This window comes from Paraglaciecola sp. 2405UD69-4, from assembly GCF_047525415.1.
Classification (GTDB): Bacteria; Pseudomonadota; Gammaproteobacteria; order Enterobacterales; family Alteromonadaceae; genus Paraglaciecola.
The window spans coordinates 346,029-403,699 of sequence record NZ_JBLIXM010000002.1; the positions used below are offsets into that span (position 1 = coordinate 346,029).

The 57,671-nt window shown below is 39.1% G+C and carries 39 protein-coding genes (2 of these 39 cut by a window edge); 20 read left to right on the plus strand and 19 right to left on the minus strand.

Going from position 1 to position 57,671, the window contains the following annotated elements; all coding sequences use genetic code 11:
- The 3 genes in view from recD to recC are tightly spaced (at most 13 nt apart) and all read right to left on the minus strand, a layout consistent with a single transcriptional unit that may run on beyond the window.
- On the minus strand, window positions 1-725 hold the beginning of the coding sequence (gene recD / locus ACMUMK_RS08105; protein WP_414700626.1) for an exodeoxyribonuclease V subunit alpha. The gene continues 1,249 nt to the left of window position 1, outside the view; only the first 725 of its 1,974 coding nucleotides appear in the window; it begins with the start codon at window positions 723-725; its stop codon lies off the left edge, out of view.
- Between the two features lie 13 nt (window positions 726-738).
- Window positions 739-4,506: an exodeoxyribonuclease V subunit beta gene (gene recB / locus ACMUMK_RS08110; protein WP_414700627.1), complete on the minus strand. Its 3,768-nt coding sequence runs from the start codon at window positions 4,504-4,506 to the stop codon at window positions 739-741.
- Window positions 4,503-7,937 carry an exodeoxyribonuclease V subunit gamma gene (gene recC, locus ACMUMK_RS08115; protein WP_414700628.1) on the minus strand — a complete coding sequence of 1,145 codons (3,435 nt, stop codon included), beginning with the start codon at window positions 7,935-7,937 and terminating at the stop codon, window positions 4,503-4,505. Before recC ends, recB begins: the two co-directional genes overlap by 4 nt.
- A 322-nt stretch (window positions 7,938-8,259) precedes the next feature.
- Here recC and ACMUMK_RS08120 point away from each other — a divergent pair, with 322 nt between their 5' ends.
- From ACMUMK_RS08120 to ppk2, 3 genes are all read left to right on the plus strand, one after another.
- Complete coding sequence (locus ACMUMK_RS08120; protein WP_414700629.1) at window positions 8,260-12,522, plus strand: S8 family serine peptidase; 4,263 nt, start codon at window positions 8,260-8,262, stop codon at window positions 12,520-12,522.
- Between the two features lie 16 nt (window positions 12,523-12,538).
- Window positions 12,539-13,066, plus strand: coding sequence for a hypothetical protein (locus ACMUMK_RS08125; RefSeq protein ID WP_414700630.1), 528 nt, complete (start codon window positions 12,539-12,541; stop codon window positions 13,064-13,066).
- A 351-nt stretch (window positions 13,067-13,417) separates the two neighbouring features.
- Window positions 13,418-14,188 (plus strand): polyphosphate kinase 2, encoded by a 771-nt coding sequence (gene ppk2, locus ACMUMK_RS08130; protein ID WP_414700631.1) that lies wholly within the window; start codon window positions 13,418-13,420, stop codon window positions 14,186-14,188.
- A gap of 85 nt (window positions 14,189-14,273) precedes the next feature.
- On the opposite strand, the gene pckA is transcribed toward ppk2, so the two are convergent.
- Entirely contained in the window at window positions 14,274-15,896 is a 1,623-nt protein-coding gene (pckA, locus tag ACMUMK_RS08135; RefSeq protein ID WP_414701388.1) for a phosphoenolpyruvate carboxykinase (ATP), read from the minus strand.
- Window positions 15,897-16,527: 631 nt separating this feature from the next.
- Between pckA and ACMUMK_RS08140 the strand changes: the two genes are divergently transcribed.
- The 6 genes from ACMUMK_RS08140 to ACMUMK_RS08165 all read left to right on the plus strand — a co-directional run bounded on the left by ACMUMK_RS08140 (window position 16,528) and on the right by ACMUMK_RS08165 (window position 22,621).
- Window positions 16,528-17,772 carry a GGDEF domain-containing protein gene (locus ACMUMK_RS08140; protein ID WP_414700632.1) on the plus strand — a complete coding sequence of 415 codons (1,245 nt, stop codon included), beginning with the start codon at window positions 16,528-16,530 and terminating at the stop codon, window positions 17,770-17,772.
- A 106-nt stretch (window positions 17,773-17,878) separates the two neighbouring features.
- Window positions 17,879-20,110 carry an ATPase, T2SS/T4P/T4SS family gene (locus tag ACMUMK_RS08145; protein WP_414700633.1) on the plus strand — a complete coding sequence of 744 codons (2,232 nt, stop codon included), beginning with the start codon at window positions 17,879-17,881 and terminating at the stop codon, window positions 20,108-20,110.
- 196 nt (window positions 20,111-20,306) lie between these two features.
- Window positions 20,307-20,654: a lactoylglutathione lyase gene (locus ACMUMK_RS08150; protein ID WP_414700634.1), complete on the plus strand. Its 348-nt coding sequence runs from the start codon at window positions 20,307-20,309 to the stop codon at window positions 20,652-20,654.
- A 192-nt stretch (window positions 20,655-20,846) separates the two neighbouring features.
- Window positions 20,847-21,008 (plus strand): hypothetical protein, encoded by a 162-nt coding sequence (locus ACMUMK_RS08155; RefSeq protein ID WP_414700635.1) that lies wholly within the window; start codon window positions 20,847-20,849, stop codon window positions 21,006-21,008.
- 141 nt (window positions 21,009-21,149) lie between these two features.
- The gene (gene xthA / locus ACMUMK_RS08160) at window positions 21,150-21,956 is read left to right on the plus strand and encodes an exodeoxyribonuclease III (protein WP_414700636.1); all 807 of its coding nucleotides are present in this window, start codon (window positions 21,150-21,152) and stop codon (window positions 21,954-21,956) included.
- A gap of 5 nt (window positions 21,957-21,961) precedes the next feature.
- Entirely contained in the window at window positions 21,962-22,621 is a 660-nt protein-coding gene (locus tag ACMUMK_RS08165; RefSeq protein WP_414700637.1) for an energy-coupling factor ABC transporter permease, read from the plus strand.
- 6 nt (window positions 22,622-22,627) lie between these two features.
- Here the strand turns inward: ACMUMK_RS08165 and ACMUMK_RS08170 are convergent, their stop codons facing one another.
- From ACMUMK_RS08170 to ACMUMK_RS08180, 3 genes are all read right to left on the minus strand, one after another.
- Entirely contained in the window at window positions 22,628-23,827 is a 1,200-nt protein-coding gene (locus tag ACMUMK_RS08170) for a P1 family peptidase (RefSeq protein WP_414700638.1), read from the minus strand.
- Window positions 23,828-23,957: 130 nt separating this feature from the next.
- A complete protein-coding gene (locus ACMUMK_RS08175; protein ID WP_414700639.1) occupies window positions 23,958-24,767 on the minus strand; it encodes a tetratricopeptide repeat protein in 810 nt (269 codons plus the stop codon).
- Window positions 24,768-24,803: 36 nt separating this feature from the next.
- Window positions 24,804-25,895, minus strand: a complete 1,092-nt coding sequence (locus ACMUMK_RS08180; protein WP_414700640.1) for a winged helix-turn-helix domain-containing protein — start codon at window positions 25,893-25,895, stop codon at window positions 24,804-24,806.
- A gap of 195 nt (window positions 25,896-26,090) precedes the next feature.
- Here ACMUMK_RS08180 and ACMUMK_RS08185 point away from each other — a divergent pair, with 195 nt between their 5' ends.
- Window positions 26,091-26,888 (plus strand): sterol desaturase family protein, encoded by a 798-nt coding sequence (locus ACMUMK_RS08185; protein ID WP_414700641.1) that lies wholly within the window; start codon window positions 26,091-26,093, stop codon window positions 26,886-26,888.
- Window positions 26,889-26,945: 57 nt separating this feature from the next.
- On the opposite strand, the gene modF is transcribed toward ACMUMK_RS08185, so the two are convergent.
- The 3 genes from modF to ACMUMK_RS08200 all read right to left on the minus strand — a co-directional run bounded on the left by modF (window position 26,946) and on the right by ACMUMK_RS08200 (window position 29,551).
- Complete coding sequence (gene modF / locus ACMUMK_RS08190; RefSeq protein WP_414700642.1) at window positions 26,946-28,385, minus strand: molybdate ABC transporter ATP-binding protein ModF; 1,440 nt, start codon at window positions 28,383-28,385, stop codon at window positions 26,946-26,948.
- Between the two features lie 564 nt (window positions 28,386-28,949).
- Window positions 28,950-29,198, minus strand: coding sequence for a hypothetical protein (locus ACMUMK_RS08195; RefSeq protein ID WP_414700643.1), 249 nt, complete (start codon window positions 29,196-29,198; stop codon window positions 28,950-28,952).
- An 83-nt stretch (window positions 29,199-29,281) separates the two neighbouring features.
- Window positions 29,282-29,551: a hypothetical protein gene (locus tag ACMUMK_RS08200; protein ID WP_414700644.1), complete on the minus strand. Its 270-nt coding sequence runs from the start codon at window positions 29,549-29,551 to the stop codon at window positions 29,282-29,284.
- 292 nt (window positions 29,552-29,843) lie between these two features.
- Here ACMUMK_RS08200 and ACMUMK_RS08205 point away from each other — a divergent pair, with 292 nt between their 5' ends.
- Window positions 29,844-30,281: a cytochrome b562 gene (locus ACMUMK_RS08205; RefSeq protein WP_414700645.1), complete on the plus strand. Its 438-nt coding sequence runs from the start codon at window positions 29,844-29,846 to the stop codon at window positions 30,279-30,281.
- Between the two features lie 115 nt (window positions 30,282-30,396).
- On the opposite strand, the gene ACMUMK_RS08210 is transcribed toward ACMUMK_RS08205, so the two are convergent.
- Complete coding sequence (locus ACMUMK_RS08210; protein ID WP_414700646.1) at window positions 30,397-30,897, minus strand: lactoylglutathione lyase family protein; 501 nt, start codon at window positions 30,895-30,897, stop codon at window positions 30,397-30,399.
- Between the two features lie 95 nt (window positions 30,898-30,992).
- On the opposite strand from ACMUMK_RS08210, the gene ACMUMK_RS08215 reads away from it, so the two are divergent.
- Both ACMUMK_RS08215 and ACMUMK_RS08220 read left to right on the plus strand, forming a co-directional pair.
- The gene (locus tag ACMUMK_RS08215) at window positions 30,993-31,868 is read left to right on the plus strand and encodes a LysR family transcriptional regulator (RefSeq protein WP_414700647.1); all 876 of its coding nucleotides are present in this window, start codon (window positions 30,993-30,995) and stop codon (window positions 31,866-31,868) included.
- Between the two features lie 208 nt (window positions 31,869-32,076).
- On the plus strand, window positions 32,077-33,921 hold the full coding sequence (locus ACMUMK_RS08220; protein WP_414700648.1) for a DUF885 domain-containing protein: 1,845 nt from the start codon (window positions 32,077-32,079) through the stop codon (window positions 33,919-33,921).
- A 162-nt stretch (window positions 33,922-34,083) separates the two neighbouring features.
- Here ACMUMK_RS08220 and ACMUMK_RS08225 read toward each other — a convergent pair whose 3' ends face one another.
- The 3 genes from ACMUMK_RS08225 to ACMUMK_RS08235 form a co-directional block, all read right to left on the minus strand.
- Complete coding sequence (locus ACMUMK_RS08225) at window positions 34,084-36,261, minus strand: exonuclease domain-containing protein (protein ID WP_414700649.1); 2,178 nt, start codon at window positions 36,259-36,261, stop codon at window positions 34,084-34,086.
- Between the two features lie 310 nt (window positions 36,262-36,571).
- Window positions 36,572-36,925 carry a tRNA-binding protein gene (locus ACMUMK_RS08230; protein ID WP_414700650.1) on the minus strand — a complete coding sequence of 118 codons (354 nt, stop codon included), beginning with the start codon at window positions 36,923-36,925 and terminating at the stop codon, window positions 36,572-36,574.
- Window positions 36,926-37,103: 178 nt separating this feature from the next.
- Entirely contained in the window at window positions 37,104-37,637 is a 534-nt protein-coding gene (locus tag ACMUMK_RS08235; RefSeq protein WP_414700651.1) for a hypothetical protein, read from the minus strand.
- 367 nt (window positions 37,638-38,004) lie between these two features.
- Here ACMUMK_RS08235 and ACMUMK_RS08240 point away from each other — a divergent pair, with 367 nt between their 5' ends.
- The 4 genes from ACMUMK_RS08240 to ACMUMK_RS08255 all read left to right on the plus strand — a co-directional run bounded on the left by ACMUMK_RS08240 (window position 38,005) and on the right by ACMUMK_RS08255 (window position 45,151).
- Window positions 38,005-40,656, plus strand: a complete 2,652-nt coding sequence (locus tag ACMUMK_RS08240) for a P-loop NTPase fold protein (protein ID WP_414700652.1) — start codon at window positions 38,005-38,007, stop codon at window positions 40,654-40,656.
- Between the two features lie 15 nt (window positions 40,657-40,671).
- The gene (locus ACMUMK_RS08245) at window positions 40,672-41,286 is read left to right on the plus strand and encodes a tetratricopeptide repeat protein (RefSeq protein ID WP_414701389.1); all 615 of its coding nucleotides are present in this window, start codon (window positions 40,672-40,674) and stop codon (window positions 41,284-41,286) included.
- Window positions 41,287-41,467: 181 nt separating this feature from the next.
- Window positions 41,468-42,202, plus strand: a complete 735-nt coding sequence (locus ACMUMK_RS08250; protein WP_414700653.1) for a PEP-CTERM sorting domain-containing protein — start codon at window positions 41,468-41,470, stop codon at window positions 42,200-42,202.
- 975 nt (window positions 42,203-43,177) lie between these two features.
- On the plus strand, window positions 43,178-45,151 hold the full coding sequence (locus ACMUMK_RS08255) for an acyltransferase family protein (RefSeq protein ID WP_414700654.1): 1,974 nt from the start codon (window positions 43,178-43,180) through the stop codon (window positions 45,149-45,151).
- Window positions 45,152-45,263: 112 nt separating this feature from the next.
- Here ACMUMK_RS08255 and ACMUMK_RS08260 read toward each other — a convergent pair whose 3' ends face one another.
- The 3 genes from ACMUMK_RS08260 to ACMUMK_RS08270 form a co-directional block, all read right to left on the minus strand.
- Complete coding sequence (locus tag ACMUMK_RS08260) at window positions 45,264-45,659, minus strand: MmcQ/YjbR family DNA-binding protein (RefSeq protein WP_414700655.1); 396 nt, start codon at window positions 45,657-45,659, stop codon at window positions 45,264-45,266.
- Window positions 45,660-45,856: 197 nt separating this feature from the next.
- Window positions 45,857-46,420 (minus strand): phosphoribosyltransferase, encoded by a 564-nt coding sequence (locus ACMUMK_RS08265; protein WP_414700656.1) that lies wholly within the window; start codon window positions 46,418-46,420, stop codon window positions 45,857-45,859.
- A 111-nt stretch (window positions 46,421-46,531) separates the two neighbouring features.
- Window positions 46,532-47,743 (minus strand): lipoprotein-releasing ABC transporter permease subunit, encoded by a 1,212-nt coding sequence (locus tag ACMUMK_RS08270; protein WP_414700657.1) that lies wholly within the window; start codon window positions 47,741-47,743, stop codon window positions 46,532-46,534.
- Between the two features lie 130 nt (window positions 47,744-47,873).
- On the opposite strand from ACMUMK_RS08270, the gene ACMUMK_RS08275 reads away from it, so the two are divergent.
- Genes ACMUMK_RS08275 through ACMUMK_RS08285 form a run of 3 tightly spaced genes read left to right on the plus strand, consistent with a single transcriptional unit; the run spans window position 47,874 to window position 53,475 of the window.
- The gene (locus tag ACMUMK_RS08275) at window positions 47,874-48,482 is read left to right on the plus strand and encodes a PilZ domain-containing protein (protein WP_414700658.1); all 609 of its coding nucleotides are present in this window, start codon (window positions 47,874-47,876) and stop codon (window positions 48,480-48,482) included.
- A complete protein-coding gene (mfd, locus tag ACMUMK_RS08280) occupies window positions 48,482-51,976 on the plus strand; it encodes a transcription-repair coupling factor (RefSeq protein ID WP_414700659.1) in 3,495 nt (1,164 codons plus the stop codon). Before ACMUMK_RS08275 ends, mfd begins: the two co-directional genes overlap by 1 nt.
- On the plus strand, window positions 51,976-53,475 hold the full coding sequence (locus ACMUMK_RS08285) for a CsiV family protein (protein ID WP_414700660.1): 1,500 nt from the start codon (window positions 51,976-51,978) through the stop codon (window positions 53,473-53,475). Before mfd ends, ACMUMK_RS08285 begins: the two co-directional genes overlap by 1 nt.
- 557 nt (window positions 53,476-54,032) lie before the next feature.
- Here ACMUMK_RS08285 and ACMUMK_RS08290 read toward each other — a convergent pair.
- Both ACMUMK_RS08290 and ACMUMK_RS08295 read right to left on the minus strand, forming a co-directional pair.
- Entirely contained in the window at window positions 54,033-56,657 is a 2,625-nt protein-coding gene (locus ACMUMK_RS08290; protein WP_414700661.1) for a TonB-dependent receptor plug domain-containing protein, read from the minus strand.
- Between the two features lie 755 nt (window positions 56,658-57,412).
- Window positions 57,413-57,671: the end of a pyridoxal phosphate-dependent aminotransferase gene (locus ACMUMK_RS08295; RefSeq protein WP_414700662.1), read on the minus strand. Its footprint extends 899 nt past the window's final position; 259 of the gene's 1,158 nt are visible here — the last part of the coding sequence; its start codon lies off the right edge, out of view — the gene reads right to left on this strand; its stop codon occupies window positions 57,413-57,415.

A 57,671-nucleotide genomic window follows, 5' to 3' on the forward strand; every position in this document is an offset into this window, starting at 1 on the left:
AACCTAGCCGCCGCCTTACCAGTTGGCGCCACCAATTGAATGTTTAAAGGTTTACCTTTGCGTATGCTGTCTGTGGCAGCCAAGCCTTGAAGTAAAGCAAGTAAGCGAGTCACAGTGGTGGTTTTTCCTGTACCTGGGCCACCGGTAATAAAGCTTAATGATTGGCTTACCGCCACACACACTGCCACTTTTTGCCAGTCAACTGTATTGTCTATAGTGCTAATCTGGCTAGGCTCAGTTACAAATAAACGCTTTAACAAAGCCTTGGCTTTAGGAATATCAAAGTTATTGGTTACTGCTGCTTTTTTACGAATGATCGCTGCAAGTTGTGCTTCATATTGCCAATATCGCTGTAAATATACTTGGCCATTGTCAATAACTATGGGTTTGCTTACCTTGCTTTCAGCTTGGTCTTTATCTAAATCTAAGTTCTTTATGGTGTGAGCCTGTGCTAAGTAACCTAGCAGCACTGAGGTTTCTGGAAATACATACACGCCCAAAAATGGTTGGCCTAAGGTTTTTAAATCAATACATGTATGTTGTGCACCAGCTTGTGCACTTAAGTGGGCTGCAAGTAAGCAAATACAGTATCTAATGGGTTGAGGTAAGTGCTGTTCTTCGCTGTAAATAAAGTCAGCAAAGGCTAAGTCTATGGCGCGAATTCTGCCACTCGCTAGCAATTGCTCTAATGCTGACTTTAACCCTTGGTTTGTGTGAATTTGCATTAACATTAGCGGCTCACCATAGATCTAATTGTCCTTGTTGGTTAGGGCTTTCTAGCGTTTCCTCTTTTTGTAACCTTGTGGCTTGCTCGGGTGTTATTGCAGTTAACTTGTCAGAAAATAAATCATCTAACTGCTCAATCAATGATTGTTCAGGTAACACAAAATACACGCCATTGCCTGGCACGCTTTGGCTCATACCCCGCAAAAATAAGTAGTATGCGCCACCAATATGTGTGCTGTACTCATAATTGGGTAACTTATAATCTAACCAGCGATGTAGGGCTAAAGTGTAAAGTATGGCTTGTAAATGATAGTCGTGCTCTGTCATGGCTTTTTCCATAGCACCTAAATGATAATCATCGTAGCTGTCGCCCAAGTGATTTGATTTATAATCGGCTACATAAAATTTGCCGTTAAATTCAAACATTAAATCAATAAAACCTTTAATCATGCCGTTAAGTTCTTCGAACTGGTAATCTCTAACATGTTGCTTTGAATACTGGTTAATTATGCGGTTAAAGTCTTGCACCTTTACTTGATGTAATGGCATGTGAAACTCCATTTCTACTTTAACTTGCCTAGGAGCTAACTGGGCTAGGCTCAAATTAGGCGTTTCAAGGGGGTCAGAGTCTCTACTAAAAGAGCTTTTTAACACATCTTCTAACCAAGTCTCTAAACAGACTTGCCAGGACTCATCAATACCGAACCATGTTGCCTGTTGTTTAATTACATCTGCTAGCTGCTCTGGTTGTTGTAAGTCTATGTTTTCTAATACACCATGGAGAAACGAACCAGCATTGGCCCCTCTTTCAAAGTTAAAAGGGGTTTGTATGACTTCAGCTAAACTTGTGTCGTCAATGCCATCCTCAATTGGGGTGTGCTCTTGTGTGGGGTCAAGCCCTTCATCTTGCCCTGGTGACGGCATATCTAAATGCACTTGTTGGCTACTTATTGCCGAATAGCTGGTTAAACGCCAAGTACGTTGCACAGGCTTAGGCAAGTGCAAAACCTGTAACGTTTGAGACGTCCTAGATTGATTTTTACTGGTTGTTACTATGTTTGAAGGTTCAATTTCAACTTGTGTAAAGCTGCGATAAGACACATCGCATACTTGAGTGAGTGCATTTATTTTTGCGGCTATAGCGTCGTCGGTTATTGGCGGCAGTTCTGCTGCTTCTGCATCACCTTTTGTAAACATAAGTAAACTGCCTAGGGCTGACAGCGCAAAGCCCGACTCTTTTTTAGACTTACCTAGGCTTACATTCCAAACGCCAACACTGCAGTAATATATGGCCCGGGTAACGGCCACATAAAATAAGCGTATATCTTCTGCTAGTCTTTCAAAGTCTGCCTTCTGGAGGTTTTTATCTTGGGTTAAAAAGTCTACTTCTAGATCTTGGTCTTCGTTGTGATACAAGGCTTCTTTTGTATTTTTATAACTGCTGGCAAAGGGTATAAATACCAAAGGATACTCTAGCCCTTTAGATGAATGTAAGGTAATGATTTGCACTAGATTTGCGTCGCTTTCTAAACGCATTTGTTGGCTATCACTTTGGTGATCAGGCTCTAGCAAACAATTCTCGTACCAGTGAATTAGCTGTGCTTCACCGATTAGCTGAATACTCTGTTGCTGTAAAAGTTCACTAAGGTGACGCAGATCTGTCACTCTACGTAAGCCGTCGCTAAAGTATTGTATTAACCCTTGCTCAACATTGAAGTAGTCTAATACTTGGTTAATTGCCTTTATTATGCCGTGTTTTTTCCAGGTTTGATGCCAATAAGCGCTCAGCTCTAATACTTCTTGCCAACGGGCTTCATCATTAAATAGTGCGTCTAAGGCTTTGTCATTTAAGGTAAATAACTCACTTAATAATGCTGTTTTTAATAGTCGTTCGTCTGTTGGCTGACTAAGGGCTTTTAATAACCTAAGTAAATCTAAAGCCACCTGAGTCGAAAACACACTGGTTCGAGACAAAAACACACTGGCAACATTCACCGATGCTAATGCGCTTTTAATGATCTGGGCTTCGTTGCGGTTACGTACAAGGACGCAACAATCAGCTGCTGTCAAAGTTTTACCATTTAGTTGCGCTTGGCCTGTTTCAGCCAACAGCAACCAATGTGAAATCTGCTTAGCCGTGGCCAAAGCAAGTTTATCGTAGGCTTCACTGGCAAGAGTAACAGGGCTTTTCTCACTTCTTAAGTGTAAAAAGTCTAGGCATGGAACAGCGTCACCTTGCACTCGTAATCCCGCTAAGTTGCGCCCTGCCCCAACGGGTTGAAACGGTATGTTTTCCTCAAACAAGAACCCTTTAGCGCTGCGACTAAACACCTGATTAATTGCGTTAATTAAGTCAGGAGCGGAGCGCCAATTGGTGGCTAAAGTAAAATGCTTATCACTAGGTACCCATTGTTTAGCTTTTATATAAGTAAAGATATCGGCCCCCCGAAAGCCATAAATGGCTTGCTTAGGGTCGCCAATCATAATCCAGCAGGTATCTTGCTCTGCTGAAATTTGATTATCATCGCTAGTTGTTCCGTAAATCCTCTGGAAAACTTCAAACTGAATTGGGTCTGTGTCTTGAAATTCATCTATCAAAGCAGCAGGGAAATTATTCACTATAGTACTGGCTAAGCCTTGTGAACTAGGGCTAGTTCCGTCTTGCACTGGAGTTTCGGACTGAAGGCGTAACGCCCGCTGCAGCCCGGCTAATAGGTCTTCAGGTGATAACAGGTGTAACCTTTGTTTGTGAGACGCTAAGTTTGCAGACACCACAGACATAGCATGTTCACTAAAGGCTATTTTTATAGTGTTTTGACATCGGGTCAGCGCACTTTGTAATGCCTCAAAACGGCTAAAATCGAGATGAGATAAATCCGCACTGCCCTTTTTCTTTGCTTTTTCGACTTTTTCTGGGAAAAACAAATTCCAGCCATCTTTGTCAAAATCAATAAGCAAGATATCGCTATTACAAAATGCCTGCATAGCTTGTAAAAAAGGTAGTTTGGCCAGTTTATTACGCCCACTTAGATTGGCTTTCGACAGCTGTTCGGTTATGTTTTCTGTCAGCCACCAATGTTTAACTTTGGCTACCTGTTCGGCATATTCTTGAGCACAGCTAATGGCAGTTTCTATGCTCATAGTTTGATTTGGCTTGGCATGCTGGGCTAATAAGCCAGAAATATTCGCCAACATACTTTGTGGTGTGTTCCATTGCTCTAGCAGTATCTCTAGCGTGTAAGGGTCTAACCTAGTTACATGCTTACGCCAATAGTCTTCTGCCGCCATTTTTAGCCATTCGGTTTCATCCAAAATAAAGCTCTGCTCGTACATTGCTCCACTTTCAAAGGCATGTTCGGTAAGCGCCTTGTGACAAAAACCATGAATAGTATAGACAGCCGCTTCATCCATTTGCTTACTTGCCAAAGATAAACGCTGGCAATCTAGTTCTATATTGTCGCTTTGCTCAATAAGCTGCTGAATAAAAGGGTCGTCACTCTTTTTTGCGAAAAACGCTAGGTGAGCATCTCGAAGGCGCTGACGAATACGCTCTTTTAGCTCTCCGGTAGCAGCATTGGTGAAAGTCACCACCAAGATTTGCTCTACGCCTAAGGCTTGGCAGCCTCGCCCAAGTAATAGTCTTAAATACAAATTAACTATGGTGTAAGTTTTACCTGTACCTGCACTGGCTTCTATCAAAGAAGGACCATACAAAGGAAACGAGATTGAATCTAATGGCTGCATGTGTAACTCTTGAGACTGATTGACCTGTGTGCTCACTTATCACCTCCTTGTTCGAGTAAAGGCATGAGTAATTCCTCAGATAGCTCAGTAAAGGCGTCAAAATGCATGTTTAAATCAGGGCAAACTCTTTGTATGTGAGCATCATCTGCATCTCCTTTTGAAAAGTTATCTCCTTCAAAGGCCTTGATGGTTTTTCCTACGTCTTGGGTGTTAACCCATTGCCATGCAGCTTCAGGATAAAAATGTAATATTTGGGTATGCCCTAACTGCCAATATTTAATCCATACACTTAATTGCTCAGCTGCTTGCTGGGGCTCAATTGCAGGCAAACTGTATGCCTTGCCTACATTTAGAAAATACCCTTTATCTAAGATAACTTTGCCCCCTTGGGCACATAAAGCCAGCCATTGTAAATAAAGAGCAATACGGTCTTTAGATCTTAATTTACCACTGCGCCAAAGTAACAAATTAGGCCCATAGAGGTGATGTATTCTTCCTGTTAGCAGGGTGTCGTTTAGTGTTAGTGCTATATCAATATTTTGCTCTTGATACATACTTGAATCTTCAAGTAAATCAGCATTTGATTGACTCAGTTCAATAATTTGTTTTGCCAAATCTGAGCTTTGAGTCATTAGCGGCCTTAAGGCAAGATCGCCAGTGTAGGCAGTTGGTAATCTACCTTCTGCCCTAAACTGTTCTATTATTGACGCGTTTGAGTTTTGATTGGATTGGTTTACAAACTGGCTTAGCTGGTGCTGCACTAATCTATCAATCAAAATATATTTATCTAAGCCATCAAAACCAAAGGGCTCTTCATCACTACTAACCTGCCCTAGAGAATAAAAGCGAGACTGCCAGCGATGCATAATAAAAGCCTTAGCTGGGTTTTCATAAAACTGAATCAATTCATCTAAGGTTACTTGATTGGCATCCCAATCACTTTGGTTGGCGTCTATGGCTTCATCAGTGCTATTTGCTGTCAGCGTGTTAAAGGCATAGGGAGTCAACGGCTGGTTTGTTTGCTGTGCTATGCGCTGCTGTTTTATATTAAAACTAAACGTCTTAGGATGGCCGTACTCGTTAGCTTGTGCATCAAAGTAGGCCTTATCAAAAGGTTGCAATTTATGATGGTAGCTTAAATGAGCCAGAAGATTTTTTTCGGTTTCTTCTGCCTTTAATGACAACTGCCCAGATAAGCTAAAGCCATGTTGGCAATATTCTAATAACTCACTGAGTAAAATAGAGGGTGCCAGAGGGCTGTTGTCTTTTTGGCTGAAACCTTGATAGCTAAAATACAGTTGTTCTCTAGCAGAAAGTAAGGCTTCTAAAAATAGGTAACGGTCATCTAATCGTCTAGAGCGATCCCCTCGTTTTACGGGGGCTAAACGCATTAAATCAAATCCCATTGGAACACTTTGCCTGGGGTAATCAGTATCATTTATGCCCAACAAGCAAACCATCTTAAAAGGAATACTTCGCATTGGCATTAGGGTACAAAAGTTAACATAGCCTGCTAAAAATCTTTGCCCTACGCCCTTTTCTTGAATGTTTTGCTGTAGTTCACTAACAAAAATATCTTGGTCAATATCCTCAGTAAATTGTGCAGTATGGGCAGTTAAGTTTTCTAAGGTTTCCCTTAAAATTTGTAAATCGGTCTGCTCACTTTCATCGGCCTGATACATCTCCTCTAGCAAAGTTAAACCAAGCTCTACCTTTGATTGAAGGGACTGCTGCTCTTGGCAAAACGCCAAAACTTTAAGTAATAAACCTGTGAATTGATAACACTTACCCAATGCTACAGCCTGCTGGCCTTCTATATCATCGTAAGCAGATACATCCCCTTGCGTCCCTTGATATAACTCGCCACTTGATATGGCATATCCAGCTAATAACCTTTGCAATCCAAACACCCAGGTATTTTGCTGTTCAGCGGGCAAATCCCAACGGGCTTTATCTTGTTGATCCCAGCCCCAGCGAACCCCAGCATCCGTTAACCAATGCTGCAATAATTCAAACTCTTGTAATTCGATAGTGAACTTACGCTGGATGGCCGGCACTTCTAATAAAGACAATACATCAGACAGGGTTATGCGACTTTGATGCAACTTGATAAGCTGTAAAAAACTTGCGATTAATGGCGAAACCTGTCCTACATTTCGATCTGATATCGCAAAAGGAATAGCCAGCTCACTTTCAACCGAACCAAACACTCCTTCTATAAAAGGTGCGTAGCTGGCTACATCTGGCATCATCACTATAACATCACCAGGGTGCCAACTTGGGTTATCTTTGAATCGCTTTAAAAGTTGGTCGTGCAGCACCTCAAGCTCTCGTACCTTAGAGTGACAGCCATGGACTTGTAACGAATTGTCGTTTAGCGCAATTTCTACTTTTGGACACTGGATACCATTAGATAATAACTCTTTTGCATCTAACTCTTGCGTACTTGCCCTAAAAGCCAGATTGTTTATATCTGTTTGAATATGCTCTAGTAAGGTTTTTGGTTGGGTCTCAATAAAACAGTCTTCTTGCTGTAATTCAAACCCGAGTAACATATCTTGGTAATCTCTACCCAGTTTCCCCCATGAAGCCAACAAAGGATTACCAATATCCAGAAACTCAGCTCCTATTTGTTGTACATCTGATTTAGAAGCATGAGCTAACTCTGTTAATTTTGCTTTTTCTTGGGTTTTCTTATCTACAATATCTCCCCAATAATGCTGGCTGGGGTTAAACCAAAATATTAAAACATCTCTGGTGTTAGATAGTGCTTTAAGCACTTCTAATTGCTGTAATGGCATTGCAGAAATACCAAATACCATAAGGGGCTTGGTCGACGTTTGCTCTTGGGAATACAGCTTCTCTAATAAGGTATCGTGAAGATTGGCACGATGAAACTGTGACTCACCTAAATGTTTACTATAAGACACCAAAGCCCGCCATAGAACGGGTTGCCATGGGTGAGCCTCACAGATCCTTGGGTCATCAGTATCCGGTAGTGTATTAAAACCTGCTTCCCAGTGGTTAATCCAGTCAGGCCTATACACTAAATATTGGTCATATACATCAGCAATTTTTGAGGCTAGCTGATACAGTTTTAAAGGCGGCGCATCCGTTAGATATTGCTTTATTGACGCAAATTTTTCATCTTCAAACAAGCTCGGCAAAATTGCCATTAACTTCCATGCCATATTGGGCTTGGTAAATGCAGATTGTTCGGGTAGCTCTTCTACATAGGCTTGATAAAGCTGCCAAATAAAACTCGAAGGTAAAGGAAAATCTATGTTTGCGGCTATTCCTAGTTTTTCAGCTATTTGAATCTTTAACCACTGAGACATACCTGGACTTTGCACTAGGACTTGATCAGCTTCAAAAACCGATTCTCCTTGGCCTGCCGAGTCTTGCAAACAGTTAATTAAACTATCTGCTAAACATTCCATTTTGTTTGACTGAATCAAATACAACATAACTTTTGTACTGGCCACCTACTGTAAAAATAGTTTATAGAGTTTATCAAAGTCTATGATTTTAATATAAATTTAATTCAAGCTATGAATAACGCGGGTGTGCAAATAATTCCGAGAGTATATCGCTGTTAAAACAATCACCACAAAAGAAATATTAGGAATTCACCATGTAGACATGATGTATTTTTATGTTTACAGTTAAATTTGGGAATGTTTAGGTTTGCCCTATGAAGTACGTAGTATCCCTGTTGTTCATATATAAGGAATTGTGAATGAGTTAACTCAGACACAACATAATAAAACAAATATGCAGGAACATTTAATGAAAATTAAACCAATAGTAGCAGGGGTATCTACTGCAATAGTGTTAATGGGAGGCATATCTTTAAACACTATAGCAGCGGAACAATTACCAACAGAAAAAAAACTAGAAACGTTAAAGGCAGTCAAAGTAGAGAAACAGTTAAAATCAACTTCAAGAAATACCAGACAAGTATTTACCAAGCAAGAAGGAGTAACTGGGAAACAAAAGTATATCGTGCGCTTTGAAGAAGATTCACTTGTAGCACATATGGCAAAATTAAAAGGAGGTAAACGCTCAGCGTCAAAGCTTAATTCAAAAAGCAGAGACAGCAAAGCTTATCTCAAACGCCTAAAAAACAAACAAGAAGGAATGGAAAAAAAGATAAAAGGAAAGCTATCTCGCTCTCTTAATGTCAAGAGAAGATATCAAGCAGCGATAAACGGTATCGCTATGGAAATGACACAAGAAGAAGCGCAAGAAGTTGCAAAGTTAGCAGGCGTCACCAAAATTGAAGTGGATCGTGAAGACACCATTCAAACAGATAGAGGACCTACATACATTGGCGCCCCCGAGTTATGGGCAGGTGCAACTAACCTAGAAGCAAAAGGTGAAGGCATTGTAATAGGCATACTAGACAGTGGTATTAATGGTGATCATCCATCATTCGCTGCCGTAGGAAGTGATGACTATGAGCATGTAAACCCTCTTGGTGAAGGTGTTTATTTAGGTGAATGTGATCCAGGCAGTGATGACTACAACGCCCTTTCTGTTTGTAATAGTAAGTTAATCGGACGATACCTCTTCATTGATGCAACACCTACAGAAGACAGCTCTGAAGATACTGACGGGCATGGTAGCCATGTAGCAAGTACTGCTGGTGGTAACTTTTTATCAGCCCCCGTACTTGATGCAGAAGGCAATGAATCAGGCCTTAATATCGAAATATCAGGTGTTGCACCTCATGCAAATATCATAGCCTTCCAAGTATGTGCTCCTAGCTGTTTTGCTAGTGATAGGGTTGCAGCCGTTGAACAAGCAATATTAGACGGACAAGTGGATGTACTAAACCACTCAATCGGTTCGTCGACACCAGTTACTATCGATCCTTGGACTGACTCGGTTGATTTAGCATTCTTAGCCGCTAGAGAAGCAGGTATTACTGTAGTTAATTCAATAGGTAATAATGGTCCAGATCCTTCTTCTTTAGGTAGCTCTGGTGCTCCTTGGTTGAGCAATGTTGCAAACTTTACTCACGATAGAGAAATTGCACCTAAGTTCATTGATGGATTCACAGGTGGAGACACTGAAGGTCCGTCAGTATTAGAAGGTGCAGGCATAACTGCAGGATTAGATTCTGCCCCTATTGTTTACGCGGCTAACTATGATAATGGTGATGCTGAGCCAGAACAGTGTTTAGTACCGTTCCCAGAAGGAACATGGACTAACGGAGAAATTGTAGTTTGTGACCGTGGTACCATTGCCAGAGTTGATAAATGTATCAATGTTAGGGATGGCGGCGCAGCTGGTTGTGTATTAACAAATATCGATGACGGTGCTACAGGTGTAAGCAATGACGCTCATGTTATACCGGCTATTCATGTGGAAGCTGACGCAGGAAACCAAATTAAAGCTTGGTTATCAACTGGTTCAGGGCACACAGCGAGTATCAGTGACAGTCTCCAACCATTTGGTAGTAATCCAGAGTTGGGAAGCATTGCAAGTAGCTCAACTTCACGAGGGCCACACCTTGGTCAAGACTACTTACCTGTAACCTTTGGTGCACCAGGTACAGACATATATGCGGCATTAGCTGATGGAACTGAGTATGGTTTTTTAAGCGGTACCTCAATGGCAAGCCCACACGTAGCAGGAGCAACGGCTCTACTTAAACAAGTACAACCTGAATGGACAGATGCTGAAATTCTATCTGCATTAGCCACCACGTCAGATAGCCAAGCTTTTAAAGAAGATGGCGTTACGGCTGCGGACCCATTTGATATGGGTGCAGGTATTATTCGTGTTGACTTAGCAGCGGAAGCTGGCTTGTTGATGGATGAAAGTATTGCTAATTTTGAAAATGCGGACCCTTCGTTAGGTGGTGATCCAACAAATCTTAACGTGCCTGGTTTAGTCACCAGAACGTGTGTTATTACCTGTACGTGGACAAGAACCTTTACTGCAACCACTGACGGTAGTTGGTCGGTTTCAACCACAGATAGCACTATTGTGGCGAGTCCAGAGAGCTTTGATCTGAACGAAGGTGAATCTCAAAGTGTAGTGATAACGGTTGACAGTACTGAGTTTGAAAACGGTACATGGGTGCATGGTCAAATAGACTTTACTCCAGCAGGTGATTTACCTGACCAACATCTAACTGTTTCTTTTGTTCCATCGACAGGTGAATTACCTGACGAAGTGAATATTAGTGCTACACGAGATCAAGACTCTTATTTATTAACGGGTTTAGAAGCTGCAGAAATTTCTGACTTACAAATTTCAGTAAGTGGTTTAGCTACCCCTAGCACAACTGAAATAAGCGTTGCTGGAGATTCTGATAACTCAACTCCATATGATAATTTATCAGATGGTGTTTACTACTCATTAATTGATGTATCAAGCTCAGTTTCTAGAATAGTAGCAACCACCTCAGATGCAACATCAACGGCGCCAGATATAGACGTGAGAATTGGTTATGATTCAAACGGAAATGGTTTACCTGATGAGTCTGAAGAACTGTGTATAAGTGCCACAGCAACCGCTGAAGAGAGTTGTAGTATTACCTCTCCTCAAAGTGGTGAATGGTGGGTCATGGTACAAAACTGGGGACCATCTAATGCAGAACAAGACACGGTTGTATTAAGTACAACTCTTGTAGACGCAGATGAGAGTAACCTAGTTGTAACTGGTCCTAGCGTTGTTAGTGAATTAACGCCTTTTGACCTTCGTTTAAACTATGACTTAACAGGCTCAGTACAGGAAGATGTTTATTACGGTGTTGTAACACTCGGGTCAGACAGTGAAATGACTGACAACATTGGTAGCATTCCTGTCACCATAACGAGAGTTGCTGACGATGTATCTTATGCAGTAAGCAGTGACAGCGCCGTAGCAGGTGATGTCTTGACCTTTAGTGTAGAAGTGGCAGCTAATAATACTCCAGAAGACAGGAATTATAATATTGCAGCTAATATTCCAGATGGGTACACCTTAGTAAGTGGTTCAATTACTGGTGATGGTGAATTAGCAGATGGATTAATTACTTGGAACTTGTCTCAACCTTCGTCTCTGAACGCTACTCCAGCGTATAGCATAACAACTAGTAACGACAGTGCATCATGTGCGGCTCCGTTTGCTAATAGTGGTGCCTATGTTGATTTAGAACAGTTTGGAATATTACCCAACGCAGGTATAGAGGGTGACACTGTGACCTACTCAGCGTTTAGTGGCCAAAACTTTAATTTCTTCGGAAATACATTTACTGGTGGCTTTAACTTTACTGATGATGGATTCATATTCTTTGACGGAACAACAGCTGGTACTACACCTTGGGTGAACTTACCAATTCCAGATAGTTCAGATCCAAACAACCTAATAGCTGTACTATGGCGGGACTTTGTTATCCCTGCTGCTAATACGACACCAGGTTCTGTTGTAGGTGTATCTCTTGCTACAGCAGGTTCTGATCTTACCATCATAGAATATGACAATATGAAGCTTTACCCAGGAACAGGTCAAGATAGTATTGATTTCCAAATGTCTATCACAGGTTTTGTTGACGACACACCAGGAGCTTATGAGATTGTTATGGCTTTTGACAACGTCGAAACGTCAGAAACTACAGGTACCATTGGTCTAGAAGATGCTACAGGCACTACCGGTGTTCAATATACCTTTAATGGTGTTAACGTAACCGATGGTATGGCAATTTGTTACGACTTACAGAGTGTATCTGTAGAGTCAAAGACACTAAGCTACCAAGTTACTGTGGATAATGACGCTTCTGGCAGCATTACATCTGAACTATCAAATAGCGTTGATAGCATAGGATCTGTAGAAGTGACAGAGTCTGTAACTGTTGCAATTGAGTCTGCAGAAGTTACAGGTGATTGGGATGCCGATGGTGACGTCGATACTGACGATATAAAAGGGCTTTTCTCAGCGATACTATCTCGTCAAGACATTGACTTAGCATTTGATTTGAATGGCGACAGTCTTGTAAACTCAACAGACGTTCGAGTATTACAAACGCTTTGTACTCGCGACTTTTGTGCAACTAATTAATTAAAAGGATATAAAAATGAAAATAGGTAAAATTATATTAATGTGTTTGTGTTTACTTGGGTTTCAAGCTAATGCAAATTTAATCGAAATAAACTTGGATAAAACAGAGTTAGCACCAAACGACATACTTAATGTTACTTTGCTCGCAAACTTTACAGACTCTATAGACGGATTTGATTTCGATTTCGTTTTTGATACAAATATCTTTAGTTTTGTAGATGACTCTGAAGATACTGATATACCAAACGCTGGTTTCTTTTCAATTTTTGCAGTTGCAGCAAACTCTACGGGCTTAGGTATAGGCTATCTAGACTTTTTTGATTCAATAAATGGGGAATATTACATCTCTTTCGCTTTGGAAGCTTTGACAGCCGGCACTAGTACTTTTGATTTAGAAGTCAATTTACTAGAAAATTCATTCTTAGGTGTGAACTACACTCTTGATGATGTCGACAGTAAAACTGCCTCTGTACCTGCTCCAGGCGCATTAAGTATTCTATTTATAGCATTAGTCGCAATGACTAGAGTTAAACGTAGAAATTAGTAAAAACGGCTAGTATTAGCCTACACCCTATCAGTTAAGAATATTTACTTAACACTTTGGGTAATAAAATTAAAAATCCTGTGATTACGATCACAGGATTTTTTTTATGCCTGTCATCAAGTTTAAGAATCAATATTAACCGAGTAATCTAAATTCAGCTCACCCCATATGTTTCAAGAGCAGTTTTACTCACAATCGCTAAAGAAAGCCTTTGAACATTTAAGTGCCATTACTTTGTTTAAAAAGTGAAGTTTACCGCTAAACCTAATATAAACTAACTTTTCTTGATGCCTGTCTTTAAGAGCTTTAGTCTATGATTTCTAAATCGATTATTAAGGTAAAAAGTTCATCATGAAGAAATCTAATTACCAAAAACATCTTGCTAAACTACAAATTGAACTTGCACACCTGCAAGAATGGGTACAACAGACTGGCCAAAAGGTAGTGGTTATCTTCGAAGGCAGAGATGCCGCTGGTAAAGGTGGAGCAATAAAAGCGATAACCGCTAAATTGAATCCTAGGGTTGTGCGCATAGCGGCGCTTAGTAAGCCCACCGAGCGAGAAACCACTCAGTGGTACTTTCAACGTTATGTAGCCCACTTACCTGCTGCTGGTGAAATAGTGCTTTTCGACAGAAGTTGGTACAACCGTGCCGGAGTAGAAAAAGTAATGGGGTTTTGCACTGAGCAGCAATATCAAAATTTTCTTCACACCTGCCCTGCCTTTGAAAACATGCTAATGGATTCGGGGATCACCCTTATTAAATACTGGTTTTCAGTTTCAGATGAAGAGCAAGAAAAACGATTTCAAGAAAGGCTAACAAATCCATTAAAACGCTGGAAATTCTCTGATATGGACTTAGTGTCTCGAAGTAAATGGGCAGAATACTCTAAGGCGAAAGACTTGATGTTTGAATACACAGATACTAAGCACAGCCCTTGGTATGTTGTTGATGCCGATGATAAAAAAGCTGCTAGGTTAAACTGTATTGACCATATGTTATCTAAAATTGAATATCAGGCGGTGCAGTACCCTAGCGTGACATTACCAGAGGTAAACAAAACATCTTATCAACGCCCCCCGAACAATCAATATAATCACATACCCAAGAAATACGAATAAAAAAAAGCCAACGGAATTCAAATAAATTCTGTTGGCTTAACAGTTGATGGTTGGGTATCAACTTTGAAAGTATAGCCTAAATAAATTATAAATGTGGGCCTGATAAAGTTAATGCTTTGCCTTCTTCGTTATCTGTAAATTTTTTAAAGTTTTCGATAAACAATTTAGCTAACTCTTGGGCTTTTGTATCCCACTCACTTGGGTCTTCGTAAGTACTAGTTGGGTCCAGTATCTTGCTATCTACACCAGTGAGAGATGTCGGAAATTCTATATCAAAATATGGCATGGTTTTACATTCGGCCTTTTCTACTTCTCCACTTAAAATGGCATCAATAATGGCTCGAGTATCTGCCAAGCTAATACGCTTACCAGTACCATTCCAACCTGTATTGACTAAGTAAGCCGTCGCGCCTGAGTTTCCCATTCGCTTTTCTAACACTTCAGCATACTGTGTAGGGTGTACACTTAAAAACGCCTGCCCAAAACATGAAGAAAATGTAGGTGTAGGATGATTAACCCCTAACTCTGTTCCTGCCAACTTAGCAGTAAATCCAGATAAATAGTGATACTTGGCTTGTTGACTGCTTAGCCTAGATACAGGTGGAAACACACCAAATGCATCAGCGGTTAAAAAGATAACTTTTTTCGCATGCCCTGCCTTACTTACTCCCTTAACGCGATTTTCAATATGTTCTATTGGATACGAGACTCGGGTGTTTTCGGTTCTTGAATTATCAAAATAATCTGGTACTCCATTATTTACCACCACATTTTCAAGTAAAGCATTACGGCGAATAGCATTATAAATCTCAGGTTCTTTATTAGGGTCCAAGTCTATGGTTTTGGCGTAACAGCCCCCTTCAAAGTTAAAAACTCCATCATCATCCCAGCCATGTTCATCATCACCTATCAAAGCACGATTAGGATCCGCCGAAAGCGTGGTTTTACCTGTACCAGACAAGCCAAAGAAAATAGCGGTATCATCATCTTTAGATACGTTTGCCGAGCAATGCATTGATGCGATACCTTGCAGTGGTAAAAAGTAGTTCATCATTGAAAACATACCCTTTTTCATTTCACCGCCATACCAAGTACCACCGATAAGTTGCATTTTTTCTGTCATGTTGAAAGCAACAAAGGTTTCGGAATTAGTTCCGAATTTTTTAAAATCAGGATCAGAGGTTTTAGATGCGTTCATCACTACAAAGTCAGGTTCAAAGCCATCTAACTGCTGTTCTGTTGGGCGAATGAACATGTTTTTCACAAAGTGTGCTTGCCATGCCACTTGCATCACAAACCTAACCTTTAATGCAGTATTTTCGTTGGCCCCACAAATTGCATCCACCACATACAAATCACTATTAGACAGCTGTTTTTGGCTAATGCCCTTTAAGTGCTCCCAAGTTTCCATATTGATGGGTTTATTGTCATTGCCATTTTCTTTGGTAGTCCACCAAACTGTATCTTTAGTGGTGTCATCTTTAACAATAAACTTATCTTTAGGAGAGCGACCGGTATACATACCTGTATCAACATTTACAGCGCCAGAATCGGTCAGCGTGCCTTTTTCAAATCCGCTTAACTTCGGATCAGTTTCAGCTATGAACAAGTCATCAAAACTTGGATTGTAGAAAATTTTTTTTATGCCAGTCAGTCCAACTGACGCTAAATGAGTACGTACTTTTTGCTCTAAGTCACTTTCTATCATTTCGGGTTGTAGCTCTGAAACAGTCATATTTTTATCCTTAGTCAAATAACCTTTAACGTGTGAATATTTTCATCAACGAGATAGACCGAAAATACCTTTCCCCTATACAAGTAAAGGCTGCCAAGCTGTACTTGTATAGTTTTTATACACAAAAAACTGACCTAAGTCAGGGTAGCTAAAGATATGTTAACTATAAGCGGCGTGAATAAGCCCTTGCGGAACTCTTTAAAGATAAAATATTAATGAGCTAGGGTTATTAGTGACTGCGTCATAAAAAATATACCCAAAAGGGTAACGCTATAACACTCAATAAATGTTTTCAGCAACTCAAAACCAATAAGACACCCCCTTAATAAACAACCAGCTAAGGGCCCATCAATATTGGCGTTGTATAAAGGCTAAACAATCATAAATGGTAATTATTAAACCCGAAAAAATTAACTGTCACATCACAAGGTTAGCTTATTGAAAGCAATAAAAGGGTATGAATCCACACACTGTACTATGTAAGAAATTGTTTTATTGTTAAATCACAGACAACTTTGACGTTTACTTTGTAGCTCCTCATTAGAAAGGAAAAGGCAACGCATAACAGTATATAAATCTACTTATTACAGATAACGGTAAAATTATGACAAAACTTGCAGACAAAGAAACGACTCAGTCAAGGGTTACCAAATTATATAGCGCCTTAACTTCTATTATATTTGTGCACATCTTAGCTGCTGCCGCACTCATATATTCAGTACAACCTATTATAGATACTCAATTACTTTATAACTGGGGTGCTGGGTTTATATCAGTATTTATAATTAGCTTTATCCTCAAAGCGATGTACAACAGTAAGGTGAATGAGACTAATCGTAACATTTCGAAATGGGCTAATATTTACGTCGTAATCAACCTTTTATATACATTGGTTTTTGCGGCGGCTTATAGCTATGTGGCATTTTTACAAACACCTGACCTAACACTCACCGTTACCATTATCATGGCAATGCAAGTAGCATGTTTAGTTATGTCAAACCTTAGCTCTAGACAAACAATTATTGCGGTAACTATCCCCCTTGTCCTGTCATTTAGTGGTGCTTTGGTATATTTTTCAGCCCCTTATGCACAAGAGTTAACTATTAGCTTAGGTGTATTTACCAGTCTGTTAGTGGCCATTACGTTCGGTGTTAATCGTGTTTACAATACCGCAGTGGCTTCTAGCCAAATCCTTGCGAAAGAGCTTAAAGAAAATAAACAAATACGGGCTAAACTTGAAAATAATTCGTTTATTGATATCGCGACTAATATTTATAACAGACGTTTTTTCGACTTAATGCTGGATGAAAAAATTAGACGAGCCAAACGTGTGGGCAATAATTTAAGTTTAGCCATATTAGAAGTTGATTTTTTTAACGAGTATCGTAATCACTATGGGCAAGAGAAAACGCAAAAAACCATGCAAAAAATTGCAGAAGTTTTAAGTAATGCTACCCATAGAGGTGGAGAGTACATGACAGTATTTGACGACAACAAGTTTGCGTTAATTGCTTCTAACGTTCCCACCAAAGAAGCTGTCGCTTTTACTGGAAAAATGGCACAACTTATTGACCAAGCGGATATTAAAAATAGTGTCTCTGGTGTTGATGATTCAGAAAAAATCACCTTAAGTATAGGTATTTCCGAGTTTCAACCAGGCAATATCATTGATGTTGATGAAATTATTTTACAGGCATTATTTGCTTTAGAAACAGCCCATACCCTAGGCCACAACAACATACAAGTTTATGATTATAAGAACATTAAATCATCTAATGATAAGAAAACTGCTTTTAATAGTCCTACCACTAAGCCTTATCTAGTGACAGATGAACCACGCTCAGCCTAAACTTTAACAGTTGAGCGACTTTTGGCCTTAGAGCACTAAACCTAATTGTTACAAGCAGTCAGTAGCATTAATAAATTTAACGATAATCTCATTAAGCGACCTTCTTATGTTAAACGAGTCATTGCGATCTAATTTAATTGAAAGTATCCATGCAACAGTACATCAATACCCTAACCTCGAAACGGCCTTTTCTGATATTGAACCGCTAATTTTAGCGGCATTCAATGCCCAGCGGTTATCTCTTTTTCAAAGACGCACTCGTAACAGAGATTTAGTGGCTAGACATAAAACTGGCTCACAACCGCGAGAAATTAAAGTGCCCTTAAATACTCAGTCAATAGCTGGGTACGTTGCAATGGCTCAACAACCTGTTGTAATAAACGACCCATACGACCAAGAGTCCATCAAAAGCATTCACTCTAAATTACAATTTGACAAAAAATACGACCGATTAATACGTTTTAAAACCAGTAACATTTTGTGCGTACCTATCAAACACAAAGGTATTCTATTAGGTGTATTAGAGATACTAAATAAAGAAACAGGTGACTTTGATAGCAATGATTTAGAGTTAGCTTTAGGTATAAGCGATATCTTAGGTGAAGCCTACCAATATGAATTAGGTGGGACTTCAAAGCCTTTCGAATACCTAGTTCACAAGGGGTTACTTGAGCCAAAAATACTGAATAATCTGTCTACTAGCTCAAATATTAAATATGCTACCTATTTATTAACAACAGAATATGACATTACAGAAGAGCAAGTAGCAGAGGCTTTGTCGATTTACTATCAAACCCAGTATATTGCCTATCTACCTACCCAGTATCACGCGTCTCATACCGAAGTAAAACTAAACAATGAATACCTAAAGCATAATATGGTGGCCATAGTTAAAGATGATAGAGGGCAAATCATCATCTTAATGTTTGAACCAAACAATACTGCGCTATTAATGGAAATAGAAAACGCACTCGGCACAGATAATTATCAATTAGCCTTTAGCTTACCAAACAAGATTTTTCAGTATTTAGGAGAGTCCACAGAAACTGAAACTCGCAGTGAATTTGATGATATTTTAGGTGAAATCCATACCTCAGAAGGTAAAGCTGATAAAACCGAAGAATTTGTCGGAGAAGACGAACCAGCCATAGTGCGTTTAGTTTCAAGTGTACTGTACGAAGCAAAACGCTTAAACGCTTCTGACATACATATTGATCCAGAAGATGGCAGCCCTACCCTAATCAGAATGCGGGTCGATGGCATAGTAAGAGATTTGAACCAAGTGCCAGAGTCTCATCACAATGCACTGGTATCAAGAATAAAAATCATGGCAGGCCTCAACATTGCAGAAAAGCGAATCCCCCAAGATGGCAAGTTAACCTTTAATGTATCTGGTAAAAAAGTAGATGTACGTGTTGCCACCATTCCAACAGTTGTGGGTGAAGGTGTGGTACTTCGAGTATTACCTAGTGGAGATGTTTTACCTTTAGACCAAATAAACCTAGCGGGTCGCAATGTACAAAAGTTAAAAAGTTTAGTGTCTATTCCACACGGAATATTACTGGTTGTTGGCCCTACCGGCTCAGGTAAAACTACAACATTACATGCCATACTAAACCACTTGAACACCCCAGATAAGAAGATTTGGACGGCAGAAGATCCAGTAGAAATAAAGCAATACCGCCTACAGCAAGTGCAAGTAAACCCTAAGATTGGTTTTACCTTTGCCAATGCTTTGCGCTCTTTTTTACGTGCCGACCCTGATGTGATCCTCATTGGTGAAATGCGAGACAAAGAAACTGCCAGTGCCGGTATTGAAGCCTCATTAACGGGTCACTTAGTATTATCTACCTTACATACCAACTCTGCCCCAGAAACCATTACACGCTTGTTAGATCTTGGAATGGATCCCGTTAATTTTTCTGATGCTTGTTTAGGTATATTAGCGCAACGTTTAGTGCGGGTGCTATGCCCACACTGTAAACAAAAACAGAAGATAAGCGATACTGAACTTGCCTATATCAAACGCCAATATGGCCAGCAATATTTCCATGAGCTAGGTATTAATGCTGACACTCACATACATCATGCTAAAGGTTGTACAGAATGTGACAACACAGGCTATAAAGGCCGAACTGGGGTACATGAATTATTATCCATGAGTAGTAAATTACGTAGCTTAGTCTACAAAGGCGCTTCAGTGGCACAGCTAAAAGAGCAAGCAATGGAAGATGGTATGCGAACCTTAGTTCAAGACGCTATACAAAAAGTGATTAAAGGCGATACCGACATTCACCAAGTGCAAGTATTAAGTGGAATAGGCACTGAAATGCATTAAGTTTTTGTGCTAAAGACAAGTTTATTAGGTGTTCAGCTTTTGTTGGGCACCTTATGTATGAGTGGCTTTATTACAAAAGTTACACCACAGCCTGAAAACCAAGGCCCCTACCTTTTATATTCAATACACTTACGGCAACCTCTGTTGTAAAGTATTAGCATCTGTACTCTGTTCGAAGCGAATAAGACCCACCACAATGAAAGTTGATGATATAAGAGCCTTTATCCCCAGTAAAAACTATCAAGAATCCAAATTATTTTACCAAGCCTTAGGGTTTAAAATGGATTACGTATCCGATGATTTATCTTTATTTAGCAAGGGTGAATGCAGCTTCTTTTTACAAAATTTTTATAATGTAGAATTGGCAACAAACCTCATGTTTCAACTCATAGTGTTAGATATAAACCAAGCATTTGATTTAGTTTCTAATATACAAAATATTAATGTTAAATTTGAACCTATATCTCAACAAAGCTGGGGCCAGGTATTTTACTTATGGGGACCTGCAGGCGAACTTTGGCATATTACAGAATTGGCAAGCTAATATCAGCCAAATAAATTTGTTATCATAGACTCAATGCCTCACCTATTCTTAAAATAAGATTAATAAACATCTATGAAAGCAATGCTTACAAAGCTATTTTGGCCAATTTTAAAATTCTTTGAAGTGGGTCAAGAGCCGCCAAACTATAAACCCTCACACCGATTAGCACTCAATGTACTAGGCTACCTTTTTATGTTTTTGTCTGGTGTATCCGCTGTATCAGCCTTTTACTCAGAGATATCAATTGGTGCGCTAGTACCCATAATTGTGTTTTTTACCGTAGGATTTGTCGCAGTTATCGTTGGCTCACTTGGCACCAACCGAGCAGTGGCAAAAGTATGGGGAACCAAATAATTACGCCTCTAACCGGTTGTTTACTATCAAACTAAGCAAGGCGTTTAGGATCTTGTTTTTCTTTGTTAGAGTACACCTTTTTTTTAAAGCGATAATATCGTCAAACTTATAACCTAATTTATTCTGTGGACACCTAATTTCATGAAAGTAATTTCTTTTAATATAAACGGCATTCGTGCGCGCTTACATCAACTACAAGCACTTATAGACAAACATCAACCTGACATAATTGGCTTACAAGAAATCAAAGTACACAACGAACAGTTTCCAGTTGCTGACGTTGAAGCCATGGGTTATCAGGTTTATTTTCATGGTCAAAAAGCCCATTACGGTGTGGCTATGTTATGTAAAAAGCCAGCTCTAGCGGTGCAATATGGTTTCCCAAGCGATGATGAAGAAGCTCAAAGACGAATGATAATGGTCGATTACCCAATGGAGAATGGAGAAACCGTACGTGTGCTAAATGGTTACTTCCCCCAAGGTGAGAATCAAAACCACGAAACCAAATACCCTGCTAAACGTAAGTTTTATCAAGATTTAATGGGCTATTTAAACGACAATCACACCCCAGAAGATAATGTAATAGTTATGGGCGATGTGAATATCTCCCATACTGATTTAGATATAGGCATAGGTGAACCAAACCGCAAACGTTGGTTACAAACCAAAAAATGTAGCTTTTTGCCAGAAGAGCGTGAGTGGTTAAATACACTTATTGATTGGGGATTCACCGATGGCTTTAGATATTTACATCCAGAAGAAGCTGAAAAATACAGTTGGTTTGACTATCGCTCTAAAGGGTTTCCCGATAACCGTGGTTTACGGATTGATTTAATTTTAGCCACAGCTAAATTGCATAGCACTATTACAGAAGCAGATGTGGATTATGAAATTAGAGGGATAGAGAAACCTTCAGATCACGCACCAATCTGGTCAGTGTTTAAATAATGCTTATGGATCATATTCAGCTTACCAATATTCAAATATTCGCAGCGCTATTAGCGCTAGTGATTAGTTTTGTCATTGGCAAAAAACTAACTTTTTCAAGGTTAATCTCAGACAAAAAAATTCAGCACTTAGTATTTGGAAGTGCTGCAAGTTTGTTTGTGCTGTGGATGTTTAGAGCTGGTATTTATGACGGTCTTAGCGTGCACTTTTTATGGTTATCTGCCCTGCCCCTAGTACTAGGGTTTAGGTGGGCAGTATTCAGTGCTAGCCTAGCGTTAATTGGCGTAACCTTAGCAGGCCAAGAGCATATCAATATGTTAGGGGTAAACTTCTTATTAGGAGTACTTGCCCCTATCGGATTAACCTATGGAATATATAGCTTCACATTTCATAAATTACCTAGGCATACTTTTATTTACATATTTTTGTGTGCTTTTATTCCTGGGGCTTTGGCCATTGGTCTTAAAATGCTAAGCCTAAGTGGCTACTATTATCTAGATGACATATACAGCTGGTATACAGTCAAAGATAACTACCTAATATTAACCACTTTAATGCTATTTCCAGAGGCCATGTTTAACGGAATGACCATTACCTTGCTTATCATCTACAGACCAGAATGGGTATATACCTTCTACGATAAACTGTATTTAGATGAGCAATAACAGCCTTTAGTATGTTGTTGGTTTATTAGGTGACAAGGTCTCATCAAAGTGTGTGACCTTGTACTTATCAAGTATATCTTTTACCTTTTCTACATCAATAGCTTCTAATGTACCTCTGCTGCTTGTTACGGTTTCAGCCTTTAACATAGCGTTGTAAATAGACTCTTGTATGGCCTCTACAACCCCTTGAAACAAAGGAGACATAGCAGAGTTACTTAAGGTTTGCGTAACATTTGGCGCAGTATTCCCCCTTATATGTCTTACCTTTTTGTTGGTAGAAAAAGCAATGACATAGTCCCCAGAGCCATTGTGTGCAACAGAGCCGGTGCGGCCCAATCCCATCATGGCACGCTTGGCCATGCGCTCTAGGTTTCGAGACATTACTGGCGCGTCTGTGGCAACCACCATCATGATAGAGCCGCCATCAATGGTAACTTCTCCTCTGCTTGCTTCTTCGAGTTGGGTTTTATAGGAATACTGACCTAATTCCCGACCAACAGGTGCGCCATTTATATTAAGATCACCACCAAAATTAGTTTGTACTAAGACGCCAACAGTGTAGCCACCAAGGCTTTTTGGTAACACCCTTGAGCTGGTACCAATACCGCCTTTCCAACCAAAAGCTTGTGTACCTCTACCAGCGCCAACACTGCCTTCTTCTACTGGGCCACCTTTTGCCGCTTTTAATGCAGCTAGAGTGTATTCCTTTTTGGCACTATCAGGAGACCACATGTTATTTACCTTACCATCGTTAGTCTCGCCAACTATTGGGTTTAACGAGTGCTGCCCAGTGTCCGATGTGGCAAAAAACCAATCACTAATAGCATTGGCTGCAGTCCAAACACACTGAGTACAACCTAAGGCAATTGGTGTTTCAATCTCGCCAAGCTCTTGTACCTGAGTCGCCCCCACTAACTTGCCATAGCCGTTCCCCGAATAAATGGCAGCAGGTATTGGGAAGCGGTACATATTGTGCTCAGATGGAATAATTGCAGTTATTCCGGTTCGAATGTCTTCACCAATATCAACTGTGTAGTGCCCTACCTTTACACCCGTCACATCGGTTATTGCATTGTATTTCCCCGGCGAAATAGTCCCTACCTCAATACCTAAATCTCTTGCCCTTGGCTTTGAATTAGCTGCACTAACAACATTGGGAATACTCACCACACATAGTAATGCGGCAATTTGTAGGACCTTTTTCATTTTGTTTTCTCCATACTTAAGGGCGAAATTAACTCGTAAAGTTAACACCTTAATGACTGATTACAAACTAAGGGGGCATTTAGATAACGGTGGACGGTAAGCCCATATTTAAACTAAGCAAAAACTTTATTTAGTGTTTGTAAGAGTTAATTGTTTCATCATCTAACCCTATTTTTTCTAATATCGCAAGATAGCTTGGAGTATGCCTTAAATTGACAAACCTAGGGTCGTTTCTAGCAAAGATTAAACAATTAGATTGAAACTCAACAGCTTGAGTTAAAAGAGAAAATACCCGCTCTGTTTGCCCCATCATATTGTAAACAACAGCAGTCTCGTAGGGACAAGTATACTGATTGATGCTTTTAACCTCAGCGAGAAGTGATTCGGCCTCAGTAAAGTCTCCTTTAGCCGCCAGAGACTGAGCTAATAAAGTCAAAGGCAAAGGCTCTCTGCCATTTATTCCCACGCCTTTCTCGGCTAATGAGGTTGATGCTTCAAAATCACCTTTTAGGTAATATGCAACGGACAAACTTAATATGGGATAAGGTTTGCCTGGTTGCGTGCTAACTTTTGTTTCTCCCCATCTTATTGCAGCGTCTAGCTGATTAGTCATCATCAGGGCCCACATGCCCCACTCTGCTACTTCTTCATTTAAGGGATCTAACTTATCTGCCTGCTCTAGGGCGTTAATCATTAACTTAGTTTCACCCATAGCGCAGTAATACAAAACCAACCCGAGTAAATTTAGGGCCAAGTTTGGATTAGTTTCATGGGATTTTGAAAGCATTCTCCACCCATCTTCCCATTGCAAAGCGTGCACATAAGCTAAACCAAGAGAGGCCATAACCTGAGCTGAATTAGGATTAATTGAAATCACATCTACTGCCGATGATACAACCTTTGGAAATACCTCTTTAGGGATCTCAAACACCACCATCATGATGCGGTAAGCATTTGATCTAGCTAAATATGCGGCTTAAAAGCCTAAATCAAGGGCTATGGCTTGATTAAAATACTCAATAGCTCGAAGTACAGAATCATGAGTCATTAGCGAAAGCTGGTACCGACCTTGAACATATAACTCAAAAGCCTCTGAGTTTGGCGTGTAGTGGATAGGTTTATTTACTTGGCGCAACTCAGTTGGCACTAAACTGCTGGACACAGACTTAACCAATGTACTGGTAACTTGGTTTTGTATCGATAGCCAATTGCTTGTGATGGGCGCTAAACTAAAACTCCTTATCCAAACTAACTCGCCTGTGTTTATCTCCAGTAGAGAAACACTAAGCTCAAGGCTTCCGTTTTGCTCTTCTTTTAAGTCACCATCTAATAAATAGCTGACATCTGGTATCTGATTTTGAATATGGCTAAGACGCTTGTTGTCCCTAAAAGCAAAAGCTGAAGGCTCCGGTACAGTTTTTAGCCCTGGTAGTTGCTGTAAACCTTGAATGACTTCTCTTGATATTTGATCTGATAATGGCGCAAATACACTGGCTCTGTCCAATGTAAACGGTACAACTAATAGGTATGGTTCTTCGTACTCAGATTTATGACTTTGACTTGGCAACAACAGCCAAATTAAAGCCACTGCCAATGCAGCACCAAATAGAAGTAGTACTAGCCAATATTTGCGCAAAAATAATTTTTTGGCTTTACCATTACCAGATACTACAGGGGGCTGTTGAGTATGAATTTGTTCAACAAGCGCATTATCATCAAGGGGAATATTTGTATGAAGTGTACTATCAGAATCTGTGGCTAGCTGCTGTACCTCGGCAACAAACTGATAACCTCTGGATCTAACTGTTTTAATCACACTCTGTGCTTCGCTACTGTCCTTAAGTACTTTACGGGCAATGTTAATATGGTTACTTAAGCTAGTATCCGAAACTAATCTCCCTTCCCAAACCTGCTGAAACAATTCATCCCGGGAAATGACTCGAGTGCGGTTTTGAACTAGGTATGCAATTAAGTTGAATACTTTAGGCTCAACAGCTACAGGATCGCCTTGTACCCGAATAACAAACTGCACACAGTCTACTTCAATATTATTAAACTGATAAATCACAATAATCATCCTTGGTATGTAGCAAAATTAATCTCGTCTATTAAATTAATTTAGATACTCAGAATAAACCACTTGGGCAAAAATTATCTAGCAATTAGCCAATCATTACCTAATCGTTATGTTTATTTTCAAATTACTTAGCAGACTACAGAGGCAGGTTTAATTTAAATTAGACATTCTCAAAGGACTGTTAACATGCCAACCCCAATTGAAATATTACTAGACCCAATATCCATAAGTTTACTCGGAATGTATATTTTCCTAATACTCATAGAAGCAATTGCTCCTGCACAAAAACAACAGGTAGTGAAAGGCTGGATCCCTAAATCGCTATTTGTGTTTCTGTGTTACTTCTTGCTATCTAGTTACCTGCCCTTGTTATGGGACAAGTATCTATTACCCTTTCAAATCTTTAATTTGCAACAACTTCACCCAGCATTGAGTGCAGCTGTTGCAGTGTTTGCGTTTGAGCTTTTAATTTATATTTGGCATCGCGCCTTACACCAGGTTAATGGACTGTGGCGGGCGTTTCACCAAATGCACCATAGTGCTGAAAGGCTAGACACATTTGGGGCGTTTTATCTTAGCCCTATGGATATGATAGGTTTTACTTTTATTGGAAGCTTAGCGTTAACGATTGTTGTAGGTATAAGTCCGTTAGCAACAAGTTGGTTTTTATACATCACAATGTTTTTGGTTATATTTCAGCACACTAATATTCGTACACCTCAGTGGCTAGGTTACTTTATTCAAAGACCAGAAAGCCATTCGGTTCATCATCAACAGGGAGTACACAAATATAATTACTCAGACTTACCTATTTTTGACATTATATTTGGAACCTTTAAAAACCCTAAAAATTTTGCTGCACCAATTGGGCTTTATCAAGGCTCTTCAAATAAGGTGATAGACTTATTATTGTTTAAAGACATATATAAAAGTTCTAAAATACAAAAAGCAACAGTGCCTTTAACACCTAAAGATCAAGCCTAAAACCTGTTTAGGCTCATTTTTTTAGAGCTAACATGGATGAGGCCACTTCTGACTAGATTAGATCTTAGCCATATCTAAATGGTTCTGAATACTTGGGATCACATCTTCTTGATGGTGGTTTACGTACAATAAAGTGGTATTGCCTTCTCGGGCTAACAACTCAATTAATGCTAAAACCTTTAACCGGTTGATATCGTCAAGCCCATTACATGGCTCATCTAAGATTAGTAAGCTAGGGTGTTTTACCATAGCTCTGGCGATTAAAACCATACGCTGATCACCAAATGACAACTCAAAGAAAGGCCTATCTTTAACGTCTTCTAAACCAATTAATTGTAACCATTGGGTCGCCAAACTAAGCTGATTGGCAGAAGGTTGTTGGTATAAGCCTATGCTGTTGTAATACCCAGACATAACAACATGAAGCACTGAACAATTTACTTTGTAATCTAAGTGAAAGGCGTTAGACAAATAACCTATATACTGTTTGATTTCCCAAATACTCTCGCCACTACCGCGCTGAAAACCAAATACAAAAATATCATTTACATAACACTGGGGGTGATCCCCTGTGATTAAATTCAACAAGCATGTTTTACCTGAGCCGTTTGGCCCTGTTACTTGCCAATGTTGTTGCGGCATTACAGTCCAATCAAGGCCGCTAAATACCACATTATCACCATAGTTAACTTTTGCGTTGGTTAACCTCACTAAAGGTGCGTTTTCCTCTAAGGGGTGTGGTGCAAAACAATCATCATCTTTACCTGGTAAAGTCAAAGCTGACTGCTGCATATGTTGTAACTGGGTAATGTGTTGCAACTGCTCTTGTAGATTATCGCTAGCCTCAGCCTGCCAGCCAATAGTACCAGCATCCATAAGTATGACTTGTTTACAAAACCCTGGCACTTCAGAGACTCGGTTTAATACCAATAACAAAGTTGTACTGCTAGATAACTCTTCGAGTAATTGATTCAACTGCTCAGTAGTTTTAACGTCCAAACCATCCCATGGGTCATCTAAAATCAGTAATTCTGGCTCTAGAATTAAGGCTTTTGCCAATAACAATTTGCGGGTTTCACCAGTAGACAAAGCCCTAAATGGTTTTGCTAACATAGTCTCAAGTGAAAAAATTTGCTTGATCCTAGCCAACAGAGTTGCATTAACAGCTGAACTGTCTGAACCATCAAATAACACTTCTTGTACTGTTGTGGGAACAGGAACAATATCTAGAATATCAGCACAATCTTTTTGTTTTTCTGCTTCTATTAGAGCTTGCTGTTGCTCTACAGAAACCCATGCTAACTTGTGATTAAAATGACGGGTTCCCGATAGCCATTGCCCCTCGCCTGCAACACACGCTGCTAAAGCAGATTTACCACTGCCGTTAGGTCCTAAAATAACCGTATGCTGGTGGCTTTGAATAGCTAAATGTTCGATATTTAGATGATAATGCTCATCTAGTAATAGGTGACAATTTTTTAATAATAACAAGGACATAAGTAACAAAGTTCAATAAACATAAATCAATAGTATCAAAATGTAATTTTAAATGAACTGGCTCCCTATATTTAATCTTCTATTCTTCGCGGCCTTCTTTAATCAAACAAAAAAATTATTAAGAATAATTAAAAACATTTTGAACTTATCTTAAGTTTGCCCCTCTTACTATATAGTTTTTATGTGTGTTCTCATTTTTAAGCCTGATATTTTTATCAGGCTTTTTTTTGCCTGTAATTCTCTTAGCTAAAAACCTAAATAGCTATTAAGCCTTCACTAAGTTTCTTTTAGAGATTTTTAACTATTAAAGAGAAAAAATAAACATAGGCCCTGATTACATTTTTACCGAGGGATACGAGTTTATTGATTAGTTAGCCTGGTTAAGGCAATTCAAAGTATTGACTATGCTTGTTATCCAGAAATCAGGTTAAATAAAGGCTTAAACAATTACTTTTGTTTAAAACCTTCTATTTGAGTGTAAGTAAAAAAAGTAAGTTTCGCGTACTTACAACTTGTTACTTATTCTGTATTTTGTTTACTTGTAAGTGCAGTAACTAGGCCTGCTTATAATAGCCAAAAAGAGATAATAACCAAATAAGCGACTACTGACTGAGGTGAGGCACCAAACTCTTGGATTTTGAAGTGAGTTTGCCCCATTGATTGTGCAATACCCGTCCACAATACGGGCAGGTTTGCCCAAAACAAAAACGGCAAAAATAGTAAGCCAACTTTAGTAATTGCCAATATTGGTGGCAAATTAAATACCAACGATAAGACTACAAATCGTTTCATTGAGAAATATCTAAAGTTCATCCATATCCTTGGTTTATTGATTACTTTTAACAATTTGTATGTGGCACTCTTTCAGCGAATAAAATAACCGCAGTGATATTGTATCAGCTGCCTTTTACTTTGAACTTGTACCATATATTCTTCTTATAACAGGCAAAACCAATAACAACACCGAAAATCATCAACGGATAATTATTGGATATAGCACCCCAAACCACAATTGGTGCAGCTGCAACTACCCCTGCTAAAACCTTTTGTTTGTTGGTGTAATTTACAGGAACTAGCATTCCTTTTTGTACTACATAAAGTTGGCCAATTAAAGCAAGTATGATCACCAGTAGTAAGATAATTTGCAGTAGATTAAAATATTCCATTATTTTCTCCATGAGCCGTAAAACAATATTAATATCACGCAAAACCTTGTGCTTAGAACCCGGCTTTAACATTTATACTCGTAGGGCCATATTAATCTTATCGGGTAAGTTATAGCAACATAAACAGTTTTTTACTTATGTGGAAATGCCGCAAATACCCAAGCTCTACTTTATATAAAGCTCGGAACGCAAACTTGAGTGTACAAAGCTATTGTTTTGAATATTTTCTTGTGATTTCGTAAAGCATCTATTGTGCTAAACTCCCCGTCTTCTTAAATGAATGAGTCCCGAGATGTTGTTATTGAAAAAGCTAAGTCTGATTTTGGTGGTTGCCTTTGCAAGCCTTTCCCTTGGCAGTCAGGTGTTTGCCCAAAACAATGGCGAAAATGTTACCGCCAGTACAGATGTAGAAGCGACCATGAAGTCAATGGCCTTAGCTTATAAACAAGCCATGGTAGCTACTAAACCAAGTGTTATGGAAAGCAAGATAGTCAAGTTAAAGCAACTTGTCGCCTCGGTGCAATTAGTAAAGTTTGAATCCGATAGGCAAGAGATATTGCAACAGGGCTTAACTGAAGTACAAGCCCAGCTAGACTTAGTACAAGTTAGCTTGACCAGTGGTGATATGACTACTGCAAAACAGCAGTTAGAAAAAGTTGATGCCTTGAAAAAACGGTACCATAAAAAACGTAGCCCAAGTATATGGGAGCTTATTTTTGGCAGTGACTAAACTCTTATTAGTTTTATAACTGTTGTTACTAAAAAAGACCCAACTTAAAAAGTTGGGTCTTTGCTTCTAAAACATAATTAACCCATTATCGCCCTACACGATAATTAGCCAATCGCTAGTATGCACCAGCACCGTAGGTTAACTCGTAACTATGACTGTATATTTCTAGAATGTTTCCAAACGGGTCTTCCATGTAAATCATACGGTACGGCTTTTCACCAGGGTAATAGTAACGGGGTTTCTCCATACGCTTTTTACCACCGGCTGCCACAATCGCTTCTGCCAGCTCTTCAAGATTTGGATCTTGAACACAAAAGTGAAATACACCAGTTTTCCAGTATTCAAAGTTATCTTTAGGATCTTCTTGGTTTTTAAATTCGAAAATTTCAACACCTATACGGTCCCCAGTTGACAAGTGAGCAATTTTGAATTTTTCCCACTTTGCACCAAACACATCGGTACACATTTCGCCAATTGGGCTGTCATCTTCAATGATTTCAGTTGGCTTCATAATTTCATACCAACCTAAAACTTCTGTATAAAATTTTACTGCTTTTTCTACATTAGGTACCGAAATACCAATATGTGAAAATGTTCTTGGATACGCTTTACTCATAACTTATTGCCTCAGTTGTTTTGATGTTTTAAGTATATGACCTGTGTTACATTACAAAAAATTATAATTATTTATAATAATGAGTATATTTAGTAATGATTAATATTTCTTGGTTACAGACATTTTGTAAGCTGGTGGATATAGGACACTTCACACAAACAAGTGAAGCCTTATACATGACTCAATCTGGTGTAAGCCAGCATATTAAAAAACTAGAAGAACAGCTTGGTACGGCCCTTTTAATAAGGTCTGGTAAGTCATTCACATTAACTGAAGCTGGGCTCAAACTTCACCATGAAGGTAAGATTTTATTAAGCTCTATGGTAGAGCTAGAGTCGTCGATAAAAGCAGACGACCCTCATGTTGGAGCCATAAGAATATCCTCTCCGGGCAGTGTTGGGCTTAAGCTTTATCCCCATTTACTAGGCATACAGCAGCAACATTCGCGACTGTCTATAGATTATAGCTTTGCCCCTAATTCAGAAATAGAATCTCGCATCGCAGCTAGAAAAATAGACATAGGATTAGTGACAGAACAAAGTAGGCATCAAGATATTATTTCTGAGCAAATAGCCTTAGAGCCATTAGTGCTAATTACCTCACACCATACCCAATCGGTCACATGGCAAACATTAATAGAGCTTGGTTTTATTAGCCATCCAGACGCTGCACACCACGCGCAGCTATTGCTTAGTAAGAACTTTTCAACGTTTCAACACATAGAACAATTTAAGCACAAAGGCTTTTCAAACCAAGTTAGTTTAATTTTAGAGCCTGTAAGTCGCGGTTTAGGATTTACAGTTTTACCTCTGCATGCCAGCAATGCTTTTAATAATCAGTCTAAAATACGAATACATCAGCTACAACATTCGGTGAGTGAACCCCTCTACCTTTGCAGAAACCGCTATTCCACAGAAACCAAACGAAGCGCTTTTATCAGGCATATAATTACTGACTTTATTGCCAAGTAATAATCTAAAATACCTTTAAGGCTAAACTCTGCGCTAAGAGTTTGTTTTAGCTATATCTAACTCACAGCCATCGGTTACGCATAACCAACAATTACTATAAATATGTATTTTATCTTACTGTTAGTGCCACTCATCAGGTTAGTCAATCAATTACTTGCTATTTGCCCGCCCTAGTTTTAATTTGCTCAATAAAAACAAGGAAGCCTCCATGGTAATACCCAACTCAAACACTATTAAAATACTCACTTTATCAATATTAGTATCGGCCTGCTCACCAGCTGTAAATGAGCCCACGACTAAGGTTGAAAATACACCTAGTAAACAAATAAGCAGTATTTCTGAAGATGAGCGTATAACTCAATTTTTTGAAGACATTTTTAACGAAAACGTGGCAAGTAGCCCTGAGTATCAAACTAGCTTAGGAATAAAAACAGAAGATTATGGAAAGTGGGATGATAATTCAGACCAATACTATCTCACCACCTATGCCCAACGAATTAAAAACCAACTAGCTAGGCTGCAAGCCAATTTCGATTATCAAAAGCTCAATGAAACTAATCAATTAAGTTATGATCTATTTGTTTTTAATAGCGAGCGCACCATTGCCAATTTACCCTGGTATCGCCACCATTATGTCGTGGACCAATTTAATGGCCAAGTGACAGATAAAATAGCCTTTATTCAAAACAACCATAAAATTGACAACCTTGATGATGCCGAAGCCTATATACAACGTCTAAAAGGTATCGAATCTGTTTTTACCGAATTTCAAAAGCAGTTAGTTGACCGAGCTCAATTTGGTGTGGTCACACCTGAGTTTTCGTTTCCAGATATGATTAAAGACATTAGCAACTTGAAAGTATCAGAGCCAAGCGAGCATATTCTTTATAAAGACTTTAGCTCTAAATTGGCTGCGTTAGATATCAGCCAAGTGGTAAAAACGACATTAGAACTTGAGGCTGAACAAGCCATATCTGGCCCTTTTCAAGCAGGCGTTGATAAACTGATCACTCAACTACAACAAATTCAAACCCAAGCTAAAGGCAATAAAGGGGTTTGGTCTTTACCTAATGGTGAAGACTTCTACAAAAATCGTATCAAGTACCACACTACTTTAGATTTAACGGCAGATGAAATTCATCAAATTGGTTTAAATGATGTAGAGCGCATCCATGGCCAAATGAAAGACATAATGAAAGAGGTGAATTTTAAAGGTAGCTTACAAGAGTTCTTTGCCTTTGTTCGCAGCGACCCTAACAACTTTTATGAAGACAGCGATGCTGGCCGTGAAGCTTTTTTAGCTGAAGCACGCCAAAGTACTGCAGATATTTTTGCCATAGCCGACCAATACTTCAACAAATTACCTAAAGCTTCGCTCGAAGTTAGAAGGGTTGAACCTTGGCGTGAAAACAGCACAAGTATCGCATTTTACAATCGACCGTCTTTGGATGGCTCTCGCCCGGGTAGATATTATGCCAACCTAAAAGATATGAAAAACCTACAAAAATATGTGTTTTCTGCCATTACTTATCACGAAGGTGTACCAGGCCATCACTTTCAAATCGCCCTTGCCCAAGAGCTAGATGGCTTACCTAAGTTTAGAAAATTTGGTGGCTACGGTGCCTATACCGAAGGTTGGGCTTTATATGCAGAGCAGCTAGCAAAAGAGATGGGATTCTACCAAAATCCTATGTATAACTTTGGTCGCCTACAAGATGAAATTTGGCGCTCTGTGCGCTTAGTTACCGATACAGGCATACACGCTAAAAAGTGGACCAGAGAACAAGCTATTCAGTATTTCCTTGATAACACTCCTATCAGTGAAGGGGATATTGTTACCGAAGTCGAGCGTTATTTTGTTAACCCTGGGCAAGCACTAGGTTACAAATTGGGAATGATCACTATTTTAGATCTTAGAGAAAAAGCAAAAGCAGCTTTAGGCGATAAGTTTAATATCAGAGATTTCCATGATGTTGTAATAGGCACTGGCGCCCTGCCCCTACCAATATTAACTAAACAAGTTGATAAATATATTGCGAAGGCTAGCCAATAACCTAAGAAGCTAGAAAATTAAAGATGACTAAGATTGATTGCTTATCTTACTTAGTCATCTTTGCTGCTAATCACTAAACCAAATAACCTGTTGTTCTTTTGATTTTTAATCAAACCCCGTCCCATCAAAAGGTTAACTTTGCTAACTTCTGTAATGTTAAGCTTACGTTATTGCTTCTGAAAACTCGTACTTACGTTCATTCACTAAATTCAATATTTGTGCTGTAGCTTGTGCATCACACAAGGCTCTATGATGATTGACAAGGGGTATCTCAAAATGCTCACACAGATTAGCTAGAGAGTAAGATTTTAGCCCAGGAAAATACTTTCTTGATTCTCTAACCGTACACAATTTTGGCATGCTAAATTTTCGTTCTATACGCTGATATTCTTTTTTGATAAATCCATAATCAAAGTTAACGTTATGGGCCACAAAAATACATCCCTGCACAAAATCAGTAAACCTATCTGCAAGCTCGCAGAAAAGTGGTGCGTCCGCAACCATACTGTTATTAATTCCAGTTAGCTTGGTAATAAATTTTGAAATATGCCGTTCAGGGTTCACTAAGCTTGTCCATGTATCGACCACTTCACCGTTTACTACTTTTACTGCTCCTATTTCAGTAATACGGTGCTGAGGATGTTTGCCGCCTGTGGTTTCAATATCAACCACTACATATGGCTGCATAGGATCTACACTCCAAGTAACACGACAGACTCGCACATCAAATCCAGCCCCTTGCAGCGCATTCATGGTAACAAATTGGTTAGGCCTTATTGAATCGCCGGGTGCCTTTACCTCTTCAAACCTTACTTTTCCCTGCTCAACTATCATTAAATCTGGGTAGCCATCCTTCAAACCCTGATAATTTTTTGCCATGGCTCGTAAATGCTTAACCACAACCTGTAAAGGAGCGGCATGCAGAAATATAGATATAATTTCCATTATTTTGGCGTTCCAGCGGAACATGCCGTTGGGTTGTCCGTAATATTGAGTCGCTATTTTAGTAAGATAAAAGATTGCTTGTTGCGGTGTTGAAAACATCAATAGCCGCTGTTCAATTGCTTCACCCAATTCTTGGTAAATTGTATTGTCTTTTACCATTTTGGGTCTTCGGTCAAATTCTGTGGCTATGGAGTCGGCTTGAAGGTTATATAATTCTTGCCAAAATGTGAGACCAAATAAAGCATTGAATAAACGATTTTCGGTTCTAAAAGCTATTGCACCTTGGCGCTGATAATACTGCTTAACGCCCATTTCTACTTTATCTTTATATAGCTCATCTATCACCAGCTCCACGCTATCTTCTCGTAACGTTTGGGTGAGTTTACTTAGTTTTGACTGGTGATATTTACGTTGGTAAAAATCTTCTGCAAATAGCAATAATGCATCATCTAAGGAGTTATCTATGAGCTGTTCCAATTCAGCTTTTACCTTTTCTTTTTCTCCCATTTTATAGAGCTCTCTTAACCATTTTTCCTGAGCCTTGTGGTAAGAGGAGGCACTGAGAAACTCCATTGCCAAAGGAGTGTCTATGCTCAACAACTGCTTGCCTAATAAGTAAAAATACTCATCCCTAAGCTTTGCAGATTGCAAACAATCATCTTCAACAGCTGGGTATACTGACACGCCTTTACTATGCCGCGCATAGTCTTTAAAATCTAATTCATTCCGTTTTACTTTTTCTACTTTAGAACGGTAATAAAAGACACTTTTAGCCTGCACTATACTGTTAAATCTAGCACTAGACTTTGTATCTTTGGTTCGTGTTCTTAATACGCCCAAGTCACGCATAGAAAACTTGTTTAGGCCGCTATTAATATCGCCAAAGAATAAAAAAAGTAAATATGCCAAATAATCTTCAAACTTTTTAACTAAAAATTTATCCGCGAGCTTAGATGTAAGCCACTGATTAATCGAGCAAACTTGTTCAGCCTGCTCTAGTATGGTTGTTTTACTGGCGCTTTTTTTCACAGCATCAGCATGATGACGGCTAAGGAGTTCAATCAATTGCTCTTTAGTTAATTCCTTTAACCACCCTTGAATATCTTTTGAACTCAACTTACCCAGAAAGCCTCTATCAGCCAAGGTCTGCAATTGAAGTGGGCATTCCTCAATCTCTTTATAAATCATTTTATCTATATTAATAAAACGACTCTGACGATTGACCACCCTCACAAACATACATTGAGCCCCATGGGGAAGTTCTTGATAAGACCTTATAAACTTTTGACTGGCTTCATCTAATAAATCTGCGCACTCCTGAGTGAGAAAATGAATAATCTCATTAAAATGATCTAGATAGTATTTCTCTGGTAAGGTCTTAATTTTTCTAAGCATTGGGAGCCCAACTAAGTAATAACAAAATCATTATATACAGTAGTTTATACAGTTGTAAAATGCTGGGCATATAGATTTCAACCACGATGATCTAGGTGGCTAACCTTGTAGTCGTTTATCAAAAGGTGAATATAAGTAATAGCTTGAAAACGTAAGCTGAGTGCTTTTTAGATTGTTGAAAAGCAAACTAAAAGAAGCTTTCTACAGCCTTAACTTTTATATAAGGGGCGCATACATCTGGGCTAAAATACGGAACTAAGTAACGGGAGCCTAAGTGTAAGTGTCCCGCTGACTTGGTTTGTTAGTTGCGTTACCCAGCCCTTGTGCCATTTGGCATTTCTGTCTCTGGGCATGCTAGGCATGGTTGCAATTTGTCTTCATAGCCAATGTCAAACAACATTCCTTGAGAGAGTTCACCTGCCATCTTTCTTTCAGGTAAGTTGACTACAAACAAGGCTTGCTTACCCTTAATCTCTTTAGGGTTTTCTCTCTCTTGTTTTATGCCTGCCAATATTGAACGCTTATGATCACCAAAGTCGACTGTTAGCTTCATGAGTTTATCCGATTTTGCTACTTCAGAAACATCTACAATTAGACCAACACGAATATCAATTTTAGCGAAATCATCAAATGCAATCTCATCTTTAATGGGAGCATATTTCATACTTCTAACCTCAAATTTAACTTGCGCACATGACGCTCCAAGCTGGAGTTTTAAGAGCGCTTTTCAGCGAACGACGACTAATCATGACACCCATTCTAAAAATTAGCAAAACACTCACTTTCTTCTAAACTTTAAAGACTTAATGTGATTGTTATGTTTTTTATACCACAAGGTTTAGTTACCAATCAGCTGCATACTGTTTATTTGCTTTAAAAGCTTCTATCTCTAGAGGTGCTTTGTCGTAACCAAATTTAGCTATGTCAGAGAAGTGCTGAGTTATCACTTGGTCAAGACTAGACATTTCGATTTGAAGTACATGAACCAATTCATGAGCCAATTTTGGTCTATTAAATTCATATCCATTACGAACATAAATGGAATACCCGAAAACCTGAGCATTATTGGTGATACCTTCGCCAATAAAACCTAGTGCTTCACCTAATGTTTTTAAAGCGAAGTTTTCGTATGGAAACGGAACGTCCTCAACATGTACAATCCTGACCTTCTCTGGTTTTTGAATTCCTATATCAGCTGCCAAAGCTAACTCTCGTGAGTTTAACGGAATTCCTAACTCTAAGCCTTTTCTCTCTGTTTCATAAGCCCAGTCAACATACTGTGGTATTAATATGCCTGAAATGATTTTCTGGTATGACAGTACTGTGCCAATAATTAAAACAACTAATATTAGCACTGTATATTTGAGAAACTTCATTCAATACAAACTCCTTTTAACTTGCAGAAAAACCTAACTTTCCAATAACGGGCACAGACATGTGGGCTAAAATGCAAAGCAGCCCACGTCCATGCGTCCCAGTGACCTAACTGAGTTGACGACTAATCTTGACACCCATTCTAAAAATTAGCAAAACACTCACCATAAATCCGAAAAAATCAGGAAAATGACTTAATCAAAAATGTTGTTTTCTACTATTTTTAAAGTGAGTGTCTTTGGTATTATTTTGTTACCAATATAATATTGTTGGTTTCTTCCTTGGGTAAATTCTTTTAACATCAAGGCTATATTTTCACAATCAGAGCTGATTCATGGATACAGAATCACAAAGTAAAGCAGACGCATCATGAAAGAAAGTGACAATTTCACGCGTTTAATTCAGGTTAAAACACTTCCTGAAGGCCAACTAGAAGATATCCTCTTCAAACTATATGATAAAGACCCTTTGTTTCCTGCTTTATTAGCAGCTCGAGCCGCCTTGCGGCAACTACCCTTGGCAGGGCATAAAGAGCGCTTAGGGTATTTGGAAACAGATAGAGATGCACCTATTAATAACGATGCGAATACTCAAAGTGGTGATTACCCAGATAATAGAGCATCGTTTCTTCTAGCTATATCTTTTATTATTCAGAAGGTCATTTCCCTATCACTTTCAAATCCTAGCTCAAGAAAGTTTGAACAAATACAAGCCGCCATCAATAGGCTGGAGGCTCTTGTTAAGGAGGCAAATGCTCGATTTAACGAAACAAACGGCAAGACTGGTCATAGTTGGCACGGGGAGTATGATAATTTTTTCAAAAATGCTGCTTACAAAAGCGTATATATCGCTGCTGCTGCCACAGCTAATGCTGCTCTTTTATGTACAGATAGTAACGCTAAGGATGGTTGCATAGAACAGGCTATTAAAGGTATTAATGCTGTTGATGAGTACAGCAAAGCAGCAGCAAATTATCATGTTACATCCGAAGACGTAATAGCTGCAGGGGCTGACTTAAAACAGAATTTTGGTCCTGATCTAGAACAAGCACAGCAAGGGCTAAGTATTGGTAAACTTGCAGGTTTACCTTTGTGGAAATATACGGCACACAGCCCCGTGTTAACTATTTATAAAAATATGTTTATACCAGCTGTCGAGCGTCTGATCAGAGAGGTTCAGCGAAGCTCTCAAACATCGGCCGATGCATTGAACAAAACTTTAGTTGGCATTAAAAATTCACAGGAAGAATATGTAGCTAGTGCAGTTCTTGCTGCTGAAAGTGATGTCCAGCTGTTAGATAAACTAGGTCGTGAAAACCTAGTTAATGGTTTAAGAGATTTACTAACTCATAAAGAGAACAATGAACATTTAACTGTGGGTTTGCTCGGTCACTGGGGCGCGGGTAAAACCCGTGTTTGTGAGTTATTGAAACAAGCCATTCAAGAAAAACAAGATAAAAGTTGTGGCTTTTTATTTGGTGAATTTAATGCTTGGGCTTACGAACACAGTGAAAATCCTCAAGCGGCTATGGCCCATGAAGTCATTAAAAGCTTAACCACTTGTTCTTACACAGTTGATGTTTCAGAAGGGGAAGGTTGGTTACTTAGAATATGTACGCCTTTTAAAAATTTGCTCGCCGTGGCACTTTGGAAACTAACAGTGCGTACTCGATTAAGTCTGGGGTTTATGATTGCTAAGTACCCATGGCGACTCATTATGTTGGTTGCTTGGCCGACGCTAGCCTTGGTATTGGTGAATTACAGCTTATCTTCTGGTTTGAGCAAAGACACGCTGCTGTCATCTCAAGGGGTAACAGGATTAGGTGCCATTATTACCGCTTTGTTTGCCATATGGCGTATACCTAAAGAGCTTAAAGTGTTACTTGCTCAGCCTTATACCAAAGAATTACTCAGTTATTTGAAACTACCAGATTATGCAAAGCACATTGGCCAAATATCTGAAATGCGTAATGATATTGAGTTGATGGTGAATATCCGTTTGGGTACCGAACAAGGGAATAATCAATACGGACTCGGAAAAATATTACCACGCAGACGTTTGTTGTTTGTGGTAGATGATTTAGACAGATGCAGTCCAGCAGGTATCGTTAAAACCTTTGAAGCCATTCGCTTGGTACTTGATTTACCTCAAGTGATAGTCGTAGTGGCTGTAGACCAACGTATTGCTTTAGCTGCATTGGCTTTGCATTACGAAAAACTAAGGGTGCATCATCAGCTGAATGATGCTAAGTCCATAGCTCGAGACTATTTAGCCAAGATGATCCAACTACCCATAGTCGTTAACGATGCTGATTCCAATACTTTAAAAGGTTATATGAGCCATTTATGGAAAGATCCAGAAGATAAACCAGGCTCACCACCTTGGCTTGATTGGTTAGCGAATAAAGATTCAACAGAAATACTTAATGATCAAAAACAAAGCAAAGATCCGGGGAAATCTGAAAAAACTGTAGAGCAAGGCGCGACAGAACAAGAGTTAGCCAAATGGGTGTCAGACTTACCAAAACCGCAACTCAATATAGCAAATAAACAAAACTTTGGTTTAAGTGATAGACAAAAAGCTGCCTTTGCTTATTGGCATGAGAAATTTGCTTTGGGAAATGCCCGTCAGGTAAAACGCCTATATAACAGTTATAACTTGATGCGTTTGGTTTCAAATCAAGAAGATACACCGATAGATATGGACCAAGAGAAATTTTGCTATGGTCTGCTCGTGACCTTGCTAGTGACGGAATACATTAATGGCATAGAAGATAATCCATTACGTTTTTCCTTAGGTCAATGTTTAAAAAACAAAGACGCGGGCAGCGAAGAGAAATTGACCAATATAGATGCATCGCAATTAAGTGCATTTAGACACGCCATATCCATCATTGATGCTAGCGCAAAGCAACGTTTTGAGTCATTGCCAATAGAAAAGCGTTACAGTGCCATGCTGGAATTTGTAGATTTGTTTGTGTTACCTGCCATTGATGAGGCTGCACAAAAAAATAAATCATAAGGATAAGCTGGGTTAATCGACGGCGACTTTCAGGCAGCATACTCAAATCTTACTATTGCCTATCAAGCGCAGCCAACACCAAGCAACGCCAAATTAATCTTTCAAGCGCTCAGCAGCTTACATGGTAAAGATAAAGCGATTAGCTTTTTAAGAAAACATATACAAGAGCAGCCAGCCGACGTGCAAAATCAATTGCTCTATGCTGGCTTGTTACTCACAACCAATACTGATAATGCAATAACTACATACCAACAAATGATAGAACTGAGCCCTAATAGTGTAATCGCACACAACAATCTCGCATACTTGTTAATGGAAAAGGGCCAATTAAAATATGCCCACAAATATGCGCTTAATGCATTATCACTTACCTCAGATAACATCATGGTACTCGATACCCTCGGCAGTATTGAATTAAAGCTAGGAAAAAAAGAGAAAGCACTAGAGCGATTTAAAATGGCTTACTCCGTCAGTGGGGGTAAGTTAGAAGAGCAAACGTGGCTTCACTACATAGAATCATTGCTGGTGAAAGGTCAAAAAGAGCTAGCCAAGCGCCGTATTGGGCAATTCACACCCATTAGTAAATCGGTGACTGAGAAATTAGCGCAGTTACAGCGAGATTACTTTTAAAACAGATTGTCAGATAATTTTACAAAGATACAAATCGTAAAATTATCTATCATTATAACTTATTGTTAATACGAAAAAAGTACATCTCGGCATATTATATGCTTATTAAAGTATTGTATGCTTTTTAATATGAAATTTTATTAAAGGCTCCAAAGGTAACTTGGGAAAATAAGTTAAACAGATGCAGCAACAAAAGGAAATCCGCATGAAGAAACTACTAAATACTTTACTTCTTGGCTTCGCTGCAACAATGTTTAATGCTAACGCAGCCATCATCGATGCCGACACAGATGATTACAACGCATATAAAGACACAGATACTGGACTAGTATGGCTAGATTTTGGTGAGAACAACAACCAATCGTATAATTATGTTGCGTCACAATTGGGCGAAGGTGGTGAATGGGAAGGTTGGCGCCTTCCTACTATCGACGAGGTTTATACCATGTGGGCTAATGTCGCTAATTTGGACAGCGTCGACGCCGATTACGAGAATCCGGACTATAATGGTACGGGGCGACTTTTTGCTTATGATTACAATTCCAATGTTGCTGGCGGCGATGACTCCGTGTGGGATGCGACGTTTGATGTCATAGGATTCAATACCAGCTTTAGCGGGCATTATTCTAGCTACAACAATACCTTAGGATGGTTTGATGGTACGAATGGGCTATCTTTCTTGCAATATTCGGATTACACGGACCAGCTCGCGGATACCTTTCCGTGGCGTGATCAGATAGTATTGGTGGACTGGGTTGACCGTTCATTTGATTCGTATCTTGACTTAACAAATAACTATTGGAGCACTTTATTAGTCAGTTCAGATGACCTGGCTGTCAGTGTCAGCGAGCCGACTACGCTTGCAATTTTAGGGTTGGGTCTTTTAGGGTTTGTAATACGTCGTAAGTCACTTTAAATAATAAATTGCATTCGACACCTGCATTCACCCATTGCGCCCAACGTTGTCGATAATCATCAAAAAGCACTTGCCTATTTGGTAGGTGCTTTTTGCTCATAAAGCTGCGTTAATCGACGAATATGGTTCTTCAATTTGAAATCGTTATGTGTTCTTTTTTGAATTGATAGTCTAGGAAGTCAACCCCTTTATCTATTTTTCCAATAATGGTTTTAATGGCCTTCCTTAATTTCCACCTAAACGTCGATAACACATTAATGTCATCCATGTAACGCCTGTAAAAAACAGGTTTATTTTCCATTATGTTGTCTAGCTCATAAAGATAAAAGCTGGATATCAGCGGGTTTTATGGACAGTCTGATAAGATGACTTGTCTGAAATCAGTAAACAAACCACCCGATTCAACACTTCGTTTTAGATATTATGACAATAAATTCATTACCAGTTTACATTTAATGTAAACCGACAACTGATCTAACAAGATTTCATGATTAATTGACTCAGAATAATATTTAACTTCGGTTCAAAAAAAGAATTACTCTGCCCCAATGACGAAGTTTAAGCCTTACGCCTCAACGGTATACAAGACTGTTATAAAATCAAACCTCGTAAAGCGGGCTATCGTTTAATTTATCAAGTTCGTGATTTGGAAGTCATTGTTTCAATTGTGGCTGAAGGAACAATAGAAAGAAACTCTGTTTATAAAATTGCAACTAAACGTATTTAGTAATGCATCTTAAAGATGCAGCAAAATTGATTGCTGATCTTTCTTAGTCATTTTTTGCTACTACTAGCTCAAACGAGTGGTCTATCATGCGCTCAATTTCAGTTTTAAATGGTATTTCTATAAGCTAACAGCAATGCAGGTTTATTATAACCCTAAAGCCTTACTTGGTAAGAATACAAAAATTTAGCCTTGCATATTGTCAACTACGTCCATAAAATTTTACGCTTAATGACAACAATGGATTTTTTATGACACTGGGTTTTATAAAAGGAATTGATGGGTTAAGAGCGCTAGCCGTGCTTAGTGTAATACTATACCATTTAGATCCAGCATTATTACCTGGTGGTTTTACAGGTGTCGATGTTTTTTTCGTTATCTCAGGTTATGTAGTAGCAAAGTCATTAAATAGTAGAAAAGGTCAGCCATTTAGCGCATTTATTATTGACTTTTATAAACGAAGAATTTTACGTATTTATCCAGCGTTGTTAGCTTGTATAGTTCTTACGAGTATAATCGTTGTTTTATTTATTCCAAAATTTTATGTCAGTCGTACAATTGAAGAAACAGCATTAGCGGCCTTTTTTGGAGTAAGCAATTTTATACTTGCGTTCAATACTGATAGCTATTTCTCTCCTAGTGCAGAATTCAACCCTTTTATACACACTTGGAGTTTAGGTGTAGAAGAGCAGTTTTATCTAATATTTCCATTTTTGTTCTACCTTTGGACAAAAGGAACATTAAAATATTCACTTCACTTTTTATTTTTACTGTCTTTCGCTTTTTGTTATTACCATACAACCACTAACGGTAACCATGCGTATTATTTAATATCAAGCAGATTTTGGGAGCTTGCGGCAGGTGCAATCTTATTTAAGGCTCACCTTACTGGTTGGCGTTCACCTATACTGTTAAGTACTGCACATTTAACAATAATAGGCTTAATTTCGATTTTAATTAGTCTAGTCTTTGCTGATAAATCACATTTTCCATTTCCTTGGGCGATATTTAGTGTATTAGGAACCTGCTTTTTAATACACGCCATTGTCAACAGTCATAATGAATCTCAAAAAATGTTAAACATTTTTAAATCTTCTTATGCAGTCCATTTTGGTAAACTATCATACTCATTATATTTATGGCATTGGCCGACATATGCCCTTTTTCGATGGACAGTGGGGCTAGAATCATTAATCGAAATTACATTTGCTTTGGTAACAACTTATGTATTGTCATTTATTTCTTTTTACACATTAGAGTCTAAATTTCCGCATTTTACCTTTATCAAAGAGCTAAGTAGCAAAAATATACTGTTTGGTGGACTAGCTATAATTTTTACGTGCTTTTTCTTATCGAATAAGGGATTTGACTCACAACCTTGGAGGAGTTTAAGCAATACAGCCAATCAAGATATTTGGTCTCCTTATACAGGTATGCCTACACCAGAATTAAATTTAGAACTTTCAGGAAGGACTTTGTATGTATTGGGTGACTCTCATGCTGGGGCCTATGAAAAAATGCTTGCACAATTATCCAAAGAGACAGGCTTAGAAGTAAAGGTATATTCTAAAGGTGGTTGCGGTGTAAGTAACTTAAAGACCCCTGTGTTAGTTACAGAAAACCCATGTTATAAGAAAATTACCAAATGGCTAAAAACCATAACAGATGAAGCAACCAACCAGGATATTATTTTTCTTGCTACACTTAAAATGTATAGGTTAGCCAACCAAGCTAGTATCCACCCAAGTGATCCTCAAACAATAATTGATTTGCAGTTTAGCAGTGAATCCAAAGTAAATAGGAAGCTAGCACTGGCAGAAACATTAACCTTACTAGAAAACCTCTCATCTAAGACTCCAATGATAGTTTTGGATGCACCAAAGCCCGTCTTTAATTATATTAACTTTCGATGTGCAGATTGGTATACCCAAAGCAATCCGATATGCAGTAAAGGTAATAATGAATCACGTTTATTTTTCGAAAATTTTAAAAAGCCTACATTTGAATCCTTAACAATAATAAAAAACAGACTTTCTAATGTGACTATTTGGGACCCGACTCAAATATTATGTACAGATGAAACCTGCTCCTCGTATGATGGAAATTTACCCTTGTATTTCGATGGAGATCATCTTTCTGGTCATGGAAATAGATTATTATATCCATCCTTTAAACAACATATTTTGAACTTAGTTGACCAATATACATCATCTGGAGGTGATTAAACTTCTATGTCTTCAATTAGAAAAATAGTTTAAATGTGCAATCGTCGTTCTCAATACGCTTTAACTTTTCAGAGTTTAACTAAGTTCTAATATGTAATTGCTTTTTATTACACTAAAGCATTATCTGGATTGATTGCTGGTCTTTCTTAGTCATTTTTGCCACTACTAGCTCAAACGAGTGGTCTATCATGCGCTCAATTTCTCCCTGAGGGATAGAGCCGTCAAGTATTACCGTATTCCAGTGTACTTTATTCATGTGGTAACCGGGTATTACCGATGGGAATATATCTCTTAACTCAATGGCGTGAGTTGGATCGCACTTAAGGTTCATCCAATATACTCCATCACCTTGGCTATTCTTGGCTTTTCCCTTACCCATTTTCCCTAGTGACAAAGTAGCAAACATCTTGGTTTTCACTTTAAACACAGCTACTCCCTCACCAAATGGATAGTCTTCTATGGTGAATGGCTTTTGTAATAAATAGCGTTTGGCGAGCAGTTGATCCATAATTTAATACCCGAGATTAACTCACAATGTAGTGATTCAGTATTAGGTTTTTACCAAAATTATACTAGCACAAGTTTACTAACTGACAGCAGACCTTGGCTTAGGCTAAGTAAAAATAGATTTCACTATTAAATTTTACTCAAAAAAAAAGGCAGAGAGCCTGCCTTTTTTAATTTTATGTGTTTACTAACAAGGGATTAGTCTTGTTTTAGTAGGTGCATGACATTTTTTAAGTCTGTCTTACCTTCAAGAATTTCATCTGGCGTTAGCCCCGATATTTCATGGGGGAACACCAGCCACTCGTCAGTTTCATGTACAAAGTAGTCTGGCACCATTTCTGTTTTATTGTTGCTTGGTTTGTAATAAGGGCAAGCTACACGAACATCTTTAGGCATGTTTGCCCGTGATAACTTTTTGATTTGCTTAATGAGAGCATCAACGCTTCGCCCTGAGTCAAACACGTCATCAACTATAAGCAAGGAATCATCAGCGTTTGCGTTTTCTATCAAGTAATGTAAGCCATGTACTTTGATAGTTTTAGATTGTTGATCAATCCCATAATAAGAAGAGGTGCGCACTGCAATATGGTCAGTTTCAACTTTTTTAAAATCAAAATATTCCTGAACTGCAATACCTATAGGAGCGCCGCCACGCCAAATACCAATAATAAAATTAGGGCGAAAACCGCTATCGTATACTTTAGCCGCAACTCGGAATGAGTCTTCTAGTAACATTTGGGCGGTAATAAATGTTTTTTGCATTGAACTGATAACCTTAACTGTATGAAACGTTTAGTGAATTTTGCCTAAACGTTAATGAGCGCGGTATTGTATATCGAAGCGACATTCAATTCACCCTAACATTTGAGCTTTTTAATCGTACTTAAGTGCTTCAGCGGGCTCTACCTTAACCGCTCTTATCGCCGGATACACACTTGCTAGAAAGCATAATACTAAAGACGTTGCCATTAAGATAAGAACTTGTGGCCATTGCAAGTCAATTGGCAGCCCTTGCCCGTTAGCACCAAAGTACACTGGGATATTTAACATCACTATTATGTTATTAATTTGACTAACAACAAGGATCCCTAGTAAAACCCCAATAATAGTGCCCTTCAAACCGTTATAAGCGCCGTTTATTAAAAATATCCACATGATTTGCGTTCGTGTCATGCCCTGGGTAAGCAGTATCGCAATATCTCCTTGCTTTTCAGACACTACCATTACCAGTGCTGAAACTATGTTAAAGGCTGCCACCGCTATGATAAGAAGCAGCATTAAGGACATCATGTTTTTTTCCATTTTAACCGCGTCAAATAAAACGCCTTGGCGATCACGCCAATTAGTTGTTTGGTAACCATGGGAGCTCAATTCCTCCACTACCGTTTTATAGTCAAAGGCATCATCTAAAAATAAACGTACCTTGGCTAAGTTTTGGGTGCTGTCTCTTAATAATCTGGCGGCATCATTAATATGCAGCATGACAACTTTGTCATCCAAAGCAGAGCTCATATTGAAAATCCCCACCACTTTAAAAACTCTTTGGCTATACATTCTTCCAAACGGGCCGAAATAACTACTTTCAGACGCCAATAAACGGGCCTTATCACCCACTCGCAGGTTTAACTTCAATGACAAGGCACGGCCAATCACCACTCCGTATTCGCCCTGTTGTAAATTACTAAAGCGCCCCACTAACATATTTTCAGCAACCACAGAGGACTGCTCCATAACGTTGGGCTCTACGCCATGAAATATCACCCCTTGTAATCCCTGTGATGATTGTATTAACCCTTCAGATTCTATAAAGCTGCTAGCCACTAAAACACTTGGGATACTTTCAAAATCTATGTTTTCATAATTTGCTTCGTTGTGAGGAGTGACCAGGACATGGGGAGTAATTCCCAAATTACGAAGCTTCAATTCTCCTTCAAAACCGTTCATCACAGACAAAACCGTAATTAACGCTAATAGCCCTAAGGCAATCCCCACCACAGAGAAAAAATTAATGAACGCAATAAAATGACTGCCCTTTGAGGCTTTGGCGTAACGTAAACCGATAAAGGCGGAAACAGGATAAAACATGGGAATGTGGTTCTTATTTAGTTATAAACAGTTGAAAAATAACCTGTTAAGTATTGGTATACTCTAAAATGTTGTTGAATAATACGTGCTTGAATGAAATCTAACAAGCAAAGCTAACGCCGGAGATCCTATGCAGCACCTAACGCTTGAGCAAAAGTACGAACAATTTGAAGAGTTTTTCATGATAAAACATGTTGTTCCGGTGAATATGCGCTTGTTAGAACCATCATTTACCTTACCGAATGCTGAAGAGCTTGGCGAACACATGCCATTTGAATTTCAAATTGCCAATGAATTATCCGAGATTGACAGTAAAGCATTAAGACCTTTATTAAGTTTAGGTGAACATGCCTCTCAGTTGGCGGAATATCTAAACCATCAGTCTAAAAAAATAGACTTGATGATGTCCCTAATACTGCAGCAACATGCCGATCAAGCTAACAGCCATCAATCCATTCAGTTTGGCGGAGGCGGTTTGGTAGTTGAATCGACAAAGCCTTGGGATTTAGGGGCCAATGTTGAAGTAAAGCTATTTTTAAGGGAAGAAGCTGCGGCTATTTTTTGTTTCGCTGAAGTTATTGCTTGTAAGCAAGTAGAGGATACGTACCATATATCGCTAATATTTTCCCGTATACGAGATAAAGACCAAGACTTACTGGTCAGAGCCAGTTTACATCTGCAAGCCGCGAACTTGCGTAAACGTAAAACTCAAAATATGAACCAAAACGAAAACAATTAATGACTCACAGTATTTTTTCACCGCCATTACCTAGTAACACTCAAAAATCTAAAAATGACATACGCCACTGGGGCAGCTTGCAAGGGAGTAGTGCTGCACTGGCCATTGCCACAGCCGCTGAAGAAGCAAACGGCCCTTTGCTATTAATTACAGCCGACACCCCAAGTGCGATAAAATTAGAAAAAGAGCTTGATTACTTTTTACTTAATCAAAGTATTAATGTGCAGTTATTCCCTGATTGGGAAACCCTACCCTATGATAACTTTTCGCCTCATCAAGATATAGTTTCGCAGCGCTTAGAAGCCTTGTATCAGCTAACTCAACATGAGCGAAGTATTTTTATAGTACCTTTGAATACCTTGATTATGCGTATGGCGCCAGTGGATTACATTGGCAAATATTTACTCATTTTAAAGGTACAACAAACCCTTGATATTGTGGAGTTTCGTTCTGGTTTAGAGCGTGCTGGCTACTTACATGTTAATCAAGTCATGAATCATAGTGAGTTCTCTATTCGTGGGAGTATTATTGATTTATTCCCTATGGGGAGTAGTCACCCCTATCGTATCGATTTGTTTGATGACGAAGTAGATAGTATTAGGCACTTTGATCCAGACACTCAACGCTCTGGCGACAAGGTAGATGAAATAAGGCTATTACCAGCTCGTGAGTTTCCAACAGATAAGGCCGCTACCCTATTATTTAGGCAACAATACTTAACTAAGTTTGATGCCAACAACAGCAAAGAGTCTATTTATTATCAGGTAGGTAAAGGGTTAATGCCTGGCGGTATAGAATATTATCTCCCGCTGTTTTTTGAAAAGACTTCATCTTTATTTGAATACCTTAATAAAGATACCACCATATTGATGCATGGGGATATCCAACAAGCCCATGACAACTATTGGAAAGATGTTAACAATCGCTACGAGCAACTTCGTTACAATTTAGCCCGTCCTTTGTTAGACCCTGCTGATATATTCATGCGTTCAGAAGAACTGTTTTCAGCCTTGAAAAAATGGCCAAGGGTACAGATTTCAAGCGACCCTATTGATAACAAGGCTGGCCATTACAACTTCAATACTAAGCCTATCGGCGACATTGCTCTTAAGCCCCAAAACAAGGTGCCATGGACGTCTTTAAAACAACAAATAGAAGAGTGGCAAAAGCAAAAAGTAAAAGTCCTATTTAGTGCAGAATCGGCAGGTCGCCGAGAAGGCTTGCTAGAAATACTAAATAAAGCTCAAATCAAACCCAAAAATCACAAGCAGTTTGATGAGTTTATATACGGTGATGATCCAATTGGAATTACAGTTGGCGCAGCAGAATTTAGCTTTTTAATAGAAGATAAAGACTTAGCCGTTGCATTTATTACCGAAACAGAATTGCTTGGCCATAAAATAAGCCATAGGCGCAAACGTGATACCCGCCAAGGTACTGACGAAGGTGCGATAATTCGTAACTTAGCAGAATTACAGCTTGGCCAACCAGTGGTGCACCTTGATCATGGTGTTGGACGATATTTAGGATTACAAACCTTAGATGCCGGTGGTATCACCACAGAATACCTCACCATTGAATATGCGAAACAATCAAAATTGTATGTGCCTGTATCTTCTTTACAGCTAATTAGTCGCTACAGCGGTGGCGATATAGAGCACGCTCCCCTGCACCACTTAGGAACCGATACCTGGTCAAAAGCTAAGTCTAAAGCAGCTGAAAAAGTGCGTGATGTTGCAGCACAACTACTAGATGTTTATGCACAAAGAGCAGCTAAGCCCGGTTACGCCTTTAAAATTGCATGGGATGAGTACCAAAGCTTTTCTGATAGTTTTCCTTTTGAAGAAACCCTTGACCAACAAAAAGCCATCAATGCCGTGATACAAGACATGGGATCGGCCAATGCAATGGATAGGCTGGTATGTGGTGATGTAGGCTTTGGTAAAACCGAAGTAGCGATGCGTGCGGCCTTTATTGCTGCAAACCAAGGCAAACAGGTTGCGGTTTTAGTGCCTACCACATTGTTAGCCCATCAGCATTTTGAAAACTTTAAAGAACGCTTTGTTAATTTCCCCTTTAACATTGAGGTTTTGTCTCGATTCGTTAGTGCAAAAGACTCAAAGCGAGTCGTATCAGCCATTGGCGAAGGTAATGTAGACATAGTGGTAGGTACTCATACTCTGCTTCAAGAAAAACTAAAATTTAATGATCTAGGTTTAGTAATTATTGATGAAGAGCACAGATTTGGTGTGCGCCAAAAAGAGAAGTTTAAAGCCTTGCGGGCAGATGTAGACATACTAACCCTCACAGCTACGCCAATACCACGAACCTTAAATATGGCATTAAGTGGTATGCGTGACTTATCAATTATAGCTACCCCTCCAGCCAAACGTTTACCCATAAAAACCTTTGTGCAACAGCGTAGCAAGGACTTGATCCGCGAAGCCATAATGCGGGAAATTCTTCGTGGTGGGCAAGTATATTTCTTACACAATGAAGTTGACACAATCGAGCGTACCGCAGAAGAAATAGCCGAGATAGTTCCCGAAGCAAGGGTTGTAATTGGCCATGGCCAAATGCGTGAACGCGAACTAGAAAAAGTCATGTCTGACTTTAATCATCAACGTTTTAATGTGTTACTTTGTACCACAATTATCGAAACCGGTATTGACGTGCCCTCTGCCAACACTATAGTAATGGACAGAGCTGACCATTTAGGCCTTGCCCAACTACATCAGCTTAGAGGACGTGTGGGCCGCTCTCACCATCAAGCCTATGCCTATTTGATGACCCCACATCCAAGGCGATTAACCAAAGATGCTAAGAAGCGTTTAGAAGCAATTTCTTCATTAGAAGAATTGGGAGCCGGATTTGCACTTGCTACTCACGACTTAGAGATTAGAGGGGCCGGAGAGCTACTTGGTGATGGTCAATCGGGACAAATATCAAGTATAGGGTTTACCTTGTACATGGACATGTTAGAACAGGCCGTTGAAGCCCTAAAACAAGGTAAAGAGCCGTCACTTGATTCTGCGCTATCAGAACAAACGGATATAGACCTAAGACTACCAGCGCTATTTCCTGATGACTATGTGCCAGATGTGAATCAAAGACTATCTCTTTACAAAAAACTAGCAGGTTGCCAAGACGAGCGGGCAATTAACGAGTTCCAAATAGAGTTAATTGACCGCTTTGGCTTGTTACCTCAAAGCGCTAAAAATTTACTTGATGTAACTATGCTTAAACTCACAGCTAAAAAAATAGGTATATCTAAGATGGAAGGCACCAACAAAGGTGGCTTTGTGGAATTCTCGCAACAAACCCAGATTGATCCGGGCTTCATCATTAAACTAATTCAATCACAACCCAGAATTTATAAATTAGATGGACCACAAAAACTGAAATTTAACGTGCCTACTGATTCAGCCAAAGATAGACTTAAACTATTCACTGATATGTTAAATGAATTTAGCCAACAATTAAGAGCTGCTTAATGAGACACAAATTAAACACTTTACCCGCTACTACTAAGCCTTTTTTCAAGCTAAATACGCTGAAACGAACCCTACTCGGTATAGGAATTTTAGCTGCATCCCAGCAAGTAAAAGGGGCAGAGCAAGAGTGGTGGTTTGATGTAGAAGTGATCTTATTTGAACGCTCACTTGAGTCTGATGACGTATTAGAAACCTTTAAACAATCGAGTCTAGCTCCTAAGACAGCGAATACCTTAGATTTACTGACCCCTTACTTAACCCCAGATATCTCTTACTTAATCGCTGGCCTCCCCTATTGCGAGAGCTCAAAACAAGAAGAAATATCAAAAGCGGAACAGCAAAAGTATAAGTTTCCTAATACAGAGTGGGTTAATAGCTTATCAGATGCCTTAGATGAACTGAGTTTCCCCGATACAAATTCTGAAGCCACTATTACGGAAGCTTTAATCCCCACACAGCAAAGCTCACAATTTACCGAAAATGCTACAAATACAAAGGTAATTGATTTAACAGGCGAAGGCGAAGAAGAGCAAGAGTCAGAAGCCTATGTTAGTCAGCTTACTCCTATGTCTTACATTGAGTGGCAAATACCCAAACAACTGCCCTGTGCTTACGCACAACAAATTGAGCCAAAATTAGTTTTAAACCCGGCGAATAGTAATACCTACCCTCAAGACTTAGTGCCTAAGGTCCCCGTGAAAATAAACGGAATTGAATGGCAAACAAAAATGTCAGCCTTCTTGCTACCAACGGATACCTTTAAGATGGATCAGTTGTATGAAAGTATCAAATACCAAAGAGGTATCACGCCCTTGTTGCACCTAGCATGGCGCCAACAAGTAAGCTTTGGTCGCGAAAATGCCAACGCTATTCGATTATTTGCTGGTAAAAACTATGGTGATACCTATATGAGTAATGGTAAGCCATTACCTCAAGATACTGATGCATTATTTGATAGCTTATTAGCCGAAGACGACATCACCTACGTGCCAGAATCTGAGCGATTAGAGCAGCTAAATACACTTGATACGACTAAAAATTTATCAGCTGACGACTCCTCTACAAACCTGTTTGCAAAAATAGATGAAGTCCTGGATGACTCTGTGGAGCTAAACCTAACAGAGTTTTTAACTACAATGGAAGCAGCAGCTATAGACGAAGAGCAATCTGAAGCTGTAAAAACCGATATATGGCAAATAGACGGAGAGCTCGCCGTCTATTTAAGAAATATTGGCCGCGTACCCTATTTACACATAGACAGTAATCTTGACTATCGCCACCCTATTGTTACAAACACACAGTTAATAAATTTAGAAACTGCTAACTCCCTTGACGATAACCATGAGCAAGTTGAGGTTTTAGAAAGTGTTAATTTCGACCAGTTAAGAAGAGTGATTAGTAAACAGATACACTATTTTGACCACCCTCTCTTTGGCATGGTAGTAACAATCAATCGTTATAAATGGCCAGAGGTAGAGACTGACGAAGGGAGTGAGTAATACTTTTAAGTTCTCATCCTAATTGGGAGGGTGTTTGTCAATTATGTATGAACCTCTCCTTGTCCCCTTCAACATCGCATGTTAAATAATTTCTCACTATATTACTTATGTACTTATCTAAATACTGGATAAGCCAACCCTTTCGCTAACACTTTTTTTGTGCCTATCCTCATTGGATGGTTTTTCAATAACACCCTATTAGGTACGACAATCCGTCTTGCTATACACTCAAAATTTCATCATTGAGTGAGCCTTTAACTAGAAAGGTTTGGGTAGGCCGCACCAAGCCATTGAATTATATCGTTAACATCAGTTTTAACGATACTCTTATCCTTAGCTCAGGTTAAGCAACCTCAACCAAAAGCACTGACAAACCGTCACCGCCTTTTCGGCCCTTTAGTTGTCATAATGCCTACAACCACAAGATCGACTCCTTTCGATATAAAAGCAGATTAAATGCAAACTACACTCAACTCCCCTTTAAAACGCTATCCTTTAAACACAAAAAAGCCGTCACAAGTGACGGCTTCTTATAACTAACTTAAATAAACTTTAGATTACCAAGTGTAGTTTAAGCGTGCGTAGTAGTAACCACCTTGCCAGTCAACAGCATTGCTAGACCAGTAAACAGCACCACAACATTCATCACCTTCATCTTCATCTGGGTACGTATCAAACAAGTTACGAGCACCAGCTGCTAGAGTTAGAGAGTCGCTTATTGAGTATGTTAACTCTACATCAAAGAATACAGTAGGGTCGTACTCTTGAATGTTTGTAGCATCTGAATCAATAGCGTTCTCATATGAACCATATAGGTTGGCACGAACTAATACGCTAAGTGCATCAAAATCATGCTTAGCAGATACTACACCTTTAAATACAGGAGCATTGTTTTCTAAATCAAACTGATTTTCATTGTTTAAAAACTCAGAAGCATCAGAATCAATTTCAGTCTTGTTGTAGTTAATAGAACCTGTAAATACAGTGTCATCCATAGTGTATGTAGCAACAATGTCTACACCAGTAGTAATGGTATCAAATGCATTTTGGAAATAGTTAACACCACCAATAGACTCTGCACCTTCAACACCTGCAGAAACCAATGCTAGGTAGTTTTCATATGCATCACCTGAAGTTTCATCAGTAGACACATCTAAAGTAGAAACAGCATAGAAACGGTCGTCAACAGCAATTCTGTAGAAATCAATAGTAGTAGTTAACGAGTCAAAGCTACCAGAGAAACCTAACGAGTAGTTAACAGACGTTTCTGGTCTAAGTGCTTCTGCACCTAGTGCTTGACCAACATCACTTAACGCAGGGAATAAACCAGTCGCTACAGGTAAACCATTTGGTAAACGAGTAGATACGTTAGTCGTACCTTGTTGACCAGGAGTTGGTGCTCTGAAGCCAGTACCTGCAGAACCACGCATGTTAATTTCGTCAGTTAATGTATATTTAAACGCTACTTTACCTACTAACTCAGAACCGAAATCTGAATAATCTTCATAACGTAAAGCTGTTTGAAGGAAAAATGCATCAGAAATATCAGTACTTGCATCAACATATACACCAAATGAGTCACGCTCATAAGTACCTGAATACTCTGGTGAATAACCAGGGAAACCGTTTGAACCCACACCCACTACGTTGTATACCGCATCATCAGGGTTAGAACAATCAAGTGTAGAGCCTGTTGCAATAACAGCTAATCCTGCTGCAGTTTCAGCGCCATCGGCACAGAATCCGTAAGGGTCTGAAGTTGCAAAGTCACCAGCGATATAAGAAGCTTCATCACCTTCAACTAGCTCATAGCTTTCTTCCATGTAAGATGCACCAAATGCAAACAACACTTCATTAGCCATACCTAAGTCTACAAACTGAGTGAAATCAGCAGTAAGTTGTAATTCTTCGTTAATCAAATCACCTGGACGGAAAGAAGTAGGAGAATCTTCACCTAAAGATGGGTTGATAGTATTTTTAAGGGTATATTCGATTTTGTTCGAACCAAAACGACCACTGAAGTCATATGTCATTTCATTCGCAAATTCACCTTCAATACCACCTACGATAGAAATATCTGTGATATCACCAAAGAAACGCGGGGTAAAACCACCAGGGAATTTCTCAAGTGGAGAATACAAAGAACCATCTTCATTACGAAGGTTTTCTATCGTACCGTTACCAGGGTAACGATAATAGAAACTTCCGTCACTTTCACTAGCAGAGTAGTTACCAAAAGCATAAAGTCTTGTGGTGTCGTTAATCTCGTAACCAGCGTTAACAAACAAACGTTGTGCTGAAGCATTAGGTTGACCCCAAGGCTGAACTACATTTTCGCCACCAAGGTTAGCATCACCTAAACCAGCTATAAATGACTCTTCTGTATAACCAGAAAGAGACGTATCAAAACCAGATCCTGATAAGAAATCTTCAGACGTTGAATCAACACAAGCCCATGATTCACAGTATTGCTCAGAACGTGAAGTTGAGCTTTGGTCAGAGATTTCACCAGAAACACTAACAAAACCTTTATCACCTAAAGCAAAACCTATGTTACCTGTAACAGTAAATTGCTCACCGTCACCTTCGTAAAATTGCCCCATATCTAGAGATAAAGAACCACCTTCACTATTGTCTTTCAATTGAAAGTTAATTACACCGGCAATCGCATCAGAACCATACTGAGCGGCTGCACCGTCACGTAATACTTCAACACCTTTAAGAGCAGACGATGGAATTGTTGCAATATCAGGTCCTTGTGTACCTGAACCACCGATTTGAACTAAGGCTGATTTATGACGACGCTTAGAATTAATTAAAACTAGAGTTTTATCAGTCGGCATACCACGTAACGTAGCTGGGCGAATAAAAGATGCACCATCAGAAATTGGCTGGCGACCAAGTGAGTATGAAGGAACTAATGTTTTTAAAATATCGTTGGTATCAGTAAACGGAACAGCAACCAAGTCATCTTCACTGAACACATCTACTGGAACAGGAGAATCTGCTACAGATCGTGGTGCACCACGAGAACCTGTGATAACAATTTGTTCTGTGCTCGCATCATCTGCCGCTTCTTCTTGAGCTAAGATAGTAGGAGATGTTATTAGCAAACCAGTGCTGGCCGCAATTACGGGTAAATTGCGTCGAATAGAACGACTTAGTGTGTGTAGCTTAAGCATGTATTACCTCTTATTGTGACAATTTTATTGTGCGCTTTATAATTTGGGAATTACCGAATAATCTTTAATCAGTACTTTGTTAACTATTCTTGTGTACTAATCTTGTGCAAAGCACTTACTAGGTAAAAGCTAGGTAAGTTATTACCTTCCCTGACTTTAAAAAAGCAACTCAGATGCCAACCGGAACCGATATTATTATCCATGGGTGCAATATTTTTCCTATACCCTGTTAGAACCATTAAAAATGCGGCGTGCGGGGTATTGCAGTTAGAAAAATAATTTCTAAGTACAATATAAAGGGATAAACAAAAGATTCACCCTTGGGCAAAAGCTCACTAATTTGGGCAAAAACAGTTAAAACGCACCTTTTTGATGCAAAGAAGTATTGTTAGTCTTTGTCGCCCTAGGTAACACTTTGTTACTAAAATAACTCATCAATACCTTAAAGGGCTCCATAGAATCTTAACGAAAGGTTTGCTAAACCTTGATAATATCTAGGCCTTTCAAGCACTAATGGGATAGAAATACTCCCAGATAAGAGAAAAAAACTGTGATGTCAGCCAAAGTTAAAGGGCTTTTGAGTGATTTTAAATAAGAAGTTTATGAAAGGAGTAGTAAAGCACCACAGAGGTGAAACAATGAACAAAAATGAGAAATATTCAGTAATTTACAAAAAACAGAAGACAAGATTGTAACAACAAATGTCACTAACAACTCAGATTTTAAGTTGTTAGCAACATGACTTTAGCTACTGATTAAGATTGAGCTAAGGTTTTTTCCAGTGCAATTGGCATTGCATCTACATACTTTTGTACATCTGGAATTAAGCCTGTACTTACTCTAGACCAATTAGTGTAATCACGGTAAATACCGCGGATCAACACATTTTGCTTTTCCATTTCTTTGCGGAATATATCAGCATTACCTTTACCTAAATCAACAAACACAAAATTTGTTTCAGAAGGCAAGGCAACTAGACCATTGTCTTTAACAGCAGATAAAATCATTTCTCTG

What these genes read in the sequence shown, in the direction of transcription:
- ppk2 (WP_414700631.1), top strand. Translation starts at nt 13,418, where the DNA reads ATGAAGAAATCTAATTACCAAAAACATCTTGCTAAACTACAAATTGAA.
- ACMUMK_RS08145 (WP_414700633.1), top strand. Translation starts at nt 17,879, where the DNA reads ATGTTAAACGAGTCATTGCGATCTAATTTAATTGAAAGTATCCATGCA.
- ACMUMK_RS08225 (WP_414700649.1), bottom strand. Translation starts at nt 36,261, where the DNA reads ATGCTTAGAAAAATTAAGACCTTACCAGAGAAATACTATCTAGATCAT.
- ACMUMK_RS08265 (WP_414700656.1), bottom strand. Translation starts at nt 46,420, where the DNA reads ATGCAAAAAACATTTATTACCGCCCAAATGTTACTAGAAGACTCATTC.
- modF (WP_414700642.1), bottom strand. Translation starts at nt 28,385, where the DNA reads ATGTCCTTGTTATTATTAAAAAATTGTCACCTATTACTAGATGAGCAT.
- ACMUMK_RS08175 (WP_414700639.1), bottom strand. Translation starts at nt 24,767, where the DNA reads ATGATGGTGGTGTTTGAGATCCCTAAAGAGGTATTTCCAAAGGTTGTA.
- ACMUMK_RS08235 (WP_414700651.1), bottom strand. Translation starts at nt 37,637, where the DNA reads ATGAAGTTTCTCAAATATACAGTGCTAATATTAGTTGTTTTAATTATT.
- ACMUMK_RS08220 (WP_414700648.1), top strand. Translation starts at nt 32,077, where the DNA reads ATGGTAATACCCAACTCAAACACTATTAAAATACTCACTTTATCAATA.
- ACMUMK_RS08290 (WP_414700661.1), bottom strand. Translation starts at nt 56,657, where the DNA reads ATGCTTAAGCTACACACACTAAGTCGTTCTATTCGACGCAATTTACCC.
- ACMUMK_RS08255 (WP_414700654.1), top strand. Translation starts at nt 43,178, where the DNA reads ATGACACTGGGTTTTATAAAAGGAATTGATGGGTTAAGAGCGCTAGCC.
- ACMUMK_RS08165 (WP_414700637.1), top strand. Translation starts at nt 21,962, where the DNA reads ATGGATCATATTCAGCTTACCAATATTCAAATATTCGCAGCGCTATTA.
- ACMUMK_RS08260 (WP_414700655.1), bottom strand. Translation starts at nt 45,659, where the DNA reads ATGGATCAACTGCTCGCCAAACGCTATTTATTACAAAAGCCATTCACC.
- ACMUMK_RS08155 (WP_414700635.1), top strand. Translation starts at nt 20,847, where the DNA reads ATGTTTTTGTCTGGTGTATCCGCTGTATCAGCCTTTTACTCAGAGATA.
- ACMUMK_RS08150 (WP_414700634.1), top strand. Translation starts at nt 20,307, where the DNA reads ATGAAAGTTGATGATATAAGAGCCTTTATCCCCAGTAAAAACTATCAA.
- ACMUMK_RS08170 (WP_414700638.1), bottom strand. Translation starts at nt 23,827, where the DNA reads ATGAAAAAGGTCCTACAAATTGCCGCATTACTATGTGTGGTGAGTATT.
- ACMUMK_RS08140 (WP_414700632.1), top strand. Translation starts at nt 16,528, where the DNA reads ATGACAAAACTTGCAGACAAAGAAACGACTCAGTCAAGGGTTACCAAA.
- ACMUMK_RS08230 (WP_414700650.1), bottom strand. Translation starts at nt 36,925, where the DNA reads ATGAAATATGCTCCCATTAAAGATGAGATTGCATTTGATGATTTCGCT.
- mfd (WP_414700659.1), top strand. Translation starts at nt 48,482, where the DNA reads ATGACTCACAGTATTTTTTCACCGCCATTACCTAGTAACACTCAAAAA.
- ACMUMK_RS08285 (WP_414700660.1), top strand. Translation starts at nt 51,976, where the DNA reads ATGAGACACAAATTAAACACTTTACCCGCTACTACTAAGCCTTTTTTC.
- ACMUMK_RS08250 (WP_414700653.1), top strand. Translation starts at nt 41,468, where the DNA reads ATGCAGCAACAAAAGGAAATCCGCATGAAGAAACTACTAAATACTTTA.
- ACMUMK_RS08240 (WP_414700652.1), top strand. Translation starts at nt 38,005, where the DNA reads ATGAAAGAAAGTGACAATTTCACGCGTTTAATTCAGGTTAAAACACTT.
- ACMUMK_RS08210 (WP_414700646.1), bottom strand. Translation starts at nt 30,897, where the DNA reads ATGAGTAAAGCGTATCCAAGAACATTTTCACATATTGGTATTTCGGTA.
- ACMUMK_RS08215 (WP_414700647.1), top strand. Translation starts at nt 30,993, where the DNA reads ATGATTAATATTTCTTGGTTACAGACATTTTGTAAGCTGGTGGATATA.
- pckA (WP_414701388.1), bottom strand. Translation starts at nt 15,896, where the DNA reads ATGATAGAAAGTGACTTAGAGCAAAAAGTACGTACTCATTTAGCGTCA.
- ACMUMK_RS08270 (WP_414700657.1), bottom strand. Translation starts at nt 47,743, where the DNA reads ATGTTTTATCCTGTTTCCGCCTTTATCGGTTTACGTTACGCCAAAGCC.
- ACMUMK_RS08200 (WP_414700644.1), bottom strand. Translation starts at nt 29,551, where the DNA reads ATGGAATATTTTAATCTACTGCAAATTATCTTACTACTGGTGATCATA.
- ACMUMK_RS08125 (WP_414700630.1), top strand. Translation starts at nt 12,539, where the DNA reads ATGAAAATAGGTAAAATTATATTAATGTGTTTGTGTTTACTTGGGTTT.
- recC (WP_414700628.1), bottom strand. Translation starts at nt 7,937, where the DNA reads ATGTTGTATTTGATTCAGTCAAACAAAATGGAATGTTTAGCAGATAGT.
- ACMUMK_RS08205 (WP_414700645.1), top strand. Translation starts at nt 29,844, where the DNA reads ATGTTGTTATTGAAAAAGCTAAGTCTGATTTTGGTGGTTGCCTTTGCA.
- ACMUMK_RS08185 (WP_414700641.1), top strand. Translation starts at nt 26,091, where the DNA reads ATGCCAACCCCAATTGAAATATTACTAGACCCAATATCCATAAGTTTA.
- ACMUMK_RS08120 (WP_414700629.1), top strand. Translation starts at nt 8,260, where the DNA reads ATGAAAATTAAACCAATAGTAGCAGGGGTATCTACTGCAATAGTGTTA.
- ACMUMK_RS08195 (WP_414700643.1), bottom strand. Translation starts at nt 29,198, where the DNA reads ATGAACTTTAGATATTTCTCAATGAAACGATTTGTAGTCTTATCGTTG.
- ACMUMK_RS08275 (WP_414700658.1), top strand. Translation starts at nt 47,874, where the DNA reads ATGCAGCACCTAACGCTTGAGCAAAAGTACGAACAATTTGAAGAGTTT.
- xthA (WP_414700636.1), top strand. Translation starts at nt 21,150, where the DNA reads ATGAAAGTAATTTCTTTTAATATAAACGGCATTCGTGCGCGCTTACAT.